The organism is Novosphingobium organovorum, assembly GCF_022832435.1.
In the GTDB taxonomy this organism is placed as follows: Bacteria; Pseudomonadota; Alphaproteobacteria; order Sphingomonadales; family Sphingomonadaceae; genus Novosphingobium; species Novosphingobium organovorum.
Genome location: NZ_JALHLF010000012.1, coordinates 1 through 57,671 on the forward strand (window position 1 = coordinate 1; position 57,671 = coordinate 57,671).

Annotated in this window: 41 protein-coding genes, 8 pseudogenes and 1 riboswitch (1 of these 50 running past the window's edge); of the genes and pseudogenes, 22 read left to right on the forward strand and 27 right to left on the reverse strand. The window is 65.3% G+C overall.

Annotated features, from left to right (window positions below):
- Positions 1-473: 473 nt before the first annotated feature.
- The 6 genes from MTR62_RS05375 to MTR62_RS05400 all read left to right on the forward strand — a co-directional run bounded on the left by MTR62_RS05375 (position 474) and on the right by MTR62_RS05400 (position 8,123).
- Positions 474-692 (forward strand): hypothetical protein, encoded by a 219-nt coding sequence (locus tag MTR62_RS05375; protein WP_244017753.1) that lies wholly within the window; start codon positions 474-476, stop codon positions 690-692.
- A gap of 468 nt (positions 693-1,160) precedes the next feature.
- Entirely contained in the window at positions 1,161-2,675 is a 1,515-nt protein-coding gene (locus MTR62_RS05380; protein ID WP_244017755.1) for an FAD-dependent oxidoreductase, read from the forward strand.
- Positions 2,676-2,733: 58 nt separating this feature from the next.
- A riboswitch (TPP riboswitch) is annotated at positions 2,734-2,843 on the forward strand.
- Positions 2,844-2,955: 112 nt separating this feature from the next.
- The gene (locus MTR62_RS05385; protein ID WP_244017757.1) at positions 2,956-5,208 is read left to right on the forward strand and encodes a TonB-dependent receptor; all 2,253 of its coding nucleotides are present in this window, start codon (positions 2,956-2,958) and stop codon (positions 5,206-5,208) included.
- 2 nt (positions 5,209-5,210) lie between these two features.
- On the forward strand, positions 5,211-6,341 hold the full coding sequence (locus tag MTR62_RS05390; RefSeq protein ID WP_244017760.1) for a phosphotransferase enzyme family protein: 1,131 nt from the start codon (positions 5,211-5,213) through the stop codon (positions 6,339-6,341).
- Positions 6,341-6,925, forward strand: a complete 585-nt coding sequence (gene pnuC, locus MTR62_RS05395; RefSeq protein ID WP_244017762.1) for a nicotinamide riboside transporter PnuC — start codon at positions 6,341-6,343, stop codon at positions 6,923-6,925. Before MTR62_RS05390 ends, pnuC begins: the two co-directional genes overlap by 1 nt.
- 211 nt (positions 6,926-7,136) lie before the next feature.
- Positions 7,137-8,123 (forward strand): MBL fold metallo-hydrolase, encoded by a 987-nt coding sequence (locus tag MTR62_RS05400; RefSeq protein ID WP_244017764.1) that lies wholly within the window; start codon positions 7,137-7,139, stop codon positions 8,121-8,123.
- 229 nt (positions 8,124-8,352) lie between these two features.
- Here MTR62_RS05400 and MTR62_RS05405 read toward each other — a convergent pair.
- Positions 8,353-9,029 (reverse strand): annotated as a pseudogene (locus tag MTR62_RS05405) (IS3 family transposase); the annotation flags it as partial.
- A gap of 626 nt (positions 9,030-9,655) precedes the next feature.
- Between MTR62_RS05405 and egtB the strand changes: the two are divergent.
- Together egtB and egtD are read left to right on the forward strand one after the other, a co-directional pair.
- Positions 9,656-10,879, forward strand: a complete 1,224-nt coding sequence (gene egtB, locus MTR62_RS05410) for an ergothioneine biosynthesis protein EgtB (RefSeq protein WP_244017766.1) — start codon at positions 9,656-9,658, stop codon at positions 10,877-10,879.
- 2 nt (positions 10,880-10,881) lie between these two features.
- Positions 10,882-11,880 carry an L-histidine N(alpha)-methyltransferase gene (gene egtD, locus MTR62_RS05415; RefSeq protein WP_244017768.1) on the forward strand — a complete coding sequence of 333 codons (999 nt, stop codon included), beginning with the start codon at positions 10,882-10,884 and terminating at the stop codon, positions 11,878-11,880.
- Positions 11,881-11,884: 4 nt separating this feature from the next.
- Here egtD and MTR62_RS05420 read toward each other — a convergent pair whose 3' ends face one another.
- On the reverse strand, positions 11,885-13,135 hold the full coding sequence (locus MTR62_RS05420) for an MFS transporter (protein WP_244017770.1): 1,251 nt from the start codon (positions 13,133-13,135) through the stop codon (positions 11,885-11,887).
- 146 nt (positions 13,136-13,281) lie between these two features.
- Between MTR62_RS05420 and MTR62_RS05425 the strand changes: the two genes are divergently transcribed.
- The 7 genes and pseudogenes from MTR62_RS05425 to MTR62_RS21420 all read left to right on the forward strand — a co-directional run bounded on the left by MTR62_RS05425 (position 13,282) and on the right by MTR62_RS21420 (position 17,214).
- Positions 13,282-14,445, forward strand: a complete 1,164-nt coding sequence (locus MTR62_RS05425; RefSeq protein WP_244017772.1) for a MalY/PatB family protein — start codon at positions 13,282-13,284, stop codon at positions 14,443-14,445.
- A gap of 454 nt (positions 14,446-14,899) precedes the next feature.
- A pseudogene (locus MTR62_RS05430) lies at positions 14,900-15,220 on the forward strand (IS110 family transposase); the annotation flags it as partial.
- 283 nt (positions 15,221-15,503) lie between these two features.
- A pseudogene (locus tag MTR62_RS05435) lies at positions 15,504-15,611 on the forward strand (VOC family protein); the annotation flags it as partial.
- Positions 15,612-15,641: 30 nt separating this feature from the next.
- Positions 15,642-15,818, forward strand: a pseudogene (locus MTR62_RS05440) (alpha/beta hydrolase); the annotation flags it as partial.
- A gap of 48 nt (positions 15,819-15,866) precedes the next feature.
- A complete protein-coding gene (locus MTR62_RS05445; RefSeq protein ID WP_244017851.1) occupies positions 15,867-16,661 on the forward strand; it encodes a cyclase family protein in 795 nt (264 codons plus the stop codon).
- Positions 16,662-16,678: 17 nt separating this feature from the next.
- Positions 16,679-16,837: pseudogene (locus tag MTR62_RS21415) on the forward strand (fumarylacetoacetate hydrolase family protein); the annotation flags it as partial.
- A gap of 191 nt (positions 16,838-17,028) precedes the next feature.
- Positions 17,029-17,214 carry a hypothetical protein gene (locus MTR62_RS21420; protein WP_327194382.1) on the forward strand — a complete coding sequence of 62 codons (186 nt, stop codon included), beginning with the start codon at positions 17,029-17,031 and terminating at the stop codon, positions 17,212-17,214.
- A gap of 138 nt (positions 17,215-17,352) precedes the next feature.
- On the opposite strand, the gene MTR62_RS05455 is transcribed toward MTR62_RS21420, so the two are convergent.
- From MTR62_RS05455 to MTR62_RS05510, 12 genes and pseudogenes are all read right to left on the reverse strand, one after another.
- Positions 17,353-18,582 (reverse strand): serine hydrolase domain-containing protein, encoded by a 1,230-nt coding sequence (locus MTR62_RS05455; protein WP_244017774.1) that lies wholly within the window; start codon positions 18,580-18,582, stop codon positions 17,353-17,355.
- Between the two features lie 163 nt (positions 18,583-18,745).
- Positions 18,746-21,115 carry a TonB-dependent receptor gene (locus MTR62_RS05460; RefSeq protein ID WP_244017776.1) on the reverse strand — a complete coding sequence of 790 codons (2,370 nt, stop codon included), beginning with the start codon at positions 21,113-21,115 and terminating at the stop codon, positions 18,746-18,748.
- Between the two features lie 249 nt (positions 21,116-21,364).
- A complete protein-coding gene (locus MTR62_RS05465; RefSeq protein WP_244017853.1) occupies positions 21,365-22,828 on the reverse strand; it encodes an NAD-dependent succinate-semialdehyde dehydrogenase in 1,464 nt (487 codons plus the stop codon).
- Between the two features lie 8 nt (positions 22,829-22,836).
- On the reverse strand, positions 22,837-24,117 hold the full coding sequence (gabT, locus tag MTR62_RS05470; RefSeq protein ID WP_244017778.1) for a 4-aminobutyrate--2-oxoglutarate transaminase: 1,281 nt from the start codon (positions 24,115-24,117) through the stop codon (positions 22,837-22,839).
- A 60-nt stretch (positions 24,118-24,177) separates the two neighbouring features.
- Positions 24,178-25,860: an amidohydrolase gene (locus tag MTR62_RS05475; protein WP_244017780.1), complete on the reverse strand. Its 1,683-nt coding sequence runs from the start codon at positions 25,858-25,860 to the stop codon at positions 24,178-24,180.
- Positions 25,861-26,006: 146 nt separating this feature from the next.
- On the reverse strand, positions 26,007-26,987 hold the full coding sequence (locus tag MTR62_RS05480) for a LysR substrate-binding domain-containing protein (protein ID WP_244017783.1): 981 nt from the start codon (positions 26,985-26,987) through the stop codon (positions 26,007-26,009).
- 759 nt (positions 26,988-27,746) lie between these two features.
- Positions 27,747-28,229 carry a cytochrome C gene (locus tag MTR62_RS05485; RefSeq protein ID WP_244017785.1) on the reverse strand — a complete coding sequence of 161 codons (483 nt, stop codon included), beginning with the start codon at positions 28,227-28,229 and terminating at the stop codon, positions 27,747-27,749.
- A gap of 5 nt (positions 28,230-28,234) precedes the next feature.
- Positions 28,235-28,792, reverse strand: a complete 558-nt coding sequence (locus MTR62_RS05490; RefSeq protein WP_244017787.1) for a methylamine dehydrogenase light chain — start codon at positions 28,790-28,792, stop codon at positions 28,235-28,237.
- Positions 28,785-29,408 carry a thioredoxin domain-containing protein gene (locus tag MTR62_RS05495; protein WP_407672610.1) on the reverse strand — a complete coding sequence of 208 codons (624 nt, stop codon included), beginning with the start codon at positions 29,406-29,408 and terminating at the stop codon, positions 28,785-28,787. The genes MTR62_RS05490 and MTR62_RS05495 overlap by 8 nt, the downstream gene beginning before the upstream one ends.
- Positions 29,408-29,956, reverse strand: coding sequence for a MauE/DoxX family redox-associated membrane protein (locus MTR62_RS05500; protein WP_244017792.1), 549 nt, complete (start codon positions 29,954-29,956; stop codon positions 29,408-29,410). Before MTR62_RS05500 ends, MTR62_RS05495 begins: the two co-directional genes overlap by 1 nt.
- A gap of 11 nt (positions 29,957-29,967) precedes the next feature.
- Positions 29,968-31,209, reverse strand: a complete 1,242-nt coding sequence (locus MTR62_RS05505) for an amine dehydrogenase large subunit (protein WP_244017794.1) — start codon at positions 31,207-31,209, stop codon at positions 29,968-29,970.
- Positions 31,210-31,307: 98 nt separating this feature from the next.
- Positions 31,308-31,592 (reverse strand): annotated as a pseudogene (locus MTR62_RS05510) (c-type cytochrome); the annotation flags it as partial.
- Between the two features lie 351 nt (positions 31,593-31,943).
- Between MTR62_RS05510 and MTR62_RS05515 the strand changes: the two are divergent.
- Positions 31,944-32,609, forward strand: a complete 666-nt coding sequence (locus tag MTR62_RS05515) for a DUF3237 domain-containing protein (RefSeq protein WP_244017799.1) — start codon at positions 31,944-31,946, stop codon at positions 32,607-32,609.
- Positions 32,610-32,626: 17 nt separating this feature from the next.
- Positions 32,627-34,408 (forward strand): amidohydrolase, encoded by a 1,782-nt coding sequence (locus MTR62_RS05520; protein WP_244017801.1) that lies wholly within the window; start codon positions 32,627-32,629, stop codon positions 34,406-34,408.
- Positions 34,409-34,580: 172 nt separating this feature from the next.
- On the opposite strand, the gene MTR62_RS05525 is transcribed toward MTR62_RS05520, so the two are convergent.
- From MTR62_RS05525 to MTR62_RS05555, 7 genes are all read right to left on the reverse strand, one after another.
- A complete protein-coding gene (locus MTR62_RS05525; protein WP_244017855.1) occupies positions 34,581-36,083 on the reverse strand; it encodes a CoA-acylating methylmalonate-semialdehyde dehydrogenase in 1,503 nt (500 codons plus the stop codon).
- A 114-nt stretch (positions 36,084-36,197) separates the two neighbouring features.
- Positions 36,198-37,634, reverse strand: a complete 1,437-nt coding sequence (locus MTR62_RS05530) for an NAD(P)/FAD-dependent oxidoreductase (protein WP_244017803.1) — start codon at positions 37,632-37,634, stop codon at positions 36,198-36,200.
- Complete coding sequence (locus tag MTR62_RS05535) at positions 37,631-37,999, reverse strand: cupin domain-containing protein (protein ID WP_244017804.1); 369 nt, start codon at positions 37,997-37,999, stop codon at positions 37,631-37,633. Before MTR62_RS05535 ends, MTR62_RS05530 begins: the two co-directional genes overlap by 4 nt.
- A 168-nt stretch (positions 38,000-38,167) precedes the next feature.
- Positions 38,168-38,893, reverse strand: coding sequence for an amino acid ABC transporter ATP-binding protein (locus tag MTR62_RS05540; RefSeq protein ID WP_244017806.1), 726 nt, complete (start codon positions 38,891-38,893; stop codon positions 38,168-38,170).
- Entirely contained in the window at positions 38,890-39,549 is a 660-nt protein-coding gene (locus MTR62_RS05545) for an amino acid ABC transporter permease (protein ID WP_244017808.1), read from the reverse strand. Before MTR62_RS05545 ends, MTR62_RS05540 begins: the two co-directional genes overlap by 4 nt.
- Positions 39,546-40,307 (reverse strand): ABC transporter substrate-binding protein, encoded by a 762-nt coding sequence (locus MTR62_RS05550; RefSeq protein WP_244017810.1) that lies wholly within the window; start codon positions 40,305-40,307, stop codon positions 39,546-39,548. Before MTR62_RS05550 ends, MTR62_RS05545 begins: the two co-directional genes overlap by 4 nt.
- A 75-nt stretch (positions 40,308-40,382) precedes the next feature.
- Positions 40,383-41,672: an aspartate aminotransferase family protein gene (locus MTR62_RS05555; RefSeq protein WP_244017812.1), complete on the reverse strand. Its 1,290-nt coding sequence runs from the start codon at positions 41,670-41,672 to the stop codon at positions 40,383-40,385.
- Between the two features lie 454 nt (positions 41,673-42,126).
- Between MTR62_RS05555 and MTR62_RS05560 the strand changes: the two genes are divergently transcribed.
- The 3 genes and pseudogenes from MTR62_RS05560 to MTR62_RS05570 form a co-directional block, all read left to right on the forward strand.
- Entirely contained in the window at positions 42,127-44,331 is a 2,205-nt protein-coding gene (locus tag MTR62_RS05560) for a TonB-dependent receptor (protein ID WP_244017814.1), read from the forward strand.
- 162 nt (positions 44,332-44,493) lie between these two features.
- Positions 44,494-44,652: a hypothetical protein gene (locus tag MTR62_RS05565; RefSeq protein ID WP_244017816.1), complete on the forward strand. Its 159-nt coding sequence runs from the start codon at positions 44,494-44,496 to the stop codon at positions 44,650-44,652.
- Positions 44,653-44,904: 252 nt separating this feature from the next.
- Positions 44,905-46,024: pseudogene (locus tag MTR62_RS05570) on the forward strand (IS5 family transposase); the annotation flags it as partial.
- 780 nt (positions 46,025-46,804) lie between these two features.
- Here MTR62_RS05570 and MTR62_RS05575 read toward each other — a convergent pair.
- The 3 genes from MTR62_RS05575 to MTR62_RS05585 all read right to left on the reverse strand — a co-directional run bounded on the left by MTR62_RS05575 (position 46,805) and on the right by MTR62_RS05585 (position 50,623).
- On the reverse strand, positions 46,805-48,007 hold the full coding sequence (locus MTR62_RS05575) for a serine hydrolase domain-containing protein (RefSeq protein ID WP_244017818.1): 1,203 nt from the start codon (positions 48,005-48,007) through the stop codon (positions 46,805-46,807).
- 85 nt (positions 48,008-48,092) lie between these two features.
- Positions 48,093-48,734, reverse strand: a complete 642-nt coding sequence (locus MTR62_RS05580; protein ID WP_244017820.1) for a helix-turn-helix domain-containing protein — start codon at positions 48,732-48,734, stop codon at positions 48,093-48,095.
- A gap of 326 nt (positions 48,735-49,060) precedes the next feature.
- On the reverse strand, positions 49,061-50,623 hold the full coding sequence (locus MTR62_RS05585; protein ID WP_244017823.1) for a BCCT family transporter: 1,563 nt from the start codon (positions 50,621-50,623) through the stop codon (positions 49,061-49,063).
- Positions 50,624-51,005: 382 nt separating this feature from the next.
- Between MTR62_RS05585 and MTR62_RS05590 the strand changes: the two genes are divergently transcribed.
- On the forward strand, positions 51,006-53,675 hold the full coding sequence (locus tag MTR62_RS05590) for a TonB-dependent receptor (protein WP_244017825.1): 2,670 nt from the start codon (positions 51,006-51,008) through the stop codon (positions 53,673-53,675).
- Positions 53,676-53,763: 88 nt separating this feature from the next.
- Positions 53,764-55,791: a tetratricopeptide repeat-containing sulfotransferase family protein gene (locus MTR62_RS05595; protein ID WP_244017827.1), complete on the forward strand. Its 2,028-nt coding sequence runs from the start codon at positions 53,764-53,766 to the stop codon at positions 55,789-55,791.
- 20 nt (positions 55,792-55,811) lie between these two features.
- Here MTR62_RS05595 and MTR62_RS05600 read toward each other — a convergent pair.
- The 3 genes and pseudogenes from MTR62_RS05600 to MTR62_RS05610 all read right to left on the reverse strand — a co-directional run.
- Positions 55,812-56,687, reverse strand: a pseudogene (locus MTR62_RS05600) (trehalase family glycosidase).
- Positions 56,669-57,541, reverse strand: a complete 873-nt coding sequence (locus MTR62_RS05605; protein WP_327194381.1) for a hypothetical protein — start codon at positions 57,539-57,541, stop codon at positions 56,669-56,671. Before MTR62_RS05605 ends, MTR62_RS05600 begins: the two are co-directional and overlap by 19 nt.
- Positions 57,463-57,671, reverse strand: the 3' portion of a protein-coding gene (locus tag MTR62_RS05610) for a nucleoside deaminase (protein ID WP_244017831.1). The gene runs 286 nt beyond the window's last position; the window shows 209 of its 495 coding nt (coding positions 287-495); its start codon lies beyond the right edge, outside the window; it ends in the stop codon at positions 57,463-57,465. Before MTR62_RS05610 ends, MTR62_RS05605 begins: the two co-directional genes overlap by 79 nt.

The window sequence follows — 57,671 nt, forward strand, 5'->3', positions numbered from 1 at the left end:
TCCTCGGTTTCGTCAAACTCGCCAGCATCATGCTATGGCTCAAGTGATTAAATTGTCACTACGTCCTAGCATTTATCTGATTCTAGTGGATTTTACGATTTTGACATTTGCAGACTCATCCCAGCCGCCAGGGAATGCAAATGTCAAAATCAATCCACTAGCGCGAGAAACGCGAGCGTATCCACGCCGTGATAGAGCAAGTCGATCACGGTCGCGGGATGCGCCCCGAAGTGATCGGCCCCGTTTCGCGCGAACTGCCTGGTAGCATACCGCAGGGCCTGAGCCAGCTTGCTCAAATTTCCGCTCTGACCTCCTCTTGTCGCCCAGTGAATTGCGATCAGAGCGGATGAGCTCGCCGCGCATGCCGAGCGGCTCCTCGCACAGGGGCGGAACCATGTTCGCCCTGCGGCCTTGATAACGCAAGCCATGCCACAAGGCATCAAACATCCCCTTTTACAAAATGGAGACGACTCATGATCGGCAAGATTATCGGCGCTGTGATCGGCAGGCATGCTGCGAAGAACGTCGACGGCATCACTGGCACCTCGGGCACCATCATCGGGATCGCCGCCCCCACCTTGCTCAAGCGGATGGGCCCGATAGGCCTCATCACCGTCGCCGCCGGCGGCTACTTCTACAAGAAGCATTCCGAGCGCCGTGAAGCGCGCCGGGCAAGGCCCATCGGCCAATAGATCAAACCACGCCGCCGCCGAAGGCATAGCCACCATTGGCATGAAAAAGCCGGCGAGCGCGAGATGGCAAGGATCACGACGCCGATCAACCCTAGGCACGCGTGGCGAAGGGGCGATAGACATCGACCTCCTTGCGCGCTGTTACCTGATGCAGGGCTCTTGCGCGCGTGCCTTAAAACCGCTTTGCGGCGTCACACCGTGGGAATCGCCGGGCCCAAAATGACCTTGGCGACTGGAAAGTCGTCGAAAAAATGCGCGGCACGCCCGACGCTGGTCACTTCCTCCCGACAGCGGGAACTTTGTGCCGCACTCGGGGATTGGATCAAGCGAGACGGCAAAGTCTCCGGTGCCACGCACCGGACAGCCGTTCCGCAGCGAAAATCAGGGCTGCCCCGCCTCGCGATTGCGCAGGCTTGTGGTCCGCGCCCCGCTTGTGGCCATTCTCACTCCGGCAGGGAGGCAAGTACGATGCAAGGCAAGACCGATCTAGCTCAGGGTATCCCCGAGGATGCGATTGCCCCCGGCGGAATGCTCGCGGGAATGTACGAGGGCGAACATGTCGTGCTCGCGCGGCTTGAAGATGGTCGCCTTCGGGCCGTGTCCGGCTCCTGCACGCACCTGGGTGCACCGCTCGAGACCGGAAAAGTGAGCGATGGCCAGCTGCGTTGTCCGTGGCATCACGCGCGCTTCTCTCTCGAGGATGGCGAGGCGGTCGGCGGGCCGGCTCTGGAGAATCTGGGATGCTACCGCGTCGAACAGAGCGATGGACTGATCCGTGTCACTGGCCGGCGCCATACGCCCGCTCCGCGGCGCGAACTGGCCATCGATACCCCGATCGTCATCATCGGCAGCGGCGCGGGCGGATACGCCATGGCCGACATGCTCTCGCGCCTTGGTCATGGCGAAGACACCCTGGTCCTGAGCGCAGAGAGCGATCCGCCCTACGAACGTACGTTCGTCTCCAAGCAATATCTGGCCGGTCGGCAATCGCGCGACGAAGCCCTCCTGCCCGCACCCGGCCAGGGGCTCGGCGAACCGGCGCCCATTCGCCTTGGCACGCCGGTCGTTTCGCTCGACCCGGTCACGCGCTCGCTCACCCTCGAAAGCGGCGAAACGGTCACCTACGGCACGCTCGTGCTCGCGACCGGCGCACGCGCGGCGATGCCGGACTTCCCCGGAGCGCAAGACGCGCGCGTCCACACGCTGCGCACGCTGGCCGATGCCGACGCGATCCTCGCACAGGTTCAGGAAGGCAAGCGCGCGGTGGTTCTGGGCGCGAGCTTCATTGGCCTCGAGGTCGCCGCCTCGCTCACCCAGCAGGGGCTGGACGTCGATGTCGTGGCGCAGGACGCCGCGCCGCTGGCCTCCATCCTGGGCGAGGAGACCGGCCAATATGTTCGACGTCTCCACGAAGAGCATGGTGTCACCTTTCACATGGGGCGCACCGTCACCGCCTTCGAGCACGACGCGGTCTGGCTTGACGATACGACACGCCTGCCAGCGGACCTCGTGATCGCCGGAATAGGTGTCTTGCCCAGGCTCGACCTTGCGCTGACCGGCGATCTGGCGCTTTGCGAAGCCAGCGGCGGCGTGCGTGTTGACGGAAATCTGCGCACCAGTGACCCGCATGTCTACGCCATCGGCGACATCGCCAGCTATCCCGATCCGCGCACCGGCAAGCCGCTGCGCGTCGAACACTGGGTCCACGCGCAGCGCATGGGACAATACCTCGCCCGCGCATTCACCGGTGCCGCGCAAACCCCGTTCGCCCAGACGCCGTTTTTCTGGACCGGCTACTTCGGAACGCAGATGCGCTACGTCGGCCATGCAAAGCCGGAGGCGAGCCGCCTTGAAGGCGATCCGGGGGCAGACGATTTCGCGGTATTCTTCCGCGAAAAGGGCGAAGATCGCGCCGTGCTGACCGTCGGGCGCGACATGCTCGCCCTCCAGATGGAAGAGCGCTGGGATGCGCAGGACATGTGACCATCGGTGCCCGATGCACGACAGGTCTTTCCACAAGCCTTCCGAACACCTAGGGGGTGCTCTATCCCCGGGGGGCCATTTACGCATGGCTGAGAGGTGGTCAGCAGACCGCGACCCGCTGAACCTGATCCGGTTGACACCGGCGTAGGGAGGGCCAGCGGTCATTTGTTTCCGTTGTCCCTCCACATGGAGTGGACGCGAGAAAACGATGACTGGCAAAACCCGATTTCCAAGCAGAACCGCCCTGGCGTTTGCGCTCCTCGCCTTTGAGCCAGCCGCGATGGCGCACGCATCGGAAGCCGCGAACGCATCGGATGCCTCGAACACGGACGCAGATCGCCCGGAAATCCGCGTCATCGGCCATCCTGACCCCGAAGGCTTGCTGCCCGACCAGACCGCGCCCAAGGCGGTCAGCGCCATTTCGTCGGATTTCATCGTCAAGCAGGCGCCAACGCTCAACGCGTTCCAGCTGGTCAACCTGCTGCCGGGCGCCAATGTCTCATCGAGCGATCCCTACGGGCTGTCCGCCAGTTCCAGCCTTACGCTGCGCGGACTGGGGCAGGACCAGATCGGTGTCCTGATGGAAGGCGCGCCCCAGAACGACATCGGCTACTACTACGCCTACCCCTCGCAATTTGCCGATGCCGAGAACGTGCGCCAGGTCGCACTGGCGCAAGGCGCGGCCGACATTGACGCGCCGGTCGTCGCCGCTGCGGGCGGCGTGCTTTCGCTTACGCTCGACGATCCCAGGCCCGAGATGGGAGGGCTCCTCGATCTTTCCGTCGGATCTTACGATGAACGGCGCCTCTTTGCCCGGTTCGACACCGGCGCGCTGGGGGCAAGCGGGATCAAGGCCTTCGTCTCCTATTCGCGCAACCGCGCGGACAACTGGCGCGGCGCGGGCTTCGACACGCGCCAGCACGTCGATGCCAAGATCCTGGGCGAATGGGGCGATGGCAACCGCGCCAGCCTCGCTGTATCCTACAACGACGCCAACACCTCGACATACCCCAGCCCGACGCTTGCCCAATGGCAGGAAAGCGGGCGCGGCTTCAACTACGATGCGCACTACACCGATGGCGACACCAACTACTGGCGGCTCTATCGCAGCCCTTTCCGCAACCTCTATTTCGCCGCCCCGGTCCATCTCCAGCTGCACGATGGGCTGAGCTTCGACAGCTCGGCCTATCTCCAGACCGGCCATGGCAATTCCCCCTACGGCACGCAGCTTTCCACCACCGGAAACTACCTTGGCGAGGAGGAACTGACCCAGCCGATCACCCTGCCGGGCGCGGTCGATGGACTTGCTACCGTTCTTGGCAACTACACCGGCAAGCAATTTCGCATCGGCGACGTGAGCAAGCTCACCCTGAAGGCCGGGGCGCATACGATCACGCTCGGCCTCTGGTTCGATTACGGCACCGACCGCGTCACGCAGTCCTACACCTCGATCGGGTCCGATGGGCGCCCGCTCGACCAGTGGGGCTATCAGGACAAGGCGATCCGGACCGCCGATGGTCGCCTGCTCGCCTACGAGAACCAGCGCACGCGAACCATGACAAGAAGCTTCTTCGCGGCCGACAGCATCGCGCTGTCCCCAAGGCTGGGTATCGACATCGGCTTCAAGGGCGTGAACATGGAGCGGCGCGGCACCAATTATCTGCCCGGACCGCAAGCGCAGGTCCACACCGACAGCTTTGCCCCGCTGCCGCGCGCGGCCATCCATTTCAAGCTGGACGATCGCCAGCAGCTGTTCGCGAACATCACCACCAACTTTCGCCCCCCCAACGAATTCGCGCTCTACGACAGCTATTACGAGGGCGAACTGGTGACGCAGGGGACGAACGCGCTCAAGAACGAATACTCGGTGTCCGAGGAGCTGGGTTATCGCTACATCGGCGCGAGCCTGTCGTTTTCGATGACCGCCTTCCACTACCACTTCCGAAACCGGCAAGTAGCAACAGTCGTCGAAAGCGGCGGCGCGCAGATCGCGTCCACGATCAACGCGGGCAGCCAGACTTCCTTCGGCCTCGACGGCGAAATCGACTATCGCCCGAGCGAGGGCATCAGCGTCTATGCATCCGGCGAGTATCTGCACACGCGCCTCGACGACGACCTGCCCATCGGCGGCGACTATCTGCCGACCAGGGGCAAGCGTGCGGTCGCAAGCCCCAGCGTCCAGTTCGCCATGGGAGCCACCTACGATGACGGGCGACTGTTCGGCAGCTCGGCTCTGAAATACGTCGGCCGCCAGTACGCGACCTTCATGAACGACGAGAGCATAAAGGGGTATGCAACGCTCGATCTGTCAGTCGGTGTCCACCTGGCCGGACTGATCGATGCACGGCGCACCGACCTGCGGTTCAACGTTCTCAACGTGACCAACCCGCATGTGCTTTCGGGCGTCTATGCGTTCAGCACCAGCGCGCAGGACACTCCTGGCCGGAACGGCACGGTCATCACGGGTTCGGCCCCATCCTATTACATCGGCGCGGGCCGCGCCTTCGTGGCGACGCTGTCGCGCGCGTTCTGACCATGAGCGGCGTGGCACCTCATCGCGTTCACGGCATGGGCACAGCGCTCGAAGCGCCGACATGGCCGGCGATAACCGCAGCCGAGGCGGAGGCGATCCTCGCCCTTTTTCCCGACGCCGGGCGCCTGCTCGGCCTGCGCTGGCATTCGCCGCGCCCGTTTTCCGCCGCCACGCTGGTGCAGACCGATACCGGAGAGTTCTTCCTCAAACGCCATCATCACCGTTTGCGCACGCCCGCCGCGCTGGCGCAGGAACATGCGTTCATGGAGCATCTCCTCGCCGCCGGATTGCCCGTGCCGGAGATCCTGAAGGCCCGCGATGGCACCGGCACCATCACACAGGGCGCGTGGACCTACGAAGTGCATCGCAAGGGCACGGGCATCGACCTTTACCGCGAACGCCAATCCTGGACACCGTTCCTGACGCCGGCCCATGCCTTCGAAGCGGGCGTCGCGCTTGCCCGGCTGCACCGTGCCGCGCAAGGGTTCAACGCGCCACCGCGTGGCCCGCACCCGCTCGTCGCCAGCTTTACCATTCTGCCAGCGCACGACCCTCTGGCCAGCGCCGCGCACTATATCGCGGCCCGCCCCGCCCTCGCCGCGTTCCTCAAGGACAAGCCCTGGCGGCAGGAACTGGCCCGCCTGTTCGCCTCGCTGGGCCAGGGACTTTCCCAGCGATTGCAGGACCAGCCTCCGCTGTGGACGCACAACGACTGGCACCCCTCGAACCTGCTCTGGTCTTCGGACGGCGCAGTGGCCACGGTCTTCGATTTTGGTCTCGCCGCGCGCTCCTGCGCGCTCCACGATCTTGCCACGGCGATCGAGCGGACGGCCATTCCCTGGCTGCAACGGGAGGACGAACCCGCCGACGCGCAGGCCGCGGCGGCGCTCGTGTCCGGATACCGGACGCTGATCCCGCTTGACGCCACCGATGTGGAAACCCTCGTCCATCTGCTGCCGCTCGTGCACATCGAGTTCGCGCTGTCCGAAGTGCATTACTTCGCGGGCGTCCTTGCCGATCCCGCACAGGCCACCCTTGCATGGCAGGACTATCTCATCGACCATGCCGACTGGTTTCTCACCCCGCCCGGCCGGGAATTCCTCGAGCGTTTCGAGCGCGAGGTCCGGAACTGATGTCTGCCCTCGAAATCATCGCCGTCATCGTCAGCTTCCTCGGCATCTGGCTGACCGCCAGACGCCGGATGCTGTGCTGGCCGATCAACCTTCTCGCCTGCGCGCTCTATTTCCAGCTTTTCCTTGAGGTCCGGCTCTACGCCGACATGGTGCTGCAGGCCTTGTTCGGGATCGCCATCCTTTATGGCTGGATCGCCTGGATGCGGGGCAAGGAAGAGAAAGGCGACGTCGTCGTCGTGCCGTTGACGGGCCTCGAGGCCTGCGCCGGACTGGCGGCGGGCGCCCTTGGCGCTGCGGCCATAGGGTGGTTCACCAGCCATCATACCAACGCGGCGCTCCCCTGGATGGACGCGACGCTGAGCAGCTTCAGCCTCCTTGCCCAATATTGGACCGCGCGCCGCCATGCTTCCAGCTGGCTGCTGTGGATTGTGGTGGACGTGGTCTACGTCGGCATGTTCGTGTTCAAGGGGCTTTGGCCGACAGCCGGTCTCTATACGGCGATGGTCGCCCTGGCAGTCCTGGGATACAGGAACTGGCTCCGCACCGATGCAGGCGGAAACGCCGCGACACGCCGGAAGCCATAAACGGACATCCAGCTGGACATCAGAAGGAAATTGGCACCCGCCGGAGCTGACGAAATGGACCGGCCAAACCGGCTTTGACAATCCGTCACTGGTCGTGGCAAACCTGCATTTGCAGTGACTTGCGAGGTGCTACTCGGTCCGGGCTACGCGCCCCGTTCATGACACCCCGCACGCGGACGCTTGAACAACCAGACCGCAGGCGATGCCCCCCATGCCTTCAAAGAACCGCTATTATTCCGGGCCAATTTCCCCCCATTTTGACGGGCAGCGTTTTACCAACCTTGCCGGAGAGCCCGAAACGGACCGATCGATACGCGACATCCTGCGTTGGTATCGCACGGCGCCCAGGACCAGATGGCCGAAATCCGTACCGGTGTCCCCCACCCTTCCCGCGCGGCGGGCCGAGGGTTTGCGCATAACCATGGTCGGCCATGCCTCCCTTTTGATCCAGGCGGGCGGGGTCAATATCCTGACCGATCCGGTCTGGTCCAACCGGGCCAGTCCGATTACTTTTGCCGGGCCGCACCGCGTCACGGCCCCGGGTATCCGGTTGAAGGATCTGCCGCCCATCGACATGATCCTGGTTTCCCATAACCATTACGACCATCTCGACATTTCGACCCTGCGGCACCTTCACGCGCAGCACGCTGCGAGGATCGTCACCCCATTGGGCAATGACAGCATAATCCGGCGCCACATTCCCGATGCTCCCCTCGAAACGGGGGATTGGTTCGACAGCTTCGCCATCGCCCCAGGAGCCAAAGCCCACATCGTACCGGCCTTGCACTGGTCATCGCGTGGCCCGCGCGACCGTCGCATGGCCCTGTGGGGCGGCTTTATGCTGCAACTCTTTGGCAAGACGATCTATTTCGCCGGGGATACCGGCTATGGCTCGGGCGCCATCTTTCGCGACTTGCGGGCGCGTTTTGGTCCGGTCGATGTCGCGCTACTGCCGATCGGCGCCTATGCGCCCCGCTGGTTCATGGCAGCCCAGCACACCGATCCCGACGAAGCGATACAAATCATGCTGGATCTGGATGCGCGAGCGGCAATCGGAATGCATTGGGGGACATTCAAGCTAACGGATGAACCTTGGGACGAACCCGCCCGGCGCCTGAGGGCCGGCCTGCAAGCTCGCGGCATGGATCCGGCGAAATTTACCGCCATGTGCCCTGCTCAAACAGCCGACTTCGCCTAGTGGATTGATTTTGACATTTGCATCCCCTGGCGGCTGGGATGGGTCTGCAAATGTCAAAATCGTAATATCCACTAGAATCAAATATATGCTAGTGGTTCGAAGAGATTCTGACATTTGAGCGCGCCCTATCCGATAGGGTATCAAATGTCAGAATCGAACCACTAGCCAAGCGCTCGGGTCGCTCGGTGTTTGAGCAAACCACCCGGGAACTGGCATCAATCGTATGACTATCCGAGTGGATCAGCACCCGCTGCTTCGGCTTGCGCCGCCATACCGCCATGTGCAGCGCCTGCAGCACCGCATCGGTTGCCTGCCTGCTCTGCATCGACCAACCCACCACTCGGCGGGAATAGAGGTCGACCGCAAGGGCCAGAAAGGCAAAGCCCTCCAGGGTCCGGATGCAGGCAGTGCCCCTCACCCAAGCCCGATCGGCAGCGGCGACGTCGAACTGACGATCCAGAGTGTTGTCGACCGCCAGCGATGGCTTGCCACCAAAGCTCCCCGGCCGACGCTTTTTAGCCGATCTGCGCCTTGACACCCGCCAGCCTGGTCAACCGGGCAACCCGGTTCGGACAGCAGGCCTCGCCTTGATCCAGCAGGTCGTCGTGCAACTTGCGGTAGCCATAGACCCTGCCGCTATCGTTCCAGGCCTGCCGGATCAACTCCGTCTGCCGAGCATCTTGCCGCGCTCCTCGGTCCCCCGGGCCAGTTCGCGCTTAAGCTGACGAATTTCGCATCCTTGCCGGCATCGCCAGACACCACCTTCGCCAGTTACCGCTTCCATGCGTACAGCGAATGCCGACCGACGCAGAGCCGTTCAGAAACCTCCGCTAACGGATACCCGCGCTCCGTAATCTGAGCCACCGCATCACGCTTGAACTCATCGCTGAAATTGGGCTTCCCCATCGCCGCCGCCTGTCCTCGAAATGCGGATAGAAGGCGCCCAAAAATCCAGGGGAACCTCACATGGTTGGTTGCAAATTTCCCGGGTCCGACAGCCCCGGCGAACAACTGTGGCCCGCGCCAGCAACCGTTGCGGTCGATTAGGCGGCAGCCGCGAGGTCGTGTGAAGGACCGCTCTTGGGAAGTCCGCCTAGTGCTTCGAAGGACCACAATGGGTGCCAGGCGACCACAGCCAGCGGATGCCCGCCTGCATGCGCGGCCACCTACCGGGCAAGACCGCGCCGATACTGGGCAGGCAACCCGCAGGCTACATCGCCGAGCGCCGGTGCGCCGGGCGGGAAAACGAAATCCCCCCCCCCTCGCCTCGGCTCTCTTCCACAGCGGCAGCCAGGCGCAGCGCTGACCCGCGCCACTATATTGCGGCCGGACCTGCTGCCACGTCAGAGCGGCCTTTCGGTCATGTCCGGTGTGCCGACTTGGAACTTTCGCCGTGAATGGCCTTTGTTTGGGAAGGGCGGCCATACCGGCCGTCCACCGGGATCGAGGCCGAAGGCATGTATTCACCCCGCGCTCCAATCGCGTCCGCTGGAACCCAACGGGTTCGGGCCGGTCCGCCCGACCTGACGCGTTTGCACACGACCCGCGACCTGAGCGTCGCCCTTGCCAGCGGGCTCAACGACGCCGACGCAACCGTCCAGTCCATGCCCGATGCCTCTCCGGTCAAATGGCATCTGGCCCACACGACCTGGTTCTTCGAGACGTTCCTCCTGCGCGACACACGATCAGACTATCGCCTGTTCGACGACAAGTGGCCCTTTCTCTTCAACAGCTATTACGAAGCCGAAGGCGCCCGCCTGGCGCGCCCGCACCGCGGTATGCTCACCCGTCCCACGCTGGAGCACGTCCTCGCCTATCGCGCGCATGTAGACGCCGCGCTCGAACGGGCCTGGTCCGACCTTCAGGAACACCATGCCGCCCTGCTGGAACTGGGCCTTCAGCACGAACAGCAGCATCAGGAATTGCTCCTGACCGACCTGAAACATCTCTTTTCCTGCAATCCGCTCGGCCCGGCCTACCGCGAGGAAGGCCCCGCCCCGTCCACAAGTGTCGCCGCCGAGCTCAGGTGGCTGGAAGGGCCGAGTGGCGCACGGACCTTCGGCCACACCGGCGAAGGTTTTGCGTTCGACAACGAGGGGCCAGCGCACATGCAATGGCTTGCTCCCCACGCGCTCGCCGATCGCCCTGTCACCAACCGCGAATGGTGCGCCTTCATCGCCGATGGAGGCTATGAAACCGCGTCCCTGTGGCTCTCCGATGGGTGGGACTGGGTTCGCGACGAGGGCGTGGCAACTCCGCTCTATTGGAGGGGGGAAGGCGAGCCGGAGGCGCGCGAGACCTTCACGCTTTCCGGTTGGCACCCGATCGACCTCGATGCCCCCGTCACCCACATCTCGTTCTACGAAGCGGACGCCTACGCGACCTGGGCCGGAGCGCGCCTCCCGACCGAACAGGAATGGGAAGCGGCCGCCAGCGGCCAGGCGGCAACGGGCGGGGTCCAACTCGACCGAGCCGAAGCCGTCCAGCCGCGAGGCGAGAACCCGGAAGGGGACTTTGCGTCGCTGTACGGCAACGTCTGGGAATGGACAGGGTCGGCCTATCGCCCCTGGCCGGGCTTTCGCCCCGCCCCCGGCGCGGTTGGCGAATACAACGGCAAGTTCATGTCCAACCAGTTCGTGCTGCGCGGTGGAAGCTGCGCGACCCCGCGCGGTCATGTGCGCGCGACCTACCGCAATTTCTTCCATCCACACCAGCGCTGGCAATTCACCGGCCTACGACTTGCGAGGGATCTCTAAACATGGCCACATCGCCGCTCGACGCGACCAGCGGATCGCTTCATCGCTCCTTCGCCCGTGCCTTTCGCACGGATGTGCTGAGCGGCCTTGCGGGGCGGGCCAAGTCCATCCCCGCCCGGTGGCTTTACGATGAAACCGGCTCGGAGATCTTCGAGGAGATCACGCAGGCCCCCGAATACTATCCGACCCGCACCGAAACCGCGCTGCTGCGCGCGCACAGCGCGGACGTCGTGCGCCAGAGCGGAGCGGACGCGCCGGTGGTCGAGTTCGGATCGGGCAGTTCGCTCAAGACGCGCATCCTTCTCGAACACATGCCCAGGACGACCTACGTCCCCATCGATATCTGCGGCGAATTCATGGATGCCGCCTGCGCCGAGCTCGGCACCCGCTTCCCCAAATTGGAGATCCTGCCCGTCGAAGGCGATTTCACGCAGGAAGTGCCGCTGCCCTCTTGCGTAAAGTCGCCGGACGGCGCCTCACCTGAAGCGCTCGGCTTCTTTCCCGGATCCACCATCGGCAACCTTCTGCACGCCGAAGCGGTCGACATGCTGGGCGCCATGCGCCGTACACTCGGCGAAGGCGCCTGGCTTCTCATCGGCATGGACCGCGCGAAGGAGCCGGGCCGGCTCATTGCCGCCTACGACGATGCCCTGGGCGTTACCGCCCAGTTCAATCTCAACCTCCTCACCCGCATCAACCGGGAACTCGATGGTTCGATACCGGTCGACTGCTTCCGCCATCTGGCTCTCTGGAACGAAGAGCGCAGCCGTATCGAGATGCACCTCGAGGCCATTCAGGATGTCCGCTTCGAAGTCGCCGGCACGCCGTTCACAATGGGCCATGGCGAGACCATTCACACGGAAAACTGCCATAAGTACACGCCCCGGGAAATGGAAGACCTGCTCGCCGCAGGGGGCTGGACCACGCATAGCCACTGGAGCGATACGGATGGGGACTATTCGCTGCTGCTGGCCCGCGCGCACGATCAGGAGCGCGGCTGAAAGGTCAGCGGGCTTGGCGAGCGGGCGCCGTCTCGGGTATCCCCACGAATACCGCGATTGCGCAGAGGGCAACTGCCGAGATCATCGCGCCCGGCGCCCCGGCCCAGCCGGTCCCGGTCACCAGGAGATGCGCGATCACGGGGGTAAGACCGCCGAAGATGGCGGTTGCGCTCGTCGCGCCCAAGGCCAGACCGCTGAGACGCCCCTCGCCCGGGAACAGTTCGGCCGTGGTCACCGCCCCCACCGCACTGACCGCTCCGCCGAGCGCCGCCATGAACAGGGCACCTGCCCAGGTCGCGAGGCCGTTCGCGGTCATCCCCGCAAAGAGCGCCGAAGGCACCACGATCGCGACCAGCGCCAGCGCAACGAGCACCGGGCGACGGCCGATACGGTCCGAGAGCATGCCCGTCGGCGGGGTCACCAGAATGACAGTCAGCGCGGCCAGGGTCGAGATCGAGAGAGCCTGCGTTTCGGGCATGGTTCCGGTCGCATCGAGAAACGCGGGAACATAGGTGATCCCCACATAATAGGTGATCGAGCCCAGGGCCGAGATCGCAAAGCCACGTGCAATGGCAGCGCGATGGCCCGACAGGATGTGCCGGATCGGCCGATCCGGGACCGTACCGCTCCGTTTCTGGTCATGGAACTCGGGCGTCTCGGAAAGCGCGGCGCGGGCGAACAGCACACAGGCGGCCAGCGCCCCGCCAAACAGGAAAGGAATACGCCAGCCCCATTCGACAAGCGCATGGGACGGCATGATCCATACCGTCAACGCAGCGGCGCCCGCCGCCAGGAGAGCCCCGATTTCGCTCGAGGCCGACGCGCAGCTCGCGACCAGGCCACGGCGGTGCGCGTGCGCGCCTTCGAGCAGATAGGCGACCACCCCGGTATATTCCCCCCCGACCGAAAACGACATCACGCAGCGCAGGAGCACCAGCAGCACGCCCGCCACAGGGCCCGCCTGCGCATAGGTGGGCAAGACGGCCGTTGCCAGCATCGCCGCCGTCATCAACGCCATCGAGCCCAGCATCGCAACGCGCCGCCCGAAGCGGTCGCCAAGGTGGCCGAACACCAGGGCGCCGATGGGGCGCAGCAGATAGGCGATCGCGAAGCCGCCCAGCGTCTGCGTCATCGAATGTCCGTCCGCTGCGAAAAACACCCGCGCCAACACCGTCGCGAAATAGAGATAAAGCGTGAAGTCATACCACTCGACCATCGTCGAGAGCGCGGCAATCACCATCGAGCGCCGTGGCATCGGCGGGTAATGAGCGATATGCGAGGGAGCAGCGCTGCGCGCACTTTGGCTGGCTTCGCCGTTCATCCCCTAAGGGTGCCGCATTCCTGCCACCCGAACAAGGCCCGCGTCACCGCGCCCTTGCCCCAGCCAAGAGGAGAACCGGCGTGACCGAGGCGCATTTCGACTTCGACACTCCTGTGGAACGGGGCGGATCGGATTCGGCCAAGTGGCAAGAGCGCGCAGACATCCTGCCGATGGGGATAGCCGACATGGACTTTCGCACCGCGCCGGCCGTGATCACGGCACTCGAAGCGCGGATCGCGCACGGCGTGTTCGGCTACCCCACCCCCGACACGGCCTATTTCGAGGCTATCGCAAGCTGGTTTGCGCGGCGCCACGGCGTGCGCCTGCCGCGCAGCGGCATCATCCCGACGATCGGCGTCGCACCCGCCATCCAGGCAATCCTGGCTGCCTTGTGCGCGCCGGGTGACGGTGTGATCGTGCAGCCACCGGTCTACAACCGCTTCCTCTCCGCAATTGAGCACATGGGCTGCCGCCGGATCGAGAACCCGCTGGCGCTGCGCCAGGGCCGCTACGACATGGATTTCGCCGACCTGGAACGAAAGGCCGCATCGCCTGAGGCGCGCGTACTTCTGCTGTGCAACCCGCACAACCCGGGCGGACGCGTCTGGACACGCGCGGAACTGGAGCAGCTCGCCCGGATCTGTGCCCGCCACGGCGTCAGGGTGGTGAGCGACGAGATACATGGCGATCTGGCGTTCTCCGAGCACCCCTTCACCCCCTTCGCGGCACTGGCTCAAGACGCTGCGGCAGGCTGCATCACTTGCACCGGGGCCGGCAAGGCCTTCACCATTTCGGGGCTTCAGAACGCGTTTGTGGTCGTGAGCGATCCCAAATTGCGAGCACCTGTCGAGGCAGCCATGACCGCGCATCAGATCCGCGACCTGAACCCGATAGGGCTGGCCGCCACGACGGCAGCCTACACCGGGGGAGAAGCATGGCTGAACGCACTCATCGCCTACCTGGAAGGCAACTGGCGCCTGCTGCGCCAGGCCTTTGCCCGGCACCTTGAGCACATCGATGTGATCCATCAGGAAGGAACATACCTCGCCTGGATCGACAGCCGAAAGCTGGGCATGTCCAGCGAGGCGCTTGCCGATCGGTTGGTTCGCGAGGCTGGCGTGCGCGTCATTCCCGGCTCGATCTTTGGGGCACAGGGGGACGGCTTCGTGCGCGTCAACTTCGCCTGCCCGCGCGCACGGCTCAAAGATGGTCTCGACCGGCTGATCTGCGGCCTCTCCCGTTAATTGAAGCCATCATCGGTGAGCGCCATGGAAGTCGGCGTTCGCATTTCGAACGCCAATCTCCCGCTAGCGGCGCCGAGCCCTGCATTTTCCAATCTGTAATGAGTGCGCACCTCTCGGCTATGATCAATGCCCCGGGCTCTGTCGTCGCTGCGCTGCAGTGCGGCCTAGGCCAGATCGAGCTTGTGCGCTTAAAGTCACCCAGACCGTGCGGGCGGAACCGGAGGGCCTTCATGCGATCATGAACCGAGGAACGAAGCCGTTCCTTGCTGTGAGAGTCGGTCTCAAAGGCGATCAAACCGCAGACAATCGTTACGTAAATCCGACCCATGCACGAACATAGGGTAATCGCGGGCGCGACTGCCGGAAAGGCTGGTTCGCGGATCGAGATTGCTGGCAGGTTGGTTGCCCACCGATAGGATGAAGAACGGGCTCGCGGCACGTGCCGGGCCCAGGCATCGTACGGAGGACAACCACGGAGCAGTATATCGGTCTCGATGTTTCGCTGAAAGATACTTCGGTTTCGGTTCGGCAGGATGGCAAGCGCATCTGACGCGGGAAGTGTGCCTCTGACCCGAAGCTTCTGGCCGGAATGATCCGCAAACGTGCCCCGCAGGCCAAGCGGATCGTGTTCGAGACAGGCCCTTTCTCGGTATGGTTCTATCATGCGCTGATGGCGGAAGGGCTGCCGGCGATCTGCATCGATGCGCGCCACGCCAAGGCGCATCTAAACATGGCTCCGAACAAGACAGATGCGAACGACGCGGATGGGCTGGCCCGCAAGCTTGCCATCATCGTGCACACGATGATGAAAACCGGCGAGTTGTTTGACCGCCGCCTCCAGACAGCTGCGTAAGCCGCGGCGGCGTCAACGGCAAATAGCGGCAAAAAGAACAAGGCTCGCATCCAGTTGGATGCTACGGCCCGTCCCTGCCGGGGCGCGGATGGGATCATTCCGAGTAGCGGGAAGCAACTCCCTCCATTGGAAGATTGCGGCACGAACGGACACAAGAGCCTGATTTTCTCCGTGGAGAGGCATTGACGTTGGGTGGGCGATTAGACGACCCGCTCCGATGGTCATGGACCAGTGGGGCACCGGCGTGGGCGGCCCACAGACAATGCCCCATCCCGCCCCCGACGCGCGCCTGTTCCAGCCGGCCGACGTGTAATGGCCCGCCGTCATTCAGGCCTGCGGGCGCTGGGCCTTCGGAGCGGCGGACCAGGACGACTTCCTCGAGAAATCCGCAGCGATGAACCTCAACGGCCACATGGATCGCATCCGCGTCCCCTTCCTCGTCACCCATGGCGCCAACGATCGCCAGATCAGCCCCGCCTATGCCGACGATCTCTACGACCAGCTGGTCAATTCGCCCCGGGACCCGCATCGGGACATGCCCCCCGATCCAGCTGAAAGGATGGCTGCCATGCCCCGCCGCTTCGTCGACCGGTCGATCACCTTGTGCAACAACGTCGTCTCCGACCCGCCCTTCATGCGGCCCGAGATCACGTACCAGAACCACCAGGACACCGCTCCCGAACTCGACGTGTTCTTTCCCGGCGTGACCGCCGAGGGTACCCCGGACGGAGCGGGCTTCGCAGCGTCGGAATGGATCCGGCTGACCACCCACAACGGCACGCACCTCGACGCCCCCTACCACTTCCCCCCGACCATGGACGCCGCGCAAGGCGAGCCCAGGCGCACCATCACCATCGACGAGGTTCCCCTCGAATGGTGCTTTCAGCCCGGCGTGAAGCTGGACTTTCGCCATTTCCCCGATGGCCACGCCGTCACCGCCAGGGACGTCGAGAACGAGCTGGTCCGCATCGGGCACACGCTCAAGCCGCTCGACATCGTCGTGGTCAACACTGCGGCCGGCGCCGCGCTCGGCCAGCCGGATCTTCTGGGCAAGGGCTGCGGCATGGGCTACGAGGCGACGATGTACCTCACTTCGCGCGGGGTACGGGTGACCGGCACCGATGCCTGGTCGTGGGATGCGCCGTTCAGCCACACCGCACAGAAGGTCAAGGAAACCGGCGATACCTCGCTGATCTGGGAGGGCCACAAGGCGGGCCGCGACATCGGTTACTGCCACCTTGAGAAGATGCACAATCTCGAGGCCCTGCCGCCTCACGGTTTCACGATCAGTTGCTTCCCGCACAAGATCAAGGGCGCGTCGGCAGGCTGGACCCGCGCCGTCGCGATCATCGACGAAGACTGACCGCAAGGGGCTCAACCATGCGCCTTGCAACGCTTGCCGACGGTTCGCGCGATGGTCGGCTGATCCTCGTCTCACGCGATGGCCTACGCCATCTTCGCACCGCACCCGCCTGCCTGCTCGACGCGATCGCGGACTGGGCGCACTGCGCCCCCGACTTGCGCGCGCTGACTGCCCGGCTCGAGGACGGAGATGGCACCGCATTCGACCAGAGCAGCCTGTGCGCGCCGCTACCGCGCACCTGGCAATGGTGGCTGGACGCCTCGGACGCGCTCGGCCACATCAAGCTAATCGTCCAGATCAACGACTGGTCGCCCAGGCCGCGCTCACCCGTGAACTGGCGGCCGGGACAATCATCGGATCGGGAACCGTGTCTTCTCCCGATTACGTCCAGGTCGGCTCGAGCTGCATTTCCGAGCGCCGCGCGATCGACACGATCGAGGGGCGTGAACCGCCCCCTTTCCTGTCCTACGGGGAAACGGTCAGCATGACCGCCCGACGGCTCGATGGCTTTGCCCCGTTCGGCACGATCCGGAACAAGATTGCACGGGGCTGACCCTGGCCAGGACGTGGCCTGCGGGGCCACCCGCTACCGATCGGCCTTGATCGTGACCGACACGCCCCTTCGCGGCGTCCACCGAACCCATGGCGCCACGCCCCAAAGCCGCCAGGTAGCGCCTTTGGGGCGTGCCTCTCAGGGCGCGAAACTCTCCTTCGCGACATTCCCCAGATAGCCGATCGTTTCGGCGTAGAGCTGCGGATTGTCGGGCTGGAAATAGCTCGTCTTGACGATCACCGTACGCGTATCGGGATCGATGTAGATAAACTGCCCCTGAAGCCCCAGGGCAAAGAAGGCATTGGAATCCTTTACGGTCCACCACTGGAAGCCGTACCCTCCTTCGTTGCCTTCCTCCCCGTTGGTGGGGACGGTTGCCTGGGCGATCCACGAGGCCGGCACGATCTGGCGGCCGTTGCCCTTGCCCTTGTCGAGGACCATCTGGCCAAGGCGTCCCAGATCGCGCAAGGTGGCGTTGTAGCCCGCTCCGGTGAATTCGCGCCCGCTGCCGGTCGGACCGTCCATGATGAAGAAGCCGTCGGCCTCGGTGCCCAACGGCTCCCACAATTTCTCGGCCATGTAGTAGGCGATAGGACGATCGGTCACGCGTTCGACCAGCCACCCCAGGACGGCCGTGTCGAGCGTCTTGTAATCGAACACCGCCCCCGGCTTGTGCGCCTGCTTGATAGTCAGCGCCGGCTCGACGAAGCGGCGCACATTGCGGATCAGCGCCTCTTCGTGGTTCTCGCTCGCGATGCCCGGGGCGCCGTCGTAGCGCTCCTCGTAGGCGACACCCGAACGCATCTCCAGGATGTCGCGGATCGAGACCCCGTTGTAGGCGCCGGTCTTGAGTTCGGGCAGGTACTTGGTAACGGGATCATCGATCGACTGGATACGCCCTTCGGACACCGCGATGCCGACCAGCAGGCTGACGATCGACTTGGTCGCCGACCAGCACATGAAGTGCGTCTGCGCGTTGGTGCCGTTGCGGTACTGCTCGGTCACGATCTTGCCGTTGCGAATGACCAGGAAGGCGTTGGTCCGCGTCCGCTCGAGGAAATCGTCCAGACCCAGCGTCTTGCCATCGACCTGGTAGGTCGCCAAGATCGGGCGTTCGACGTAGGGCAGGACCCAGGGCCTGGAGGCATGGGGCACTTCGCGGGTGAAGAAGAGGTCCTTCATCTCGCGAAAGTAGAACGCGTTGCCGTCCGACTTGAGAATCTGGCGGCGCACCTGCTGCATGGTCGGCGAAACCGGCGAGGCCATGGCGTCCTCGACCTTGGCCTGCGCCGAGACCCCAGCTTCGGCCTGCGAAGCCTTTTCAGCCGGATACTGCTGCGCCTGCCCCATCGATGCGCTGGTGAGCATCAGGCCGCCAAGAAGCGCTCTCTTTGCCGAAAATTGCCGAAACATGCTGATTTCCTTCTTAGTGGTCTGGACGGATAAGATGCGCGCGCCCCGCAATCGCAGGCGCGCGGCGAAAGGAGAAGCCCTGCCTGCGCGCCGATCCGCGCGCAGGCAGGGCGCATCTTCAATAGCGGTATGTCCCCGTCAGCCCGAACGTGCGCGGGCGAACAGTGATATTGGTAAAGTACGGATCGGAAATGGAATAGTGCGAGCGCGCAAGGCTCGGTTTCTGGTCGAGCAGGTTGTTGGCGAAAACCGATAGGTCCGCCCCGCCCAACCGCACCCCGACGCGCACCGAAAGGTTGTTCTGTTCGTCGGCAGGTGTCTCGCTCGGATCGTAGCTGAAATTGGCCGGGTTGTAGCGCGGCGCAAGCGAGGAAGCGCGCGAGCGGTAGTCGTAATCGAGGCGCGCATAGAATGGGCGTCCGGCAAGGGCGAAGGTGTTGTTCACCGAGAGGTTGAGCGACCAGGGTGAACCCGCGATCTTGTCTCCCTTGCCCACGATGAGGACCGTGTCCGATCCGGCATAGACCGATTCATCGTAGCGCGCATCGACGTAGCCCAGCGTCGCCGAGAACGTGAAGCTGGCGTTGGGATGGACTTGCACCGCCATGTCGAAGCCCCGGCTCGATGCCTTGCCCGCGTTTGCAACGAACCCCAGTCCACACCCCGAAAGGTAGATGGACTGCTGCAGGTTGCTCCAGTCGATGTAGAAAGCCGAAACCTCGAACCCCAGCACGCCGCGCGCGGTGCGTCCCTTCACGCCGCCCTCGTAGCTCCACAGGCTGTCCGAATTGTAGCTCGACGGCGCTTCGCTAAGACCAAGCGCTCCGAGGCTGGCCGCGCATTGGACCGGGTTGACGCTCGAGTTCACGCCGCCGATGCGATAGCCCTTGGCCGCCGAGGTGTAGAGCAAGGTGCCTCCGGGGGTCTCGTAGCTGAGGCCGAACTTGGGGGTGACGGGGGTCTCGCTCTGTTTGCCCGATTCGATGATCGTCCCGCCCGCCCCCGGCCCCTGCTGGTTCGTATGAAACGAAAAGCGGGTGTCGGCCACGCGCACGCCCGCCGTCGCGGTGAGGCCTTGCGCCAGCGTCAGGTCGAATTGCCCGAACCCGGCGATCTGCCGATCGGAACCGGTGTTGACGTTGAGATAGACAACGTCGCCGGCAAGCGCGGAGGTTCCCGTCGCCTGCTCGATGGTGATGCCATAAAGAGTCTCGAACAGCGTGCCGAGATAGGGATCGACGGTCGATTGGTAGCCCTTCTGGCGCGAGTCGCTGTAGAAGGCTCCGACCACCCACTTGAGCGACGATCCGGTGTCGCTGGACTGCACGCGCAGTTCCTGGTTCCAGTTCTTCTGCGCGTTGTTCATCTGCGATGTGGCGACATACCCTTCGAACAACGGCAACGCGCTTCCCCCGAAGGTCGCGTTGGTGAAACCGGTATAGTCGAACACCGCTTGCGAGCGGCGGTTGAAGTAGGACGTGGCCGAAATCACCGAGAAGGTCGGCGCATCGTACTGGATGTTGAGCGCGGGCAACCAGAACCGGTCCTGGCTGGGCTGAGCCACCACCGACGCGTTGTTGTAGTCCTTCTTGCGCGGCGAATAGGCCTCCCAATAGACGCTCGAATCCGCGGTCTTGACGTTCTGGTAGTAGAGCGAGGGGGTAATTTCGAGATTGTCGGCGGGTTTCCAGGTCAAGGCGATGCGCCCGACATAGCTGTCCTGACTGTTGGCGTTACGCTCCTGAGTGGCGCCGGTCAGGTAGTCGACCCGGTCGACATAGCCACCATCGCGACGATACCAGCCGCTGGCCCGGAAGCCGAGCCGCCCATCGATGATCGGACCGCCGATAGCGACCCCACCCTCGTAGCTGGCCGCTCCGCCTTGCGTGGTGGCCAGCTCGCTGCGCGCGTAGCCTTCGTAGCGATCGAGATTGGGCGACGGGGTGATGAAGCGCACCGCGCCGCCTTCGGCGCCTGCGCCGAACAGCGTCCCCTGCGGTCCGCGCACCACCTCCACGCGCGCGAGGTCGAAGACCCTGGGATACGTATTGGTCGCCGTGAAGCCCAGCGTGCGGACCTGGATCGGCGTGTCGTTGATGTAGATCCCCGTCGTCGCCGCGCCCACGCTCGAGGAAATGCCGCGGATCGCGATGCTCGATCCCGACCCGTTGCCATAAGTCGAGCGCGCGAACGACACGCCCGGAACCAGCCGCGCGATGTCGTCGATCTGGCGCACCCCCTGCTGATCCATGCGCTCGGTGGACAGCGCCGCAACGCTGAGCGGCACCTTGTCGAGCCGCACGCTCTGGCGCGTCGCGGTCACGACGATGGCGCTCGGGTCCTCCCCGTCCGCCTGCCCCGTCGTGGCGACCGCGGACGCCTGCGTCTGCGCCGCGGCGCTCGCCCCGCACGCCAGAGCCACCCACGAGACGCACAGGCCCGACACGAGCAGCCCCGAACGGCGCGCCAACTGTTTCCCCTTGGTCATCGATACTTCCCCCTGATTGTCGCTCCCCAAGCGCGCCGTTGCGCGCAGAGATGGCCAGGAGCGCGCCCCTTCCGTCTCTGGTTGCCGAGCCTATGGCGATCGCGCCGGCTTGGCGCGTTGCCTTCGCGCGCCCGGCTGGTGCGTGAGCATCACCACCCCTGGAGCATCACCACCCCTGGAGCATCACCACCCCTGCGCCCGGCCGGGGTGTCCTTGTCCACGCGCGACGGGGGTGGAGTGGAGCGACGCTCAACGCGCGGGCGCCACGGCGGTGCAGACCAGCTTGAGCTCGACGTAGTCGTCGATGCCGTGCCGCGACCCTTCACGCCCAAGGCCCGATTCCTTGATCCCGCCGAAAGGCGCGACCTCGCTGGATATCGCCCCGGTGTTGAGCCCGACCATGCCGTATTCGAGTGCTTCGGTGACCCGGATCGAGCGATCGAGGTCGCGCGTGAAGACATAGCCGGCAAGCCCCGCACGCGTAGCGTTGGCAAGAGCGATGGCCTCGTCCTCACGCGTGAACCGGATCAGACCCGCGATCGGGCCAAACGTTTCCTCGCGGGTCAACAGCGCGCCTTGCGCGACATCGCGGATCACGGTCGGGGCGAAAAAGGTGCCGGGCCCGTCGCCCGGCCTGCCACCGACCAGAACCCGTCCGCCACCGGCCACGGCATCGGCGACATGGGCGGCGCAGGTGCGCTGCGCACGCGCGTCGATCAGCGGCCCCTGATCGCTCGGCCCGGCAAGCCCGGCGCCAACCACCAGCCCCGCCACCCGCGCCGCCAGGCGTTCGGCAAAGGCCTCGTAGATGCCGTCCTGGACATAGAAACGGTTGGCGCACACGCACGTCTGCCCACTGTTGCGGAACTTGGCGAGCAGCGCCCCGTCGACGGCAGCGTCGACATCGGCATCGTCGAACACCAGAAAAGGCGCGTTTCCGCCCAGTTCGAGCGAGACCCGCTTGACGCTCGCCATGCACCGCGCCGCCAGCATCTTGCCCACCTTGGTGGAGCCGGTGAAGGTGAACTTGGCGATGCGCGGATCGCCGGTGAGGATGTCCCCGATCGGGCCGGCCTGCCCGGTCACGACGTTGAACACGCCCGGCGGCACGCCCGCCTCCTCGCCCAGCGCGGCCAGCGCCAGCGCGCTGAACGGGGTCAGCTCGGACGGCTTGAGCACCATCGTGCACCCCGCCGCAAGCGCCGGGCCAGCCTTGCGGGTAAGCATCGCCAGCGGAAAATTCCACGGCGTGATCGCCGCCACCACGCCCACCGGGTCGCGCCGCACGGCAAGACGCCGGTCGGGCGAAGGGGGCGGGATCGTCTCGCCGTTGATGCGCCGCGCCTCTTCGCCGAACCATTCGAGGAAGGCCGCGGCATAGGCCACTTCCCCGCGTGCCTCGGCAAGCGGCTTGCCCTGTTCGCGGGTCAACAGACGCGCGAGCGCTTCTGCGTTGCCGAGCATGAGATCGGACCACTTGCGCAAGATCGCCCCGCGGGCCTTGGCCGAAACCCCCTTCCATTGCGCCTGTGCGCGCACCGCCGCGTCCACCGCGCGCCCGGTTTCCTCTGGTCCAAGGTCGGGCACGGTTCCAACGACCGAGCCATCGGCCGGATCGGTCACCGTGATGGTGCGCTCGGCCGCGATCCAGGCGCCGTCGACAAAGGCCGCCTCGCGGCGCAGCGCGGGCGCGTCGGGCACGCGCGTCCCCATTGCCGCGGTCACGCCGCCTCCTCGTGCAGCAGCGCGGTTTCAAGCCGGGCGAGCCCGCGTTCGAGCACCGCATCCTCGACGGTGAGCGGAACGAGAATGCGGATCGCCTGGCCATGGCGCCCGCAGGTCAGAACGATCAGCCCGGCCTCGTGCGCGCGCTGGCACACCCGCTTTGCGCGCACGCCATCGGGCTCTCCCGCCGCGTTCACGATGTCGAAGGCGATCATCGCGCCAGGGCCGCGAAGGCCGGTGATGGGGACCAGATCCGCGCGCGTCGCGAAACCTTCGATCGCCGCGCGCAAGCGCGCACCGATACGCTCGGCGCGGGCGCAAAGCCCCTCCTCCTCGATAACGTCGAGCACCGCGTGGGCCGCGGCGATGGCCACCGGCGAACCGCCATAGGTTCCGCCCAGCCCGCCCGGCTCGATCGCATCCATGAGTTCGGCGCGGCCGATCAGGCCCGACAGCGGGAACCCGCCTCCAAGCGACTTGGCCACGGTAATGAGATCGGGCCGGACCGGCGCGTGTTCGCTGGCGAACAGTCGACCCGTCCGCGCGAACCCGGTCTGGACCTCATCGGCGATGATCGCGATGCCATGCCTGCCGCGCAGCGCATCGAGCGCGCGCCACAGCCCCTCGGGCGCGGGGTTGAATCCGCCTTCCCCCTGGACCGGCTCAAGAATGAAGGCCGCGACCGCCTCGGGCTCGATGGTCCCTGCAAAGAGGAAGTCGAGCGCGCGCAGCGTTTCCTCCAGCGAGACCCCGCTCGCCTCGCCGGGAAAGGGCACATGGTGAACGTTACCCGGCAAGGGCCCGAGCCCCTTCTTGTAGGGCGAAACCTTGCCCGTCATCGCCGAGGCGAGCGCGGTGCGCCCATGGAAGCCCCCGGTAAAGGCGATGATGTCCGAGCGCTGCGTGGCCGCGCGCGCGACCTTGACCGCATTCTCGGTCGCCTCGGCGCCGGTGGTGAAGAAGACCGTGCGCGTCGTCCCCTCGATCGGTGCGAGCGCGTTCAGCCGCTCGGCCAGGTCGACGTAGCCGGGATAGGCCATGACCTGGAAGGCCGTGTGGGTGAAAGCCTCGAGCTGGACCTTCACCGCCGCGATCACCCGCGGATGGCGGTGCCCGACGTTGAGCACCGCGATGCCACCGGCAAAGTCCACGTATTCGCGGCCTTCAATATCCCAGACCAGCGCGTTTTCGGCCTTGCTGGCGAACACGTTCATGGCGGTCGCTACGCCGCGCGGCACCGCCGCCGCGCGACGGGCGAGGAGATTGGAATTCGACATGTCAGAACTTTCCCATGCATGGCGCGGCCGGACGCCACCGGCCGCGCACCGAAAACCGGCTCAGGGCCGGGAGTAGACGAGGGTGCCGTTGAAGATCGTCTGGTCGACCGCGAGATCCTGCGCGCGCGTGGGCGGATCGTTCTCCAGATCGCGCGACAGGATCACGATGTCGGCAAACTGGCCGACCGCCAGGCTGCCCTGGGTGGTGTCGCTAAAGGTCGTGTAGGCGCTTTGGCGGGTATACATATCGATGCCTTCGCGCAGGCTCACCCGCAGGTCCTCACGCTTGGCGTTGACCAGCGCGTAGATCCGGGTCAGCGCGTTCATGGTGAACACCGGCCAGTCGCTGCCAAGCGACGAACGGCCACCGGCGGCACGGATAGCGTTCCAGCGCCCGCCGTCCTGCGGAGCATGACCCTGCCTCCCGACCAGATCGGGCATCGCCTTGCCCCCCTCCTCGGCGGCGTCGGGGCCGATGAAGGCATCGTTGGGCTGATAGGCTGCGATCACGCCGAGCCTGGCGAAGCGCGGAATATCGGCCGGGTTGACCAGAAAGGCATGTTCGATGCGGTGGCGGCGTCCGCGCGCGGGTGCCGGGTTGGCTTTCTCGGCCGCTTCGTAACCGTCGAGCGCTTCGCGCACCGCGGCATCGCCCATAGCGTGCGTCATGATCTGCCAGCCCGCCGCATCGAAACGCGTGACCATCGCGGTGTAGTCCCTGGGTGACCAGATCGGTTTGCCGAGGATCTTTTGCGGCCCCCAGGGCTCGAGAAGATAGGCCGTATCGGCCTGGGGCACGCCGTCGAGAAAGAACTTGACCACCCCTGTCTTCAACAGCGGGGTTGCCGGGTGCGCTTTCCAGAAGGCCTGGTAATCGGCGAACCTGGCATCGCTAAAATCAGGCGTCACGCCCAGCGCATAGGTCACCCGCAGCGTAAGCTTGCCCGCCCGGCGCAACCCGTCGAGGATGGTGAACTCGTCCTCGTCACCGAATGCCTCGTTGATGGAGGTCACGCCGTACTTGTGCGCTTCGTCCATGGCGCGTTCCATCAGGCGCCCCTTTTGCGCCTCGGTCAGCGCGGGCATGTGGTCCTGCAGGTAACCGACGGCCGAGATTTCCTTCAGCCAGCCGGTGGGCTCGCCAGTCCTGGGGTCCTTGACGAAAAGGCCTTCGGGCGGGTTGGGCGTGGACCGCGTTATCCCTGCCAGTTCGAGAGCCTTGGTATTCACCCAGGCGGAATGCCGGTCGAGCGCCCACAGGACGATCGGGCGCGTCGTGGAAATGGCGTCCAGCATACTGCGGTCGGGCACCCCGCCGGGTATCTGGTAAGGCAGCCATCCCCCGGCCTGAACCCAGGCCGTGTCCGGGTTATCCTGCGCATAGCCGGCGACGCGCTTCTGGATCGCGGCCAGATCGGCAAGGTCGCGCACGTCGGGACTGGCCAGGGCGCGAGCCCCCCAGTAGAGATGCGCGTGGTTGTCGTTGAAACCGGGAAGCACCGTATGGCGGTGCGCGTCGATCACCTTTGTACCGGCATCGCGCAGCGCAAGGATCTGCGCGTCGGTGCCCACGGCAACGATCTTTCCATCCGCGACGGCAAGCGCTGTCGCGGCCGTGCCATCCCCGACCGTCAGCAGGCTTGCGTTGACGATGACAAGATCGGCCGCCCCCGCCGCGCGGTTGACGCCATCCGCGCCGCGCGCGCTGGCCCCACCCAGCGCCGAAAGGGCCGTGGCCAGCATCCATGCCCCCTTCGCACGATCCCTCAGTTTGCTTCGCATTGCACTCCCCACAAGCCTTCGTGACAGGCTTCGAGCTTATGGGAAACGCGCGGTTCGGGCCCGATGCAATCGGTGCAGCTCCTGGTGACTGACAGGCACCGAAGCGTTCAACGCTCGCGCAGCAACGGCTCCTGCGCGACCGCGGCTTCCAGCCAGCGCCGGAATGCCGTGATCGTCTTCTCGCGCCAGCGATTGCGCCGGGTCGAGAACTGGTAGCCCCCCAGATAGACCGGCGGCCAGCCATCGAGCGCAACGAGATGCCCTTCGTTGAGATCGTCGGAAGCGATCAAGGCATTGGCCAGCGCCACGCCCTGCCCCCGGCGCGCGGCCTCCATGGTCAGGTGGTTGTGCCAGAACTTGGGACCGGCAAGCCGCCCGCCCGCTTCGATCCCGTGCGCGGCGAACCAGCGCTGCCATTGGCTTTCATTCGCCTCGTGGACCAGCGGGTAGTCGAGCAGGCCGACCGGACCGTCGGGCGCGCCATGCTCGGCAAGGAACGCCGGACTGACCACCGGCAGGATTGGCGGCCGCGCGACCTCGATCATGCGCATGGCCGGATCGGGCTCGCTCACCCGGTTGTCGGGCACGTACTGGAGAAAGGCATCGATGCTGTGCAGCGACGGATCGGGCGACAGCTCGAGCGGTTGCAACTCCAGTTCGACCTCGGGCTTGCTCACCGTGAATTCGGCGATCCGCCGGGTGAGCCAGGCCGAAGCGATGCCCGGCGCGCAGATCAGCGTGAGCTGGCTGTCGTCCCCCTGGTTGAGCAAGGCCAGACTGGCATCGGCGATCTGCCCGAGCGCCTCGGCGAGCGCGGCGTAGAATTTCTCGCCATCCTCGGTCAGGCGGCGCCCCGCGCCGGGCGCCCGATCGATCAGCGGAACCCCGGTCCACTCCTCCAGCGCGCGCAAATGCCGGCTAACGGCGGCATGATCCACGCTCAAGGCTTCGGCCGCGCGACGAATGCCGCCGCACGTCACGATCGCCTCGAAGGCCCGCAGCGTATGAAACGGCGGAAGCGCCGCGCGCTGCTCGGGCCTCAGCCCGCTCGTCGTCATGTTCTCGCTCTTGCGCAAAGCCACACTCATGAGGGCCTGGCCCTCCCCTTGAAAACCACGTGGGCCGCTTGGTTATGGCAGGATGACAAGGGGTGCAAGGGCAAGGCGCGAGCCACGATCATTCCCGTTCGGGAACGAACACGAGCCCGGCGACCGTACCCTGGAAGCGGTGATTGGCCAATGTGGAATTGACCACGAGATACCCGCTTGCCCCTTCGAAAATCCCGGTTCCACCGGTCACCTTGTGGACCATGACCGTCTGGGCCACACCCGCGACGGGGGTCGGCTCGTTGTGTGTGGGATAGACCCCGCGCAAGGCAATCGCGCCACCGGGCAGCGTCCAGGTGACCGAACTCACGAAGCCCCCCTTGCCATCGACGTTCGCGTGGACGAGCGAAAGGTACGCCCGTGCCGTTCCGGGCGCCAGCCGTGGATCGGCTCCCGCGCGCACCGTCAGCGCGCCTTGGGGATGGAAGACGTGGTCCTCTCCGGGCGGCGGCACGTGGCCCGCCAGATCGGCCTCGAAGCGCAGCATCGCGACGCGGGGCGGGATCGGAGCGGTCACAGCGGCGGTTGCCTCATGTGGCAGAGCCTCACCCGACCGGGCCGCATCGGCCGGCAGCACCAGCGCGGGCGCCAGAACCAGGGGGCCTACAAGCGCGCCGATCATNGGGATCGGAGCGGTCACAGCGGCGGTTGCCTCATGTGGCAGAGCCTCACCCGACCGGGCCGCATCGGCCGGCAGCACCAGCGCGGGCGCCAGAACCAGGGGGCCTACAAGCGCGCCGATCATCGTGCGGAACACGTCTTTTCTCCTGCTTCAAGAATGTGCACGCGCAGCGCCGCAAGGTCGGTCGCCTTGAGCGGCGCCTGGCGCAGCCGTCCCACCTCGGCCGCGGTATAGGCGCGCGCGCCAGCCGGATAGCTGGCCCCCCCCAGGTCGCGCGCGATGAAATTCAGCGTCTGCGCCAGGGTCTCGTCGTCCATCGGCGCGAACGCCACGTTGGGCAGTCGGACGAGGTATTCACGGCCTCCCGGCGTACACAGGAAGCGACCGACATGGTCCTTGAGCACCGGAATTTCGCGGCGCGCCGAAGCCCCGTCAAGGCCGTGGCATCCCCCGCAAAATTCATAATAGTTGGACTGGCCCGAGGTGAAGCGCCGGGTTGGCAGGGTTTCCTCGGCGTGGCTGGCGAAGCCCGCCCCCCCATGCGCAGCGACCAGCACGAGCGCCGCCAGGGCCAGCGGCGCATACCCGAAACGGCGGCCCATCGCGCCTACTCAGCCAGTCCGACCAGGGCTGCGGTGGAGCAGTGATAGGCCATCGAGGAATCACCAAAGCACCAGATGATGTCGTTGTTGGCCTGCGGCCGGTAGATCGGCAGTTCGCGATCGGTGCCGGTGCATTCGCAATCCTCGCCGCTTGCCACGCACGCCGATGTTCCGCAGCAGTCACGATAGGCGATGAGATACGAACGCCCGTCGTCGGGGTTGAGACACGTTCCCACCCAGGCCGTCGGTGAAGGGGTCGAGCCCGGCGGACACGTGTGCAGACCGCCGCCGCAGCACCCGCAGATCGTACCGTCGATGGCACAGTGGCGCCAGTAATCGCACCGCAGCGGATCGCTGCTCTGCGCGTTGCGTTCGAAATCGGACAGTGGCGCGCTGGGTGTCGGCGCAGGCGCGCCCGAAGCGCGCGAAACCGGCAAGAGCGGAAACGCGCTGCCCGCCGCCATGGCGACACCCAGCTTGCCAAGAAAGCCGCGACGCGAGCTGCGTCGCGCGATGCCGCGCAGCACGGCTTCACCCAATTTGTCGATTTTCGAGTCACCCATGGGAACCTACCTTCGTGAAATCGTTGGCCAGCGCGCCGGCGCGGCGCGCGCCGAGAAAGTCCTGCACCGTGCCGAACCCGGTCTCGGCCGGCGTGAAGAGACTTTCGATGTGCTCGCGCGTGTTGACGAGGCCTTGTGCGGCAATGGTGCCGTCGGGCCTTAGCAGCACCGCGTAGGGCAGCTTGCCGACGCGAAAGGCGTATCCCGCCTCGCTGCTGACCGCGAGGCGATCGGGCGCTATGGAGAGGCGCACGGCCATCTGCGCGTATTGCCCCAAGTCACCGTCGCCCAGGAAGAACAGGTCGGCCCCCTCGGACGCCGCGACACGGCCCGCCGTGGGGATGAGCTGCTTGCAGATCGGGCAACTGGGCGCGACGAACAGGAGGAGTTGGGCTTTGGCGGTGGCCCCACCCAGGGCACGCGGGGCGCCGTCGAGCGTGCGCACGGTCAGTTGCGGGGCTTGCTCGCCCGGCTGCGGCCCCTGACTGAGCGCCAGCGCCCCGACCGGCGCGATGCGCTCGTGCAGGATACCGACCTGGCGCGCCAGCACCGCGACCGCAACCGCCAGCAGGAGGCACAGCGCCCAGAGCAGGGCTTGCGAAACGATGAGCAACATCACGAGAACCTTTGCTGAAGTTGAACGGTGCGATCGTGCAGATGGATCAGTTGCGTGGCGAGCGCGGCCAGCACGAACATGGCCGCACCGGCGCCAAGGCCGTCGATCCATTCGAGCCTGCCAGGCGCCTGTGCCCAGCGGGCAAGCGCCGGAAAGAGCGCCGCAGCAAAGACGAGGTTGCGCCACACCAGCGGCCAGGTGATCGCTTGCCGTGCGGCGCCGAAGCGACAGCCGCAGTCCAGATCGCGCTCTCCACGCCGCAAGGCGCGCGCCATCACGAGCGCGAAACCGAGCAGCAGGACGATGCCCAGGACGCCGCCCACCGGCGAGGCCACCCCGCTTGCCAGGAAAACCGCACAAAGTCCCTCGATCGCGATGATGGCCCCGGCGAGCGCAGCGCTCCCTCGCCCGGCAAGCGGTACATGGCGCGCTATGATCGCCGCAAATTCACCGAGGTTGCGCCCCTTGCCCAGCGCCGAGGCGCCAAACAGCAAGGCTCCGAACCCGCGTGCGGCCAGGATCATCGCGGCGGGCATTTCTGCGGGCATCGCGACCATGCTCACAACCCGGTGACCAGGCCGATGATGCCCGACAGCGCACCATGGTGCACGGGCTTTCCGCTCAGCGCGTCGTACGCGATCAGGCTTGCCCCACGACCGCCGCCGAAGGCGAACAGCAGCGGGGCGTCGTCCTGCGTGACCGCGATGCCGTGCGCCGGCGTCTCGAGCTGGATTCGCCGCACGAGCGCGTGGGTGTCGGCATTGAACACCCACACTTCGCTGCCGTCCTCCTTGTGCGTCCAGAAGTTTCCCTTGTGCATGAGCACGTAAAGCCAGTGGCGCGCCCGGTGGACGGCGAGCAGCTGGCCACCGCCGGGGCGCCAGGCCAGTTGCTGTACCCCGGTCCCCGCTTCGGGCTGGCCGGCCGCGACCTCAATCGACCACGGCTGGCCGACGACGGGCTTGGCACCGGCCAGATCGACCGGATAGACCTTGCCTGAAAAGCTGAGCATCCACCCCTTGCCGGTGTCGCGATCAACGAAGCTGTTCTCGAACACCGGATCGTTGTCGGGATCGAAGAAGGGGTCGCTGAAGGCAACCGTCGGATCGCCCGATACCGGCACTTGCGCAACACCGATCGAACCATCGCCGCACAGCGTTGCCACCCCTCGCGCGCCGATGGGAAAGGCCAGCGCGCAGCCGGGCACGTCGATCGAGGCGACCGGCTTGCCCGAGGCGATGTCGACGACGTGGATCGCCGAACTGGGCACCATGTCGTAGATATAGCCCAGCTTGCCATCGAAGCTCGTCGCCTGCTGCTGGGTCTTGGGCACGACCAGCAGACGGCCGGGCAGCGCGACTTCCTCATCGACCTTGAGCGACGCGCCATCGTAGACCGTGAACAGATCCTCACGCGTGCCGCGGTTGCCCCGGCTCCAGTACGTCTCGGCGACATAGACCTTGCCCCCATCACGCGAGAGCGACATGCCCGCGTTGCGCGCGGCGGGCACCAGCGCCATGGTCTTCATCGCCGGGTCGTCTCCATCGACCACCACGGCGCCTTGCGCGCGATAGGGATCGAACAGCCAGAGCCAGTGCGCACCCGGCCTGGCCAGGGTCGCGGTATCGCTGTCTTCGACCGGGAGCACTGGCGGCGGGGCGGGTGGTTGGGCGACGGACTGCGCCGTCGCGGCATGCAGTGGTGAAAGCCCCCCCAGGCCCAGCCCGGCCAGCCCCAGCAGCGCGCTCGCCGCCCGCAGCGCCGCGCGCGATGTCCTTTTGCAATCATGCGGTTGCGTCATGTCCCGTCTCCCCCAATTCCCCTTGCCCGGCGGTGCACTCCGGTCACCGCTGGCCCTGGCCCGATACGAGCCGTGTCTCGGCGTCGCAGGCGACCGGTTCAATGCAGCGACAGAAGATAGGCAATCAGGTCATGGCGCTGATTGGCATCGGGAACTTTCACCACCATGCGGGTACCGGGAATCATCTTGGCCGGGGCCTGCAGAAACTGATCGAGCGAGTTGGCGTTCCACGTGACGCCCGACTTGGCGAGCGCGGTCGAGCCCTTGAACGGGGTGCTGCCCGCCGCCCGGCCGCTAAGGCCGAACAGGTTGGGCGCAGTGATCGCCCGTGCGCCCGAGGTGTTGACGTGGCACATCTTGCAATGCTGGGTGAAGACCTTCTGCCCGGCTGCGGCATCCCCCGCGGCCTAGGCAAGCGCCGCCGAACCGGTAACGGTGAAACTGCCGGCGCCCACGAGCGCAGCAACCATCGCGAAGGCGAATCTGGACATCATAACCTGGAGTACTCCCTGTCGGCCCGGCACCGCCCGTCTAGGGGCGCATCGAAAGGCCTGTCGTTCGTTGCGACGTGAACCACAGCGCGCGCCCAGGCAGCAAGGTGCCTAGCACCGACCACATGGTGCCTGCCGAACACCACCGGGCCTGTCCAAGGCACCTATGGAGCCCCGCGCTTTGCCCGTACTCTGCCACCGTCCAAAACCCGGAAGAACCGCACGAAAATGGAGAGAAGCGCCTTGACCAACGCCGCTATCACCCACGCCGCCGACGGGCTCAGCCCTCGGCCTTGCGCCAACCGCCGCACGCTTCTGACCGCGGGGCTGGCAGGTGCGGCCGCCGCGACGCTGGTGCGTCCGGCCCCCGTCGCAGCCCTGACGGGGGCACCGGCCGGGACCCCGCCCGAAGGTCCCGAGAATCTGTCCGTGCTCGACCCGGTGCGCACCGAACTGGTGATGAATCTCGTCGTCACCTGCTCCTCACCCGAACGCATGGGGGCCTCCAAACAGGCCAAGGACGGCACCCGCGAGGTCGTCTGGCCGATCATCGGCGGGCGCTTCTGGGGGCCTCGCCTCAAGGGCGAGGTGGTGCCCGGTGGCGGCGACTTTCCGGTGTTGCGTCCCGACGGCACGATGGTCGTCGACGCGCTTTACCGCCTGCGCGTCGAAGACGGGACGCAAGTCATCATCCACAACAAGGGTCTTGCCTATCGCGCGCAGGGCGCGGCGCACCGCCCCTATCGCCTGGTCCCCACGTTCACGACCGTCGAAGGCCCCCACGACTGGCTCCAGAGCTCGATCTTCGTCGCGACTCTGGTCTATGGCGAGGATGTTCCGGCTGCCTTTCGTCTGGCGCAAGGCCCCGAGCAGAATGATCGCCTGATCCAGGTCCACCGCATTTTTTGAAAGACGGAACGTTCATCATGAAAAGTAGGTTTGCAGCGCTGCTCGCGGGTACGCTTCTGCTCGCCCCGCACCTCGCGCTGGCCGGTGCCTCGGGCGCACCGGGAACAGGTGCTGCGCAGGATCACGGCGAGGCCGATCTCGTGCTGCGCAACGCAACGGTGATCACGCTCGACGCGGCCGACACCATGGCGCAGGCCGTGGCGGTGCGTGACGGCCACATCGTAGCGGTGGGCAAGGACACGCAGATCGCCTCGTGGATCGGCGGCGCGACGCAGGTGATCGACCTGCACGGCCAGACGCTGGTTCCCGGCTTCATCGACGCGCACGCCCATGTCCAGGGCCTTGCCGCCTCGGAATACATCCGCGTGCCGATCCAGGCCCCGCCGCTGGCCGATGCCGATGCCATCCTTGCCAAGCTGCGCGAACGCCAGCGCGAGCTTGCGCCCGGTTCCTGGCTGATCGGCCAGGGCACCTACAATCAGGTCATGCCCACCCGCGCCCAGCTCGATGCCGCCTTTCCCGACAATCCGGTGCAACTGCGCTGGAGCGCGCACGACAGCCTCATCAACCACAAGGCCGCGCTGGCCGCTGGCCTGACCAGGGACGCTCCCGATCCCGTGGGAGTGGGCCGGTACGAACGCGGACCCGACGGCGAAGTGTGGATCTTGCGCGATGCACCGGTCAACCTGCACCAGCCCGAGCCCACCTACGCGCAGCAGAAGAAGGCCATCGCCCGAACGCTGACCGACTTCTTTCTCGACAAGGGCGTGACGACGGTGTTCGACATGTCCTCGCCCGAGATCGCCTTTCGCGCCTACCAGGAGCTGAAGCAGGAAGGCGCGCTGCCGGTCCGCCTGCTGATGGGCTTCATGATCGGCAACCATGACGGGGAGCAGGAGGCCAGGAGCGACGGCCATGAACTCACCACGGGCGGCGGTGAGGACGGCCTGTTCGATGCCCTGCTCAAGACCGGCCTGCACACCGGTTTCGGCGATGACTGGCTCACCGTCGGGCCGATCAAGATCTTCCTCGATGGCGTCTGGGGCACCACCGCGGCAACCTACAAACCGGCCTGGAAGGGCTCGGGGACGACCTGGGTTCCCGACAACACCGGCGGCGTCAGCCGCTCGCAGGACACTCTCAACCACCAGTTTCTGCTCGCCCAGGAAAACGACTGGACGGTGTGGGTCCACGCCAATGGCGACCGCGCCCAGGACATGGTGCTGAACGCCGTCGAATACGCGCAGGCCCATGCCCCGCAGCCCGACCCGCGCCACCGCATCGAGCACATGGGCCACTTCCTGGTCCAAGACCCCGCCCGCACGCCCGAGCGCCTGGCGCGCATGAAGCGCGACGGGGTCATCCCCTCGATTCAGGTGGCCATGCTCTGGCGCCTGACACAGACAAACGCGCAAGAGCCCGACGTCACCTTCTTTGCCGAACGCACGATGATCGACCATGGCTTCCATCCGCCGCTTGGCTCGGACACGCTGGGCACCCAGAACTACGCGACCAATCCGCTGTTCTCGATCGACCGCGCGGTCAACCGCACCACCAAGTTCGGCCAGGTCGTTCAGCCCGAGCAGGCGGTCACCCCGCTCGAAGCGCTCAAGATGGCGACGATCTGGGCGGCCTGGTCGGGCCATCTGGAAACCTCGCGCGGCAGTATCGAGGTGGGCAAGCTCGCCGATTTCGCCGTTCTCGATCACAACCCGCTGACCATCGAAAAGCAGAAGATCGGCACCATCGCCGTGACCGAGACGATCGTCGGCGGCAAGCTGGCCTACCACCGGCCCTGACCCCGAACGCGGCCCCCTGACCGGGACGGCAAGGCGGCACCGCTCCATTACAACAGCCCGCTCGTCACCCGACGAGCGGGCTTTGGTTTCGATCGCGCGGACCGCCCGCAAAAAACAGGGGCCGGCCCCCAACAGAGGAGCCGGCCCCTTCCCTTAGGGGGATGCGAACCGTTCAGTCCATGGTCGGGATCACGAAGGCCGCCGCCGGATCGGCCACGCCGCCGTGTTCGGGCCAGCGCTGGGTGACGACCTTGGTGCGGGTAAAGAAGCGAAGCCCTTCCTCGCCATACTGGTTGACGTCACCGAACGCCGAACGCTTCCACCCGCCAAAACTGTGGTAGGCGACTGGGACGGGAATCGGCACGTTGATGCCCACCATGCCGATCTCGACCCGGCTGGCGAAAGCGCGCGCCGCGCTACCGCTGGAGGTGAACAGCGCCACGCCATTGCCGAACGAGTGGTCGCTGGCCAGCGCGATGGCCTCGTCGAGCGTGTTCACCCGCACGATCTGAAGCACGGGCCCGAAGATTTCCTCCTGATAGCTGCGCATGTCCGCGCGCACGTGGTCCAGCAGCGTGGGCCCCAGGAAGTAGCCGTTCTCGTGACCGGGCACGACGATCCCGCGCCCATCGCGCACGAGCTGCGATCCTTCGGCCACGGCAAGGTCGATGTAGTCCTCGATACGCGCCTTGTGCTGCGCGCTAACCAACGGCCCGAAGTCGGCCACAGGATCGGTCGGCACGCCGACGGTCAGACCGGCAATTCCTGCGATCAGCCGGTCGCGCAACGCGTCAGCCAGCGCATCGCCCACCGCGACCACCACCGGCAGCGCCATGCACCGCTCTCCGGCGGAGCCATAGGCCGCCCCCAGAATGCCGCTGACCGCCTGATCGAGATCGGCATCCGGAAGGACTATACCGTGGTTCTTTGCCCCACCCATGGCCTGCACGCGCTTGCCAACCGCGGCACCGCGGGCATAGACTTGCGCGGCAATGTCCGAGGAGCCCACAAAGCTTACCGCGCGCACGTCCGGGTGATCGAGCAGTGCATCGACAACCGGCTTGCCGCCATGGACGACCGCGAAGATGTCCGCCGGGCCACCGGCCGCGATGAACAGTTCGGCCAGCCGGACCGCGGTCGAGGGTGTGCGCTCGGAGGGCTTGAGCACGAAGGCGTTGCCGGTTGCGAGCGCCGGACCGGCCATCCACAGCGGGATCATTGCGGGAAAGTTGAACGGCGTTATCCCCGCCACCACCCCCATCGGCTGGCGCATCGAATAGACGTCGATGTCGGTGCCCGCACCCAGCGTGAAGTCACCCTTGGCGAGATGCGGCAAGCCGCACACGAACTCGATCACCTCGAGCCCGCGCTGCACGTCGCCGCAGGCATCGTCGAGCACTTTGCCATGCTCGGCCGAGATCATGCCCGCCAGCTCCTCCATGCTCTCTTCGATGAGCGCCTTGAAGCGGAACAGGACACGCGCACGGCGCTGCGGATTGAGCGCGGCCCAGGCCGGCTGCGCGGCCCGTGCCCGCGCGATGGCCTGTTCGAGCACCGCCGCATCGGCGTGTTCGACCACGGCCGCGACGGTTCCCTTGGCGGGATCGAAAACGGGGCTGCTCGGCCCGTTCGACGGCGCGCTCTTGCCGCCTATGAAATTGCGGATGCGCCGCAGTTCGGCGTCGGACAGATCAGGCATGATCCTGCTCCTGTAGTCATGAAGAAAGGGACGGTCTTGGGCTGACGGTGCACGTGCCCCGGCCTTCGATCCGGTGCACCTGATCGCGGACTATTTCTGTCCGCCCAGGGACTTGGCAAAGCGGGCGTCGAACGGTGCGTGGCCTCCACGCTCGTCGGCGGCGTCCATGCGGGTAAAGGCGTTGTTGACGTAGCGGATCCCCGCCCAGCGCAGCGGTTCGGGCTCCCAACGTGGCCCCGCACGGGTATGGAACGGCAGGTCCTCGAGCCCGGTCTCGCGCCCCAGCAGACGCGCGGCCATCAGCCGTCCGGCCAGTTCGCTCGTGCTCACCCCGCGCCCGGTGTACCCATGCAAGGCGGCAATGCGCGTGCCTTCGTCGAACGCCACGGTCGGCAACCAGTCGCGCGGAACCCCCAGGTATCCGCCCCAGGCATGGGTGAATTCGACGTTCTCGAGCACCGGCCACCAGGCCCGCGCGGTCTGGCGCATCCAGGCGAAGATCGCCTCGTTGCGGGTCGCCGCCTCCGGCGTGGCCGACCCGAACAGATAGGGCGCCCCGCGCGAACCGAACAGGATGCGCCCGTCGTGCGTTCGGGTCAGATAGTTCTTGATGTTGACTTGCGAACACAGGCTTTCGCCATGGGTCCAGCCGATCGCGTCCCAGATCGCGGGCGAAAGCGGCTCGGTCAGCACGATCATCGAGGACATCGGGACCAGCGCCCGCTGCCAGCCGGGCTGCTGCGGCAGATAGGCCTCGCCGGCCATGACCACCGCGCGCCGCGCGCGCACCGTTCCGCGGTCGGTTTCGAGCACCGGGTTCTCTCCCGGACCGCAGCGCAGCACGCGGGTCTGCTCGTAGATCACCGCACCGCGCCGCTCGACCGCCCGCGCCAGGCCGCGCACCAACCGTCCGGGATGGACCGCCGCGCCCGCGCTCGAAAGCAGCCCGCCATGCACCTTGGTGGCGTGGACCCGCGCGAACGCTTCGTCCGCGTCGAGCAGGCGCGCATCCTCTCCGAAACCGAGCGCCTGCGCCGTGGCCCGCGCCTTGACCAGCAGGCCCATCTGCCGTTCGGAACGGGCCAGGTTGAGCAGGCCGGTCTTGCGAAAGTGCGCCTCGATGCGCTCCTCTTCGCACGTTGCACCGATCCGCTCCACCGCATCCTCGAGCGCCAGCAAGGTCCTTCGGGCAACCGGCCCGCCAAAGCGGCGCGCCATCACGTCCGCGTCGAGCGGGAAGCGCGGCGAGCACCACCCGCCATTGCGGCCCGAGGCTCCGAAGCCCGCGACATCGCGCTCGACCAGCGCGATGTCGAGACCCGGCTCGAGACGCAGCAGGTGCAAGGCCGTCCACAGCGCGGAAAAGCCCGCGCCCAGAATGGCGACATCGACCGTGATGTCCCCGGCCAGCGCGCGGCGCGGCGTCAGCGTTTCGCCGGCGGTCTCCAGCCAGTAGCTCGTTGCCGCGTAATCGCGTGCGCCCGCGTCCTGCCGGACAGCCGCCGCCATGCCTGCCTCGTGGGTCATGCGCCAAGCGTGCTCCGGTCGAGGAGGAATATCTTGCGGCTCGCCGAAAGCACGGTCCATTCGCCCCGGCTGCGAGCGGGAAACCAGGCCACGTCACCCGCGCTAAAATGCACCGGCTCGCCACCGTCGGCAGGGTGGAACACGGCCTCGCCTTCGAGGAAATGGCAGAACTCGGCTTCCTCGACCTGGCGTACCCAGCGCCCTTCGCTGCACGCCCACAACCCGAAGCGCACCGCATCCTGGCCCTCGGGCGTGATCGCGCAGGAGCGTACTTGGGAAACCGGGGTATCGACAGGCACGGGAACCGGCTTTGCCTCACCCCATCGATCGGCCAGATCGGCCAGACGGTACTTGGAAATAGACATCGTCAAACGCACTCCTGTTATCGCGCGATGTGCGCCATCGCGCGGGCGTCGGGGAGGTGCGCAGTTTGACGGAACCGGTGTGCCCCAGTCACCGCCGGCCGTTCGAGACCGCTAAACCGTTGACCCTGGCGTTACCCTCGGCGTTGCCCCTGGCGCCACGGCCAACGCTCAGAACGGGCGCAACACCCGGTCGAGGAACAGGCGCGTGCGCGGGGCCTGGGGGTCGGTGAGCACGGCCTGCGCCGGGCCCTGTTCGACCACCACCCCTTCGTCCATGAAGATGACCTGATCGCCCACCTCGCGCGCGAAATCGATTTCGTGCGTGACAACGACCATCGACATGCCCTCCTCTGCCAGTTCGCGCATCACCGCGAGCACTTCGCCCACACGCTCGGGATCGAGCGCAGAGGTCGGCTCGTCGAACAGGATCGCCTCGGGCCGCATGGCCAGCGCGCGCGCGATGCCCACGCGCTGCTGCTGTCCGCCCGACAGGCGGGTGGGGCGCATATGCGCGAAATCGGCCATGCCGACCCGTTCGAGGATGGCCATCGCCTCCTCGCGCGCGTCCTGTTCGGGCCGTTCCAGAACCTGGACCGGCCCCTCCAGCACGTTTTCCAGCACGCTGCGGTGCGGAAACAGGTTGAAGCGCTGGAACACCATCGCCACCCGGCGACGCACCGAGGGCAGGCTTTCGGGGGCGACCCGGATCTCCCCGACGTGGATGTCCCCGCCATCCATGCGTTCCAGACCGTTGATGCAGCGCAACACCGTCGACTTGCCCGACCCCGATGGGCCGAGCAGACAGGTGACGGTTCCGGCCAAGCATTCGAACGACACGTCGCGCAGCACGGTCTTCGCGCCGAACGCCTTGGAAAGGTTGGAAACCCGGATCATGTCGTGGCAAACCTCTTTTCCATGAAACGCACCGCGGCCGCCAGCGGGAGGCTGGCCAGCAGGTAGAGCATGCCGACCATGATGTAGACTTCCCCGTTCTTGAAGGTGCTGATCGCGAGGAGCTGACCGGCGCGGGTCAGTTCGGCGATGGTGATGGTCGAGGCGATCGAGGAATCCTTGAGCAGCATCACCGTGGTGTTACCGAAGGTGGGCAAGGCCGTGCGCAGTCCCAGCGGCAGGGTGACGCGCCGGAAGATGAGCCGTTCGGACATCCCCAGCGACCGCCCCGCCTCGAGCAGGTGACGATCGACCGCTTCGAAGCCGGCGCGAAAATTCTCCGCCTGATAGGCCGAATAGGCCACCCCGAGCCCGAGCACGCCCGCCGCGAAGGGCACCAGATTGATACCCAGTTCGGGCAGCACGAAGTACACGCAGAACAGCTGCACGATGATGGGAATTCCGCGCACGATGCCGATAAATCCCACCGCGGCCGCGCGCAGCAGTGGCACGGGCGACAGCCGCGCCATCGCCAGCGCAAGCCCCAGGACCAGGCTCAGCGGCAACGCGCTGAGCGTCAGCAGCACGGTAACCCCGAACCCCTTGAAGAGAACCGGTGCGAACAGCACCAGATCGGTAGCGAATCCTTCGAAATTCATGAAATTTCCCACTTTCGCGCAACCGCTCCGAGCGTTTTGGGTCCCAGTTCGGTGATCGCGGCGTTCACGCGATCCAACAGCGGATCACCGACCCGCGTGACAAAGCACAAGTCGAGCCTGGCCGGCGGCGCGAATTCGCGCGCAAGGCGCAGCGGCCGCTCGGGGCCGACCCGCAACTGATAGGCCAGGATCGGCGCGTCGCCGTAGCCCGCCGCGATACGCCCGTTCGCCAGATCGCGCAGGATGTCCGCCAGCCCGTCATACGTCACCACTTCGCGCACGCCGGCTTTGGCCAACTGGTCGATGAACACCGTGCCCACTTGCGCACCGACCCGGTGCCCACGCAGGTCTTCGAGACGGTGCACCGCCAGGCGCGAGCGCGCGGGCAGCACCACGCCGCCCGAATAGCGCATCAGCGGCTGGCTGAAGGCCGCCACCCGTTCGCGCGCCGCCGTGCGCAGAAGCGCGGCGGCGATCAGGTCGATCTTGCCCGCGAGAAGCGAGGGGATGAGCGCCGAGAACGGGATGATCTCATAGGTCGCCTGCATATGCATGCGCGCGATCGTCGCATCGGCGACCTCGATCATCGCCCCGGTGAACGCGTTGGACCAGGGATCGACGAAACTGAACGGAACCCCCGTGGGCGAAGAACCGATCCGCAGCGCACCATCGGCGCGCGCGACCTGGCAGCCGCCCAGCAGGGACAGCGTCAGCCCGGACAGGCAGCTCCGACGCGTCAAGCCCGGGGGGTTACGCATGGACGCGCTTTCGCCAGGCGCACACCGCGGGACGGGTTCGCCCCGAAGGTATGCCCCATCGTGACCCACCACCGGTCACGCCAGAGCCAATGCTGAACGAAGGCATTCCATTCCCTCTGCAATCACCGCGTCCGATGCCGTGAGCGGCACCAGAATGCGGCAGGTTTCCTTGTGCGCACCATCCACCCGCACAATCAAGCCAGCCTCCAGCGCGTGCCGGTGCATGGCGCGCATGCGGGTGGCGCCATCGCGCGCGCGCCCCTGCCCGGCCCCCTGCCCGGCCCGATATCCGGTTCCCTGTCGGGCCCCCTGTCGGGCCATCGCCGCAGACGGCATATCGAAGGCAATCATAGCCCCGATGTGCCGCACGTTGCCAATTGGGGCGAGCGTCTCGTCCCCTGCAAATTCGGACAGCCGCGCCACGACCTGCGCACCGATCGGCCGGGCTCGTGCCAGGAGGTGCTGCGAGGCCAGAAGATCGAGTGTTTCCAACGCGGCAGCGCACGACAGCGGCGAAGCGGCGAAGGCTCCTCCCACGCCATCGGCCACCGCGATGTCCATCAGATCCGCACGCCCGACAAGGGCCGCGACAGGCACTCCCCCGCCCAATCCGCTATCGAGCGTCAACAGGTCCGGAGCCAGCCCGGCGTGTTCGATCGCAAACAGGCAGCCGGTCGAGCCGAGCGCGCAGGATGTCTCGTCGGCAATCATGACAATGCCGAACTCGTTGCAGGTCCGGCGCAACTCGCGCAGCCAGGAGGCAGGAGCGACGTGCGGTCCGCCCGCGCTCAGCACGGGTTCGACGACGAGCGCGGCCACCTCGCGCGGGGCGATCGCGCTGCGCAGCATCCGGCCGAGCGCGGCCAGGCTTTGCGCCCGCCCCACGCCGAGCGACGGCGCGGCATAGGGCGCCTCCATAAGCACCGAAGCAGGTGAAACAGGCCCGCTCCCCGCCGGAGCGGGAGCGGTAAAGGTGATGATGCCCTGGCGCCCCGTCGCCGCCTGCGCGATTCGGATCGCGTTCTCGACGGCTTGCGCGCCGGTCGTGCAGAGCATCGACTTGGTCGGCACGCCAAGGGGCGCCAGGGCATTGAGACGTTCGGCAAGCTCGACGTAGCCGGGATGCCCGGCGACGTGCCCCCCCATATGCATGAGGGCTCCCAATTGCCGCTCCACCGCCGCGACGATGCGGGCATGGCGATGGCCGGAATTGGGGACGGCGATTCCTCCTGCAAAGTCGATGTAGCGCTTGCCCGTCTCGTCCCAGATCTGCGCGTCGTCCCCCCGCACGGCGAACACCGGCAGGGCTGAGGAAAGGCCTCGCGGCAAAGCCAGCGTCCTGCGCTCCAACAGGCTCTTTACCATGACGTGAACCGTTCCCCCCGCGTTCGAACCAGATCATCCATCGCCTCGGATCACGGTGGAATGAAGGTGCCTATCTCGACCGGTCCGGTGACTGATGATCAACGTCCGGCGCTGGCGCGCCCCGCCCGCACGCACGGCGCAAAGGCCAAACGGCGGACAGACCGCCGCGCCCGAGCGATGGCGGGTGCCGATAGGGCCAAGCTGGTGCCGCCCGGTCAACGCGGGCGCGGCGATAGGCAACTTTGTCTCCCTCGCTTCCTCTCTATCGTGTCGCAAAACAGGCAAAAACAAGCGCGCCGCGCCAACATGAGGGGTTACCACAGCGACAATGCACAGATTGAACAGGACCCGCCGCCTTTTCGCATGGACAGCCAGTTGCAGTGTCTGGGCGCTGTGCCTGGCAGCTCCCGCGCAGGCCCAGAGCTCGGAACCGGGCGATAGCAACGAGATCGTCGTGACCGCCACGCATCAAGCCGTCACGCTCAACAAGGTTCCGGTCAGCATTGCGGCCTACGACGCCAAGGCGCTGGATACGCGGTCGATCCGCACGGTGACCGATCTCGTGCGCCAGACCCCCGGCATCGACGTCGCGGCCGGCTACGCCAGCCCGCTGCTCCAGCGCATCTCGATCCGCGGCATCGATTCCAGCGCCGGGGCGCCAACGACCGCCATCTACATCGACGATGCCGCGATCCAGGCGCCGGTGGGCGGCCTCAACTACGCGGGCAGCACGGTGCCGCAGATCTTCGACCTCGAACGTGTCGAAGTGCTGCGCGGCCCCCAGGGCACGCTGTTCGGCGCCGGCGCCGAAGGCGGCGCGGTGCGCTTCATCACCCCCACGCCCAGCCTCACGCAGACTTCGATTTACGCAAAAGGCGCAATCGGCGTGGTCGAGGGCGGCGGCGTGGGTGGCGAAATCGGCGGCGCCATCGGCACCCCGATCATCACCGACACGCTGGGCTTGCGGCTGAGCTACAGCCACCGCTGGGATGCCGGCTACGTCGATCGCCTCGGCTGGGACGGCGCGACGAACGACACGAACGCCAATTCCGCACAGGTCGACATCCTGCGCGCGGCCTTGCAGTACAAACCTGTCGACGGGGTGTCGCTGGTCCCCTCGGTTTACTACCAGCGCTACGCGATCAACGACACCGGCCAGATCTGGCAGAGCCTGTCGGACCGCCATGAGGGCTCCTATGTGAACGGCTTCGCGGAAAAGCAGCCCGCCAGGGACGCCTACGTCCTGCCCTCGTTGCGAACGGTGGTGCGCACCGGACAGGTCGAATTCACCGCGATCACCTCGTTCCTGCACCGCAGCGTCACCCAGGATCGCGACCAGACCAACATCATGGGCGGGACCTATCTCGGCGCGCCCTATCCCGAGCTGGCCGACGGCACGGTCGTCTCCACCGTGTTCCACAGCCACTCGGTCCAGAACAACTTCGCGCAGGAATTGCGCCTGGCCAGCGCCGATAACGACGCCGCCCTGCACTGGCAGGTCGGCCTCTATTATTCGAACGTCCGCCAGACCTCGACCGGCACGCTCAATTCCCCCTATTTCGACGCAGCGCTGATCGAGACTTACGGGGTCAGCTCGGAGCTGTTCTACGGCGCCGAGCTGATCGACGGCACCAAGCTCTACGATGGGAACGAACATACCCGCGAACGCCAACTCGCCGCATACGCCAGCCTTGATTTGAAGGTTACCCCCACGCTCACCCTGACCGCTGCGGGGCGCTATGGGGTCGACAAGATCGACTACCAGATCACCGAGCGCGATCCCTCCTTCGGGACGACCGACCCCAGCTACAACAACGGCGCCAAGAAGGAGATGCCCTTCACGCCCAAGTTCGCCGTTTCCTGGCAGCGAACCCCCGACCAGCTGGTCTACGCCTCGGCCTCCAAAGGTTTTCGCGCTGGTGGCGTCAACTCCACGCTGCCCCAGGAATGCTCTGCGGACCTTGCCGCCATCGGTTACGATTCCACCCCGCGAACCTACGATTCGGACACCACCTGGAGCTACGAAGTCGGCAACAAGAGCCGCCTTCTGGGCGGCGCGCTTTCGCTCGACGCCAGCGCCTTTTACGTGAAGTGGAACAATATCCAGCAGGCGCTCAGACTGGGCTGCTACTATTCACTGGTGCTCAATTCGGGCAAGGCGGTCAGCAAGGGCTTCGACCTCAACCTGAGCCTGCGTGCAAGCAAGGCGCTCAGTCTGGGCGGTTCGGTGGGCTACACCGATGCGAAATACACCCAGGACGTGGTCAACGATGCGGGTGTGATCGCGCTCGACGGCCAGACGCTGGGGCAAAGCCCGTGGTCGCTGGACCTGTGGGTCGACTACCGCTTCGAGGCCTTCACCCACCCTTCGTACATCCGCATTCAGGACAGCTTCAAGAGCCGCAACAACGGACTCTACGGCCAGCAGATGGCGGCTTCGCCGACCTACGATGCGAACTTCGCACCCGATCAGGCCTACAATTCGTTCGACGTGCGCCTGGGCACCTCGGTGGGGATCGCGGACCTCGCACTGGTCGTCCAGAACGCCTTCAACGAACAGCAGTACCGCTCGACGATCAGCCTTTCGGCAAGCCCGGAAATTCTCTCGACGGTGCAGCGCCCGCGCTATTTCGGGCTCGAAGCCATCGTTCGCTACTGATCGCAATTTCGCTGCAGCGCGGCGCGCAGGAGGCCCTTGCCGGCTGCGTGCCGCCATCGCCACAGGATCAGCCCCTGCGGTGTTGCCGTCTGCGTTGCACAAGGCTTTTGGCGGAAATGAGGACAGGATCGATCGCTTGCGGCAGGCGCTGATCCTCACGGGGTGTTATCCGAATTCCTCGAAGACGACCGCGACCCTGAGGGCTTCTGGCAGCGCGTGGACGACAGCTTCTCGGCTGGTCGGATCAAGCTGGTCTTCGTGGCCGACACGATCCCAAACGAGCTGGCCCGCATCGTCGAGTTCCTCAACAAGCAGATGTAGGCCGACGTTCGCGCTGTCGAGCTAAACTGGTTTGAAGGCGACGGTATCAAGGCAAGCGCTGATCGATACCCCAGTCGCTGTAGCAAGCCCCCTGACGACCACCAAGCTCGCAGGGCAGCCCGGATTCCTGCATCACGGATCAATGAGCCAAGTGTGCGAAATGCAGTCCTGGCAGGCTGCGGGAAAAGGCGCTTGCCGTGAGGTAACATTGCTGATTCCAGGATCGCGAGAAGCGATGTTGAAGGGAGCGGGATGCGCGGCGGTGATGAACGGAGCGAAGGGCTGTTCTGGTACGTAAGTTGCGAGGCTCGGGTGCCGGCGAACCATCCCTTTCGCGCGATCCGGGCAATTGTCGATGAAGCGCTCGAAGTGCTGTCTGCGAAGTTCGACGGCCTCTATTCTCGTATCGGGAGGCCCTCGATCCCGCCCGAGAAGCTCCTTCGGGCCTTGCTCCTGCAGGCGTTCTATTCGATCCGCTCAGAGCGCCAGTTGATGGAGCAGATGGACGACAACCTGCTCTTTCGCTGGTTTGTCGGCCTGGCGATGGATGCGCCGATGTGGGATGTCACGGTCTTCACCAAGAACCGGGGGAGGCTTCTGGCAGGCGACGTTGCCGCCAAGTTCCTTTCGGCCATCATCAGCCAGGCGCGCGTACAGGCTCTTCTCTCGGACGATCATTTCTCGGTGGACGGCACGTTGATCGAAGCCTGGGCCAGCGTGAAGAGCTTCAGGCCCAAGGATGAATGCGGCCCCGGGGATGATGATGACGGTGGGGCGGTTGCCAGCCAGGGCGAGCAGGCAGCAACGCCGAGTGACTGTAATGCCGGACGCGATTTTCGCGGCGAGAAGCGCAGCAATGCAACCCATGCATCGACCACCGATCCCGATGCCCGGCTGTTCAAGAAGGCGCGTGGCCAGTCTGCGAAGCTGTGCCACATGGCCCATGTCCTCATGGAGAACCGTTGGCGGCCTCGTTGTCGATACGATCCTGACCCATGCTATCGGCACCGCTGAACGCGAGGCGGCGCTGACCATGCTGGGGCGCATGGACGGGCGCCATCAGATTACCCTGGGCGCGGACAAGAACTATGACACCGCCGCCTTCGTCGCGGCGCTGCGCGAGATGGGCGTCACCCCGCACGTGGCCCAGAACAACACCAACCGGCGTTCTGCCATCGACGGGCGCACGACACCCCATCCCGGCTACGGCCTCTCCCGGAAAATCCGCAAGCGGATCGAGGAAGTGTTCGGATGGGCCAAGACCTGCGGCACCATGCGAAAAACCCGTCACCGCGGGCAGGATCGCATCGGATGGTCCTTCACGCTTACCGCCGCCGCCTACAACCTCATCAGACTGCCGAAACTACTGGCAGTGGCCGAGCCGTGCCGTTCACATCACCAAGACCGCGCCAACACGGCAGGCAACTTCGAATTTCAGCCTCGAATGAGCGAGGTCCTCGCCCCGCACCTTGGAAATCGGCGCGGAGGCGGCCACTGCGCCGCTTTTTTCCGCAACCTGTTAGAGCTAGCCAATCAGTCGGATAAACTGGTGGACAGGAAACGGTGGGCCTTCCAGGTGCCATTTCACCGCAATGATGGCCGCAGTAGCGACTGCTGCACAAATTGCGCCTCTGCGCCAGTCGTTAACAAATCCAAGCCGGATGGCTGAAGCCTCGAAACCCAACGCAAGAACGGTGAAGGCTAGGATCTGGTAGCGTGACTCGATGCCTCTCTGGACAACCATCCGCAAAGCTCCCGCCGCGACTGCAAAGATCAGCGAGGGAAGAACGTAGTTTCGCGCAACTTGGGGCATTTTCAGCTTTCAGGGTCGGAAGTGCCCCAGTCTCCTAAATTGAACAAATGAAAGCAGCCTGAATGGCTTGCTCTTACTACGGTCGCTTGATGGTCCCGAAATTGCTGGCGGAGCGAGCCTCGGTCTGAAAACGAACAACGCCGCTTGCTGCGCCTGAGACGCGGCGCAGCTTCCAGGAGGCATGTGAATGATATCGCCTGCAATCCGCCCAACGATACACGCCCCGTAGTGGCCGTTCAGACGCCGAAGTCAGCTTCTCAGGAGCGGACGGTCAGCAAGCAGGCCAAACGTGCTCTTGTGAACCGTGATCCAATGCCCCTTTGCAGCAACTTCACGGGTTTACATCCTGGGCGGTTCATCCCCGCCAAACAGCTCCGGATACGTCCACCACCAAGGGTAACGAGTGTTGCCCAGCACCATGGTCACGATCGCGGGATAGATGAGTTCGGCGCGCACATCATTGCCAAGCAGGGCAAGACAACGCTTGTTGGACTCGTCGCACTGGACGATGTTGCCGGTCCAGTCGTTGTGGCCACCCTTGGCGAAGAACCAGCCTGATGGTCCCCTCCAGGTGTCGACGCCAAGGGCGCCGGCAAGGTGCACCTGTGGTCCACGTGGATCGTAGGTGCCCAGCACCTCGATGGTGGGGAATTTGGACTTTGTGTGGATCGGCACTTCAGGTCGTGTCCATTCGGCGCGCATTTCGGTCGAGAGGCCTTCGCCCATCATCATGCCGCGCCACATTCGCGCCTGATCTGCGATGGTGGAATCCATCGACCCCGAGGCGCTGACATTGTCACGATGGTCGTGCGGCACAAAGGTTCCGTCGAACTCATAGCCGTCGGCAAGGTGGTCGGCGAAATCATCGCGCCACTGCATGCTGGTGTTGGGCATGCCGAAGCGATCATAGATGCGCCGTTGCATCTCCTCCTTCACATCGAGGCCCAGTCCTTCCTCGAGCACAAACTGGAGCAGATAGAAGCCTTCGCCCGAATAGGCATAGGCGGTGCCCGGCGTGAAGTGGAACGACATGTCGTTGTCGGGCTCGAACCAGCGCAGGTTGGCAAGACCTGAGCTGTGGGTCAGCAGCATGCGCGGCGTGAGCAGCCGCCAGGCATCGTCGCCTTCCAAGGACGACCAGTCCCTCTCTCCACCGCTGTATTCGGGCAGCGGTCTGGCGAGGTATTCGCGGATCGGCCGATCCAGGTCGATCTTGCCTTCATCCACCAGCTGCAGAACCATATAGGCAAAGGCCGCCTTGGTGATCGATGCGGCGTACATGATCGTGTCGGTCTTCAGCGGGCGCTGATCTTCGACATTGGCATAGCCGAAAGCGCGGATGTGGCGGATTGCATTGCCCTCGATGATCGCGATTGCCATCCCCTTGACGTCGTTTCGCGCCATCAATTCCTCTATACGCGTATCGAGCGCATCATAGCTGGAAACGGCGGTTGCCACCGGCGGGGGCGTGGCGGGCATCGCGGCTGATCCGCTCAGGCTGTGCGCGATCAGGGCCGCCGCCGTGAGGAGTAGGGTCTTCATCGAAGGTCTCCCTGTTTTCAGGACACGTCAAAGGGTGGCGACAGGTGCGTCGCGTGGAATAGTCAGGGTGCGAAAAGTCAGATGGTCAGCGCCATCGCCAGGCCACGAAGAAGCAGCCCAATCCGCCGACAATCAGTGCAACGCCGGGAATCAGAGCCCAGCGATGGCGTGGCGGTTGGTGAATTTCATTGCTGCCGACCAGCAACCAGACGCGTTTGCCATCGAGCGCTTTTTCGGTGAACATCGGCCCCCGCATCTGGGTGAGAAACCTGGTCTGTTCATCAGTGCCGGGCGGGATTTCGCTATCTGCCGGTGCGTCGGCAGCGATCACCCCCTGCGATCTATAGGTGTATTCGAGCATCGAGCGCGCGGGCTCAGTCATGGCAAAGCCGACAAAGCCTCCACCCAGCACGAGAGCAGCCAGCCCGGCAATCAACAGGCGGCGCGGCGTTTCGACGTCGCGGCGGGAGCGCTCGAGCAGCAAGTCACGCAGCGTATCGATGTCCCGCAGCCGGTCGAGCTCAGCTGGAAATAGCACCCCGGCCATGTCGGTCGGATTGATGCCATAAACTTCGGCCAGTCGTTGATAAATGTCGCCCGAGGGGATCGATTTACCGTTCTCCAGTTTTGAGAGATAACTCTGCTCGATCCTCACGCGGGACGCCGCTTCGGGTTGGGTCCACCCGCGTTCAGCGCGTTTCTGCTTCAGATAGTCGCCGAACTTCATGGCCGATCTTCCCGCTGTGAAGCTTTCTATGCACACGTAGGAACGAGGTGAATTCAAGCGGAATATCGCAGAATATCGCAGAATATCGGGAATTTTCGAGGCGCCATATGCGAAACGGCAAGCGAGCCGGGGGTGTGAGCGCTATTTCACGAAGTCCTGTCAATAAAGCTTCACCGACGCACCTTTCACGCCTTGACACTGCCGGCCGCTCAGGCGCCGATTTGCACACCCCGAAAGAGGAGGGTCCGTCTTTTCCTACCTTGCGCCGGCCCGGAGCGAATTGGCAGCCGAAGATCAGCTTCGCCCAACGACGAGGGGGGGCGGGATTATGACGCAGCCCCATGCTGCTCGGCCTCTGCGGCCTCTGCCTTGAGCATCCGCGTCAACCCCAAGCAAATCGCCAGGAGGACAAGCGCGAACGGCAGGCCTGTGACGATCGCAGCCGTCTGCAGGGCCCCAAGGCCGCCCGCATAGAGCAGCGCGCCCGCCAGGATGCCGATCGCGATGGCCCAGGTCACGCGCGGCACAAAGCGCGCCTCCTGCTGGCCGCCCGAGGCGATCATCGCGGTGACCAGCGCCCCGGAATCGGCCGAGGTCACGAAGAACGTCGCCACGATCAGGATGGCCAGGCCCGAAGCGATCGTGCTGAACGGGAAATGGTGCAGGAAGGCGAACAGCGCATCGGGCATCGAGGCGTTGACCGCCTGCGACAGTCCGCCCGCACCGAACAGCTCGATGTGCAAGGCGCTGTCCCCGAAAATCGTCATCCAGGCAAAGGTGAAAAGGCTGGGCACCAGCAGTGTCCCCGCAATGAATTCGCGCACCGTGCGCCCATAGGAAATGCGCGCGATGAAGATGCCCACGAACGGCGACCAGCTTATCCACCAGGCATAGTAGAACAGCGTCCAGGCGCTCTGCCAGTCCTCCTTGGTGTAGCTTTCAGTCCAGGTCGAGAAGTAGACGAAGCGCTGTACGTAGTAGCCGATGTTCTGGATGAAGCTGTCGAGCAGGTAGACCGTCGGGCCGGTCACGAAGACGAACAGCGCCAGCGCGAGGGCAAGCACCATGTTGCCCTCCGACAGGCGCTTGATCCCGACATCGAGGCCAAACGCCACCGAAAGCGTGGCGAGCCCCGTGACGACGACGATGATGATCGCCTTGACCATCCCGCTGTCGGGCACGCCCGCAAGCAGCGTGAGCCCGGCGTTGATCTGCGAGGCGCCGAACCCCAGCGAGGCGGCCACGCCGCAGACAGTCGCGGTGATCGCCAGCACGTCGATCGCATCGACCAGCAAGGTCGGAATGCGCGGATAAGCGGCACGCAGGAACGCCCCGATGCTCAGCGTCAGGCCCTTGTTGTAGGAAATGTAGCCCAGCCCCAGCCCGATGATCGCATAGATCGCCCAGGCGTGCAGCCCCCAGTGCAGGAACGTCAGGCCCATCGCGTGCTGCGCGTTGCGCGCAAGCCCCTGCGGCAGCGTCGCGCCCGGGTTGGAAAAGGCCGAGATCGGCGGGTTGGCGAAGTGCATGACCGGCTCGGCGACGCCATAGAATAGCAAGCCGATGCCCATCCCGGCGCTGAACAGCATGGCAAACCAGCTGAGCGCGCCATAGGCTGGCTTCGCGTCCCGTCCGCCCAGGCGCACGTTGCCCAGGCGCGAGAACGCAAAATAGGCGCAGGCAATCAGCAGCACATTGACCGTCCCGACCAGAAGCCACCCGAACGAATGCGTGGCCCAGTCCTGGATTGCCTGAAAACGGGCGGCCGCGACCGTCGTATCGTACAGGGCGAAGGCGATGAGCGCACCAATCGCGGCAATGGCGCCGAAGAATACGGTTGGCTTGAAATCGGCGATGGGACTTGCTGCGTTGTCAGGTTGACTTGCCACCCGGGAAGAACTCCAAGTTTTCGATCATGAATTTACTTGCCTTTTCTTTGAGCATCGAAATACAATGATAAAGAAAAGAATAAGTAACAGATCGCATTGATCTCTTAAAAAATAAGATTTGATATATACGGATTTGAGAATCCCGACCCATATAGCGCGTGTTGTGATTATGCAACATTTCAAAATACCGTGGCAATAATCTCATATACTCGGTTGCCATGCCGCCTCTCATCGGTATTCTCTGACGCAAGGGTGCTACATCAATTCAATTTTCGCCCACGATATTGTGGTGTCTCGGCGGGCGTCGAGGCGCCGTTTGCGCGTGCCCCATGCTGCGGCGCGCGCGTTTCGCATGAACTGTGAACGATACAGGGGATTTCACATGCTCAAGCCTTGCAGCGGCGCGTCGATCGGCGCGCTGGCGATTGCTATTGTCTCGCCGGCCATGGCCCAGCAGGGTCCGGCCCAAACCCAGCCACAATCGCAAGCACAGGCCCAGCGCCAGGGCGGTGTCAGCGAGATCGTGGTGACCGCCACCCGGCGTACCGAGAACCTCCAGGACGTGCCGGTATCGGTCAACGCGCTGGACTCGCGCGAGCTCGAGCGGCTCAACGTCAACACCTTCGACGACTATTTGAAACAGCTGCCCAACGTCACCGCCGGCGGCGGCGGCCCGGGCCAGAACACGATCTATATCCGCGGCCTCGCCTCGACGACGCCCAACCTGACGGTTGCGGGCGTCTCGGGCCTGGCGCCCAACGTCTCGATGTACCTCGACGAGCAGCCGCTGGCACAGCCCGGGCGCAACCTCGACGTCTACGCCGCCGACCTCCAGCGCATCGAGGTCCTCTCGGGCCCGCAGGGCACGCTGTTTGGCGCCAGTTCGCAGGCGGGCGTGGTGCGCATGATCACCAACAAGCCCGACCTCGCGGGCTTCGACGCCTCGGCCAAGGCTGGCGCGGCGTTCACCAGGAAGGGTGATCCCAGCTACAACGGCGAGTTCATGATCAACTTGCCGGTGACCTCCAACTTCGGCCTGCGCGCGGTCGTCTACGTCGACGACCAGGGTGGCTACATCGACAACGTGCATGGCTCGGTGACCGCCCAGGACAGCGCGCGCTTCCGTTCCGCGGGCACGGTGCGCCAGAACGGCACCGTGGTCAGCACCGAGCGCGCGGGCTTTCAGGCCGGGCAGGACCTGTCGGGCGTCAACTTCATGGCTGCCGATAACCAGGCGCTCGTGCAGGACGACTTCAACGGCACCACCTACAAGGGCTTTCGCCTAAGCGCGCTGTGGGAAGTGACCCCGGACTGGACGATCAACCTCTCGCACACGCGCCAGAACGTCGATTCCGACGGCGTGTTCTATGCCGATCCGGAACTGGGCCTCGAAGATCCCTCGATCCAGCGCTATTCGCCCGACCGTCTCGAGGATGACTTCTCGAACACCGCCTGGACGGTCGAAGGGCGCCTGGGTATGCTCGATCTGGTCTACAACGGCGCCTACACCGACCGCGTGACCGACCAGACGGTGGACTACACCGACTATCTCTACGTCGGCCAGTACCTGCCCTACTACATCTGCGACGGTTCGGTGTCCTATCCCGGTTCGGCGGCGCCCTCGGGCACCTGCCAGGCGCCGAACCTCTACGTGAAGTCGCATAGCCGCACGAAGGAAATCACGCAGGAACTACGTGTCTCGACGCCCAGCGAGAACCGCCTGCGCGCCACCGGCGGCGCCTTCTGGTCCAAGACGGTGCTCAAGGAGCGCAACGACTTCATGTATCCGGGCAGCCAGTACGTCGACCTGTGGGGCCAGACCGGCTTCCCGGCCAACGGCAACTTCCCGAACGCCTGGTCGAGCACCGACGAGGCCATGCCCGCAGGCGGCATCTTCCGCAACGACGTGAAGCGCACCGACGAACAGTTCGGCCTTTACGGCCAGGTCGATTACGATGTCGTCCCCGACCTGCTCTCGGCCAGCTTCGGCATGCGCTATTACGACGTTTCGGTGGACCTCACCGGCACCGCCAACAGCTCGTTCTGCAACGCGGGCGGCACCGACGTGAACGCGTTTGGCACCAACCTCAGCGACCTCTACGACGGCGATGGCGAATACACGTTCGTGGGCACCTGCGGCGATGCGCTGGGCACGACCTTCACCAAGGGCCAGTCGGTCGAGGACATCATGGCCGCTGGCCTGACCCAGGCGCAGGCAACGCAGGTGTTCAACGCGCTGTCCGCTCCCGACAAGGCGCGCGACAAGGGCGTGATCTTCAAGGGTACGGTCTCGCTGACGCCGGCCGACGGGGTCATGTTCTATGCGACCTACTCCGAGGGCTTCCGCCCGGGCCTGCTCAACCGCCCGGGCGGCGCGACCAGTTCGTCAGGCTACACGGTGCCCTTCACGCTCCAGTCGGACACGGTGAAGAACTACGAGATCGGCTGGAAGACCGAGCTGTTCGAGCGCCAGCTGCGCTTCAATGCGAGCGCCTTCTACCTCGATATCCAGAACCTGCAGACCACGATCTTCGATCCGAGCATCACCAACCTCACCTTCTCGGACAACGCGGCCGATGCGCGCAGCTACGGCATCGAGGGTGATTTCGCTTTCGCGCCTTACGCGGTGCCGGGCCTGACGCTGGCGGGCGCGTTCTCGTTCCTCAATTCAAAGGTGACCAAGGTGCTCACCCCCACCGACACGGTGGAGAAGGGCTCCTCGCTCGCCTATGCGCCGCCCTTCCAGGGCAACCTTCGGGCGCGCTACGAGTGGGATCTTACCGATGGCATCGTCGCCCACGTGATGCCACAGGTGACGCATTCGGCGCACAAGTACACCGACATCGTCACGATCAACCGCTTGCGCCTCGAAGGCTACACCACCGTCAGCCTCGCGGCGGGAATCGAGAAGGACGACTGGAACCTCGAGATCTACGGCGAGAACCTGACCGACAAGCGCGCGCAGGTTTCCGGCAACTTCTACTTCGACCGCGCCCGCGTGGTCATCAACCGTCCGCTCACCGTGGGCGTGCGGATGGGCTGGCACTACTGAGCCCCATCGCGCCAGCGCAACAGGTCATGGCGGCAGGCAGGGGCTGGGCCCTTGCCTACCGCTTCGCCGTGCGCAAGGAGTTCCCGTCATGAGCGATGCACCCACCTTGCCGGGCGAAGGCCCCGCCGCCCGTCTTGCGGCGCAACGCGCCGCCCACCTCGCGCAAGGCCGAAAGGCGATCCAGGCCGGTCACTTCGAGGACGGGCTCACCGCAGCCCGCGCCGCGCTCGAAAGCGCGCCCGACAACGCCGATGCGCTCTATCTGGCCACCGTCGCCTGCCGCTATCTTGCACGCTTTGCCGAGGCGCAGCGCTATCTCGAGGAGCTTCTGGCGGTCCTCCCGGAATACGGGCGCGCCTGGCAGGAGCGTGGCCATCTGGCCCGCGCCCAAAGTGCACCTGACGCCGCCATCGCCGCCTATGCCCGCGCCGTGCGCTACAATCCCGCGCTCGAGGCAAGCTGGCGTGCGCAAGGCGATCTCCTCCTCGCACAAGGCCGCCCCGCCGAAGCCGAAGCCGCCCACGCGCAAGGCCGCCGCATCGCCGCCCTGCCGCGCGAACTCGTCGCGGTGATGAACCACCTTCACGAAGGCCGCCTGCTGCGCGCCGAGGATTTCTGCCGCCACTACCTGCGCGCCCGTCCGCGCGACGTGGAAGGCATGCGCCTGCTTGCCGATATCGGTGCGCGCTTGGGCATTCTCGATGATGCCGAGTTCCTGCTCGAAAGCGCAGTCGGCTTCGCGCCGGACAACGTCCAGGTACGGCTCGATTACATCCAGGTCCTGCGCAAGCGGCAGAAGTTCGCACAGGCTCTCGCTCAGGCCGAACACCTCTATGCCCGCGCCCCCGCAAATCCGCTGTTCGCCTCCCATCTTGCGATCGAAGCGATGCAGACCGGCGACTATGCGCGCGCCTTCGCACTGTTTGACGCCGTGCTCGAACGCGTGCCCGGCGATCCCGCCACACTCACCAGCAAGGGCCACGCGCTCAAGACCACCGGCGCGCAGGAGGCTGCCATCGCCAGCTACCGCGCCGCGATCACCGCAAAGCCCGACCACGGCGATGCCTGGTACGCGCTCGCCAATCTCAAGACACTGCGTTTCGCGGCCGGGGAGCGCGACGCCATGCGCGCGCAGCTTGCCCGCGGCGACCTGGCCTTCATGGACCGTGTCCACCTCGAATTCGCGCTGGCCAAGGCCTGCGAGGACGCGGGCGAACACGCCGAGGCGTTCGCCCACTACGAACGCGGTAACGACCTCAAGCGCCGCCAGACCCGCTACGATGCCGACCGCATGAGCGCCGAGCTTGCCGCGCAGGCCGCCTGCGCCACGCCCGACCTCTTTGCCCGCAACGCAGGCCACGGCTGCCCCGCGCCCGACCCGATCTTCATAGTCGGCCTGCCGCGCGCGGGCTCGACGCTCCTCGAACAGATCCTCGCCTCGCACTCGATGATCGACGGTACGCTGGAACTGCCCGACATCCTTGCGCTCGCCCATCGCCTGCGCGGGCGCAGCGCCAGTGCCTCACGCTATCCCGAGGTGCTCCATGACCTCACCCCCGAGCAGCTCGAGGCGATGGGCCGGGGCTACATCGAGAGCACACGTATCCACCGCCAGGGCGCGCCCTTCTTCATCGACAAGATGCCCAACAACTTCCGGCACATTGGCCTGATCCACCTGATCCTGCCCAACGCGAAGATCATCGATGCGCGCCGCGCGCCGCTCGACTGCTGCTGGTCGGGCTTCAAACAGCTCTTTGCCGAAGGGCAGGAGTTCACTTATGGGCTCGCCGAAATCGGGCAGTACTATGCCGACTATGTGAAGCTCATGGACCATTGGGACACCGTCCTTCCCGGAACGGTCCTGCGCGTGCAGCACGAGGACGTGCTGGCCGATCTTGAGGGGCAAGTTCGTCGCATGCTCGACTTCCTTGACCTTCCCTTCGATCCAGCCTGCCTGGCCTTCCACCAAACAAATCGCGCTGTGCGCACGGCGAGCTCGGAACAGGTACGCCGTCCAATCAACACGGCCGGTGTCGCAGCCTGGAAACCCTATGCTGAGCAGCTCGAACCACTTCGGGTACAACTTGCAGGCGCAGCCATCCATTGCTGCCAATAAGAAAGCGGCCCCGTGGGCGCCTATTCGCCCGATGCAACGAAGCCAATGAATTGGCCCGGCAAATTTTGAAAGTAACTGTCGCTCCCAACATAATGATTAGGGCTAAGGACGGTAGAGTCAGGAAATGGCGCGGTGTCGTGCGGCGCGCCTGTGGGGCTTGACGGTTTTCGCGGAGTGCATCCGACCGAACGTGTATCCCAGTAGCGGTTGAGCAAGGCACCATCGGGCATGCGTACGACAGGTTTGCACGCCCCTCGTGCTCCAAGACAGTCCGCCCCTGCCATCCAAAAGTCATATTCGCTTCTGAGCGCGCCCAGCCGTCGCCGCGCGACGGCGCCATCGTCCGCATTGGACAAATCCATCATCAGGGCCAGAAAAGGGGGTTGGGAACGGGTGAGGCAATAGCTGCGGGTTCCGTTGGGAACATGCCCCTAACGCGCGACCAGATCCACGAACTTGGCCAGCATCGCCTCGACGAGCACATCCTTTCCATCGGCCTTGAGGCTGAGCATCGTGAAATAGCTGTCCCAGTAGTACATCTCGCCGATGCGTCCGCCGGCGACGACATAAGTGTGCTTGAGAGCGAGCCGGGACGAACCGGGCTCGACCGCGATCGCAGGCCTGGTCAGAATCGGCCAGAGCGCGCGGATATGCGTGCGCATCATCAAAGCGCGCGCCCTGCCGCGATCGATGCGCACCTGATCGTTGCCAGCCTGGTCGACGTCCGCTTGATCGACCGGTGCGAAATTGCGGGCAACGAAAGCCGATAGCTCGACACGCGTTTGCGGGCGCTCCTTGCGATAGTCCGCCATGATCTGCGCGCTGGGACTTCGCGCGATCATGGCGGCGAAGGTCTTGCTGTCGGGAAAGACCCGGGTCAGTTCGACCGCTCCAATATTTCGTCCGTCTCTCCCCTAGCGTGCTCGTCCCCAGGCGTAGCAAGGAACGCCATCAAGCCTCTTTCATAACGTGAGAGCCACCTGGTCCGGCGCGGCAAGGCCACCTCCAGAAAGTACGGCGAAGGCGCACGCGCGGCGGCGATCAATTGCGGATGGATATAAGCCTTGCACACTATCGCGGGGGGTGTTGCCCAGATGGCGCGAGACATGCGCAAGCAGGTCTTTGAGCGGCGTTCGCCCGCCCCCTCGACCGAAAAATTGTCGCGCAGGAAGGTAAAGGCCAGAACGCTCGCACGCCAGGTCCGGAAATCCTTGGCCGTACGCTTACCCCCGCCCGCCTCGCGAATGTAGTCGTTGACCAGACTCGAGGTGATCGCATGGAAGCGCCCGTCCTCGTCGCGATAGCGAAACAGCGTCTGGCCGGGAATATCCATCAACTGCTTGACGAAGCGCAGCAGTCCCCGGTCGGTGACCGTCATCTCGCAGGTTCGTCCCGATTTCGCCTCGAAGCGAAGGTGCACCCCATCCGATTTCAACCGGGCATGCCGTCGACGCAGCGTAGTTGCACCGAAACTGCCGTTGGTCCGGGCGTAGTCCTCGTTGCCGACACGAATGCGCCCGGTATCGAGCAGGCGTACGATCGATGCCAGGGCTCGCGCGCGACCGAGCCCGCGCCCGGAGAGGTCCGCATCCCTTCGCGCAGGTCCCGCGCCGCGCGGAAATTCTGTCTGCCCCGCCCCCACCGGCCTGTCCCGACAAGAGGCACCACGCTTCAGATATTGCCCTGCAATTCGGCTGGCACCGCGTCGTTCGGCCCGAAGTAGAGCGCGGCGCATTGCGCAGCGAGACATCCGCCGTCCAGAACGAGATCCTCGCGCCAGGCATCCGCGATGAAATCCATGGTGTCGAGATGACGGTCCTCGAAATACATGCGGTGCACCTCGTCGCGCCCCGCGCCGTAAACGATCCGCTCCACTTTAG

Excerpts from the sequence above, each read along its gene's own strand:
- MTR62_RS05375 (WP_244017753.1), top strand. The coding sequence starts at position 474 with ATGATCGGCAAGATTATCGGCGCTGTGATCGGCAGGCATGCTGCGAAG.
- MTR62_RS05380 (WP_244017755.1), top strand. The coding sequence starts at position 1,161 with ATGCAAGGCAAGACCGATCTAGCTCAGGGTATCCCCGAGGATGCGATT.
- MTR62_RS05385 (WP_244017757.1), top strand. The coding sequence starts at position 2,956 with ATGGCGCACGCATCGGAAGCCGCGAACGCATCGGATGCCTCGAACACG.
- MTR62_RS05390 (WP_244017760.1), top strand. The coding sequence starts at position 5,211 with ATGAGCGGCGTGGCACCTCATCGCGTTCACGGCATGGGCACAGCGCTC.
- pnuC (WP_244017762.1), top strand. The coding sequence starts at position 6,341 with ATGTCTGCCCTCGAAATCATCGCCGTCATCGTCAGCTTCCTCGGCATC.
- MTR62_RS05400 (WP_244017764.1), top strand. The coding sequence starts at position 7,137 with ATGCCTTCAAAGAACCGCTATTATTCCGGGCCAATTTCCCCCCATTTT.
- egtD (WP_244017768.1), top strand. The coding sequence starts at position 10,882 with ATGGCCACATCGCCGCTCGACGCGACCAGCGGATCGCTTCATCGCTCC.
- MTR62_RS05420 (WP_244017770.1), bottom strand. The coding sequence starts at position 13,135 with ATGCCACGGCGCTCGATGGTGATTGCCGCGCTCTCGACGATGGTCGAG.
- MTR62_RS05445 (WP_244017851.1), top strand. The coding sequence starts at position 15,867 with ATGCCCCGCCGCTTCGTCGACCGGTCGATCACCTTGTGCAACAACGTC.
- MTR62_RS05455 (WP_244017774.1), bottom strand. The coding sequence starts at position 18,582 with ATGCTCACCAGCGCATCGATGGGGCAGGCGCAGCAGTATCCGGCTGAA.
- MTR62_RS05460 (WP_244017776.1), bottom strand. The coding sequence starts at position 21,115 with ATGACCAAGGGGAAACAGTTGGCGCGCCGTTCGGGGCTGCTCGTGTCG.
- MTR62_RS05465 (WP_244017853.1), bottom strand. The coding sequence starts at position 22,828 with ATGGGGACGCGCGTGCCCGACGCGCCCGCGCTGCGCCGCGAGGCGGCC.
- gabT (WP_244017778.1), bottom strand. The coding sequence starts at position 24,117 with ATGTCGAATTCCAATCTCCTCGCCCGTCGCGCGGCGGCGGTGCCGCGC.
- MTR62_RS05475 (WP_244017780.1), bottom strand. The coding sequence starts at position 25,860 with ATGCTGGCCACGGCCCTTTCGGCGCTGGGTGGGGCCAGCGCGCGCGGC.
- MTR62_RS05480 (WP_244017783.1), bottom strand. The coding sequence starts at position 26,987 with ATGAGTGTGGCTTTGCGCAAGAGCGAGAACATGACGACGAGCGGGCTG.
- MTR62_RS05485 (WP_244017785.1), bottom strand. The coding sequence starts at position 28,229 with ATGGGCCGCCGTTTCGGGTATGCGCCGCTGGCCCTGGCGGCGCTCGTG.
- MTR62_RS05490 (WP_244017787.1), bottom strand. The coding sequence starts at position 28,792 with ATGGGTGACTCGAAAATCGACAAATTGGGTGAAGCCGTGCTGCGCGGC.
- MTR62_RS05495 (WP_407672610.1), bottom strand. The coding sequence starts at position 29,408 with ATGTTGCTCATCGTTTCGCAAGCCCTGCTCTGGGCGCTGTGCCTCCTG.
- MTR62_RS05500 (WP_244017792.1), bottom strand. The coding sequence starts at position 29,956 with ATGCCCGCAGAAATGCCCGCCGCGATGATCCTGGCCGCACGCGGGTTC.
- MTR62_RS05505 (WP_244017794.1), bottom strand. The coding sequence starts at position 31,209 with ATGACGCAACCGCATGATTGCAAAAGGACATCGCGCGCGGCGCTGCGG.
- MTR62_RS05520 (WP_244017801.1), top strand. The coding sequence starts at position 32,627 with ATGAAAAGTAGGTTTGCAGCGCTGCTCGCGGGTACGCTTCTGCTCGCC.
- MTR62_RS05530 (WP_244017803.1), bottom strand. The coding sequence starts at position 37,634 with ATGACCCACGAGGCAGGCATGGCGGCGGCTGTCCGGCAGGACGCGGGC.
- MTR62_RS05535 (WP_244017804.1), bottom strand. The coding sequence starts at position 37,999 with ATGTCTATTTCCAAGTACCGTCTGGCCGATCTGGCCGATCGATGGGGT.
- MTR62_RS05540 (WP_244017806.1), bottom strand. The coding sequence starts at position 38,893 with ATGATCCGGGTTTCCAACCTTTCCAAGGCGTTCGGCGCGAAGACCGTG.
- MTR62_RS05545 (WP_244017808.1), bottom strand. The coding sequence starts at position 39,549 with ATGAATTTCGAAGGATTCGCTACCGATCTGGTGCTGTTCGCACCGGTT.
- MTR62_RS05550 (WP_244017810.1), bottom strand. The coding sequence starts at position 40,307 with ATGCGTAACCCCCCGGGCTTGACGCGTCGGAGCTGCCTGTCCGGGCTG.
- MTR62_RS05555 (WP_244017812.1), bottom strand. The coding sequence starts at position 41,672 with ATGGTAAAGAGCCTGTTGGAGCGCAGGACGCTGGCTTTGCCGCGAGGC.
- MTR62_RS05575 (WP_244017818.1), bottom strand. The coding sequence starts at position 48,007 with ATGAAGACCCTACTCCTCACGGCGGCGGCCCTGATCGCGCACAGCCTG.
- MTR62_RS05580 (WP_244017820.1), bottom strand. The coding sequence starts at position 48,734 with ATGAAGTTCGGCGACTATCTGAAGCAGAAACGCGCTGAACGCGGGTGG.
- MTR62_RS05590 (WP_244017825.1), top strand. The coding sequence starts at position 51,006 with ATGCTCAAGCCTTGCAGCGGCGCGTCGATCGGCGCGCTGGCGATTGCT.
- MTR62_RS05595 (WP_244017827.1), top strand. The coding sequence starts at position 53,764 with ATGAGCGATGCACCCACCTTGCCGGGCGAAGGCCCCGCCGCCCGTCTT.
- MTR62_RS05605 (WP_327194381.1), bottom strand. The coding sequence starts at position 57,541 with ATGTCTCGCTGCGCAATGCGCCGCGCTCTACTTCGGGCCGAACGACGC.